A 57,671-nucleotide genomic window follows, 5' to 3' on the forward strand; every position below is an offset into this window, starting at 1 on the left:
TGATCCATACCTTCCATCGAAGACATGTCGTGATCCATGCCTTTCATCGAAGACATGTCGTGATCCATGCCTTTCATCGAAGACATGTCGTGATTCATACCTTTCATTGAAGACATGTCGTGATCCATACCTTTCATCGAAGACATGTCATGATCCATACCTTCCATCGAAGACATGTCGTGATCCATGCCTTTCATCGAAGACATGTCGTGATCCATGCCTTTCATTGAAGACATGTCATGATCCATACCTTTCATTGAAGACATGTCGTGATCCATACCTTTCATCGAAGACATGTCGTGATCCATACCTTCCATCGAAGACATGTCATGGTTCATTCCCATATCTTCCATCGTCAGTAAAGCACGGGGACGAGGTGTCGGCATCATTATATTTTTTACAGGTGAAGTATTTTCATCATGTAATGTACCGATAGAAAAACCACTTCGATCAATAGATTCAGCTTCAATCTGATAACTTGCTTGTTTCGGTTCTACAATAACATCATAAGTCTCAGCGGTTCCTATCCGGAACTCATCCACTGGCACGGGTTTTACTGGTTGTCCATCCGCGCTGACTACTGTCATTTTCAGATTAGGAATTCTTACATCGAACAAAGACATTGCCGAAGCATTGATAAAACGAAGACGTACTTTTTCTCCAGCTTTAAAATTTCCAGTCCAATTTTGTTCTGGAGTCTTACCATTCATTAAAAACGTATAGTTTGTTACATCAGACATATCTGTCTTAAGCATTCGCATCTGATTCCACATGGAACGATCTTTCCATGTTGCTTTTAAACCATCTCTTTTAATCTGCTTGAAAACATCAAAAACCGTTTCTCTTCGATTCTGGTAATAATCAGCTTCTTTCTTGAGATTACTCATAATCTGACCACTAGTAGAATTGTGAAAATCAGAGAGTAAGACTACGTAATCTCTATCAGCTTTTTCTCCAGCCGTTAAAGGAACTTTATTTTTGGGATAAATAACTAGAGGACCATACAAGCCATCTTGCTCTTGGCCTTTACTATGCGAGTGATACCAATAGGTTCCATTCTGACGAACCTTGAATTTATATTCATAGGTTTTATTTGGTGCAATACCATCAAACTTGTTGAACCCAGGTACTCCATCCATAATGCCAGGTAAAATTAAACCATGCCAATGAATAGATGAATCTTGGTTTTTCAACTTGTTGTGTACGCGAATAACGGCATCATCACCTTCCTCAAACTCAAGAAGAGGTGCAACAAACTTACCATTTACAGTAATTCGTTTTAGAGGCTTTCCTGTAATATTCACCGTCTGTTCAGCAATTGTTAAATCATATTCTTTAACCGCTGCCATAACCCAAGTCGACGAAAACAATCCGACTCCTATTAAAAGGACATGACTTAATTTTCTAGACATTTATTTTCACCTATCTATAGTTAATTGAGGGCTAAGCAGGTGGATAAAATACTTTCCCTCAATATCTTATTTCGCGTATTAATTATTTATTTGGCATATTCATTTTAGAATGGTCCATCTCACTCATTTGAGAATGATCCATGTTCATCATTTTAGAATGATCCATTTGGGACATATCAGACATTTGGCTGTGATCATGCTGACTATGGTTTTGTTGATTTTCCTTGCCATCTTTCATATCACAAGGCTTTTTGCATTTCTCTTGTGCTTTTGAATTTACTTTAACTTCTGTACTTACAGTATTTTTCTGTTGAGCATCCGCAGCCCAAGATTGGGTTCCAGCAATTAAAGTCCCAACACACATAAAAGCAGTAAAGCTACGACGGAATAGAGTTTTCATTGATTGCTCCAAAAATAAATTTTATATAACTAACTTATAGGTTGGAACCGGACATCTATGTGACTTGAAAATGACATTTTTGTAATCTACATCGCATCCTGTATTTATAACGTTATTATGGTCTTAATATGCGATACGGGGCTTAATAAATGAGAATCTTACTAGTTGAAGATGAACAAAAAACTGGTGATTATCTAAAGCAAGGTCTTTCTGAGGCAGGATATATTACAGACTGGGTTACAGATGGCTTATCAGGTAAACATCAAGCTCTTTCTGAAGAATATGATCTAATTATACTAGATGTAATGTTACCGAAGTTAGATGGTTGGAATATCATTAATGATATTCGCAAAAGTGGCAAAACTATGCCTATCCTTTTTCTCTCAGCACGTGATCAAATTGAAGATAGAGTTAAAGGCCTGGAACTAGGAGCTGATGATTATCTCGTTAAGCCTTTTGCTTTTGCAGAACTTCTTGCCCGAATTAAAACTTTACTTCGTCGCGGTCAACAAAAGGAAGATAGCAATATTATTACTATTGCTGATCTTGAACTTGATCTTCGTAAACGCCGCGTCACACGTGCTGGACAAAGAATTGACCTTACAGCTAAAGAGTTCGCATTGATGGAATTATTCATGCGTAGACGTGGAGAGATTCTGCCTCGTGCTCTCATTGCTTCTCAAATATGGGATATGAATTTTGATAGTGATACAAACGTTGTAGAAGTCGCTATTAAACGTCTAAGAAATAAAATAGATAGTAATTTTAGTCCTAAGTTGATTCAAAACATCCGCGGAATGGGGTATGTCTTAGAGGTAGAAGATGACTCATAAACTGTTTAATGCGATCAGTTTCCGTATTGCACTCATCTTCTCATTATCTACCATTATTATCTTAATGATTATGGGGCTGGTCATTCATCAGCTTGTTATGCATCATTTTGAAACTCAGGACCGCACTCAGCTAGAAGGGAAAATTCAGCTTTTAGAAAATTTACTGGAACAGAATCCGAAAAATACCGAAGAACTAAAGATATATTTAAAAGATGCTTTAGTTGGTCATCATGACCTAATTGTCCAGATTGAACGTCCAACTGGTCAAATCATTTTTAGTTCAGCACCCGCCGTTATAAAGCCCCAGACATTAGTAAAATCTAAACATACTCCTTGGATAGAATGGAAAATCCAAAGTAAAACATACCGCGGCTTAGTTTATAAAAAGTCATTTGATAAAAATATGAGCATTCCAACTGCTCAGATTATTGTTGGAATCGATACATCTGAACATCAACATTTTTTAAACGACTTTAGACGACAATTGTTATATATCGGAGTTGTGGGCACAATTTGTTTAATGTTTCTAGGTTGGTTTGCTGCATGGAGGGGCTTACGTCCAGTTCAAAAAATGGCAAAAGTTGCAGAAGGCATTTCAGCTCAGCATCTATCTGAACGATTAGCAGTCGATAATACCCCCACTGAACTAAAATCATTAGCCATAGCCTTTAACGATATGTTAGATCGGCTAGAAACTGCTGTAGAAAAACTCTCAGATTTCTCATCTGATCTGGCCCATGAAATTAGAACACCAATTAATAATTTAATGACTCAAACTCAAGTGTGTTTGTCTCGTAGTCGGGATATTAATACTTATCAAGAAGTCCTCTTTTCTAATCTGGAAGAATTTGAACGTTTGGCCCGAATGGTTTCAGATATGTTATTTCTTGCAAAAGCAGAACATGGCCTACACTTACCAAACCTGCAACAGGTCAACCTGGTACAAGAAATTTCTGCTTTATTTGACTTCTATGATGCTATCGCTGCTGAAAAGGGAATGTTTCTAGAACAGAGTGGACAAGGATACGTAAAAGGCGATCCGTCAATGTTACGTCGTGCTCTGAGTAATTTACTATCAAATGCGATCAAATATGGTAAACCTGATTCAGTAATTAAGATTAACTGCCAACAAAATATTGATACCACTATATTTACAATCGAAAATGAAAGCTCTCCAATAACACCTGAGCAGCTGAATCGATTATTTGATCGTTTTTACCGCACGGATGCATCCAGACAAAGAGTTGAGGAAGGCACAGGTTTAGGTTTAGCCATTACCAAGTCAATTCTTGATGTACATGGCGCAATGATTCAAGCTGACTATAGCAACAGCCGTATAGTTTTTAAAATAACTTTTAAAAATTAAATATTTGTAAACAACATATAACTGACTACTCATTTCCAATATCTAAAAAATTATGAGTAGTCAGAAATGATCATTTCCTAACTACGTAGCCTTAAAGCATTACCAATAACCGATGCTGAACTTAGGCTCATTGCTAAAGCTGCGATCATAGGAGAAAGTAGCCAACCGGTAAATGGATATAAAATACCCGCAGCTAAAGGGATGCCTAAAGCATTATAAAGAAATGCAAACATCAGGTTTTGCCTCATATTTTTAATCGTGGCCTCTGACAGGGAACGAGCGATCTCTATCCCCCGTAAATCACCTTTGACTAAAGTGACTTGAGCACTATTCATGGCCACATCTGTTCCTGTTCCCATTGCAATACCAATATCCGCTTGAGCTAAAGCTGGGGCATCATTGATGCCATCACCTGCCATTGCAACCATTCTTCCTTCTTTTTGTAATTTATTAACCAGTTCCAGTTTATCTGCCGGTTTAACTTCTCCATAAACTTCATCAATACCTAATCTAGCTCCAACTGATTTTGCAGTAGTTAAACCATCTCCTGTGGCCATTATAATTCTTAAACCAGAATTCTTCAGAGCATGCACAGCCTCAGGTGTACTGGCTTTGATTGGATCAGAAACAGCCAATAACCCTACGAGCTTCCCATCAACAGCCAAATGCATAACACTCGCACCTTCTGCTCTTAATTGCTCAGCTTGAGGGATATATGCATCAACTGAAATGCCAAGTTGTTCCATTAGAGCTGTATTACCTAATGATAATTGTTGTCCTTCTAACTCGCCCTTAACACCAATTCCAGAACTTGACTCGAAAGATGTCGGTGTTGTTAGTACAAGATTTCTTTCACGGGCAGCCTGTACAATTGCATCTGCTAACGGATGTTCACTACCTTGATCCAAGCTGGCAGCTAATCTGAGTACTTCATTTTCTTCATATCCAGATAAAGCAAACACCTTATCAAATGAGGGGCTACCTTCTGTTAAGGTGCCTGTTTTATCAATAATTAATGTATCAATCTTACGTAAATTTTCTATTGCTGCGGCATCACGGAAGAGTACGCCATTGGATGCTCCACGACCTGTTGCTACCATGATTGACATTGGCGTGGCCAATCCTAAAGCACACGGACAAGCAATAATTAAAACTGCAACAGCATTGATTAAACCGTATACCCAACTCGGTTCTGGACCAAATATTCCCCAACCAAAAAAGGTAAGAATAGATATACCGATCACCACCAGTACAAACCAACCAGCTACCTGATCCGCCATTCTTTGCATAGGAGCTTTAGAACGCTGAGCTTGTGCCACCATTTGAACTATCTGCGAAAGTACTGTTGAAGAACCAACCTTTTCAGAGCGCATCACTAATGAACCGTTCATATTCATTGTCGCCCCTATTACTTGGTCACCTATACGTTTTGTTACTGGAACTGGCTCTCCCGTTAACATCGACTCATCAATAGAACTTGAACCTTCTGTAATTACTCCATCAACAGGTACTTTTTCACCTGGCCGCACTCTCAGTAAATCTCCAACATGTACATGGGAAAGTGGGATATCTTCCTCTCGACCATCTTCGTTAATTTTTCTTGCAGTCTTTGGAGCCAGCCCAAGTAAAGACTTAATTGCTGCCGATGTCTGTGACCGAGCTTTTAATTCAAGTACTTGACCTAATAAGGTCAGTGAAATAATGGCGGCTGTAGCTTCAAAATATACAGCGACACGCCCCATAGAAATAAAAGAATCTGGAAATACTTGTGGGGCCAAAGTCCCAACGAGACTATATAGAAATGCAGCCCCAGTCCCAATTCCGATTAAAGTCCACATATTAGGACTACGATTTAAAATTGACTGCCAACATCTTACAAAAAATGGCCAACCTGCCCAAAAAACGATTGGTAAAGTAAGGACAAGTTCAATCCAGCTTTGCACCTTCATTTCAAACCAATTCAGTTGATGACCAAACATCGCCAAAAATACTACAATTAGGGTCAACGGTAAGGTGTACCAAAATCTTCTTTTAAAATCTTTGAGTTCAGGATTTTCATCTACTTCATCTAAATTTGGAAGCAAAGGCTCTAATGTCATACCGCAAATGGGGCAATTACCAGGATGATTTTGTCGGATCTCTGGATGCATTGGGCAAGTATAAATTGATGAGGTATTTATACTATTTGACTGTGCCTCCATTTTATTTAGAGAGACATTTGTGAAAGCAGATCCATCTTCTTTAGCAAGATACAAAGCAGGATCATGCTTAAATTTTATCTGACATTTTTCACTACAAAAGTAAAAGGTGTTATTGCCAACTTGTTCATGAAATTTAGACTCCTCTGTTACAGCCATGCCACAGACAGGATCGTTATGCGTGTCATTTATAGTTTTCTTTTCATGATAATGGTCCATATATAAACCTCCTTCATATTTGATTTAAAAAAAAATAATTAGCTTCGGATAGAAATAAATTTCCGGTTATTTGAATATTTAATGAACATTTTTCTTGATAAAGTCAGTGTAGCACTTGTGAGTTTTCAATTCTAAAAATGACAAAAATGTAATTTTGGAGTCATCAAGACGTTTCTCTCTTTCTTAAATAATAAGCATACAAAGAGTGATGACCAACGCGATCAATTTAGGAACTTCACTGGGTCATTACTTAGCATGTATTAATTTTAAAAGGTGATGAAATGAAAATTTTCCAAAATAAAGTGTCAGTTCTACGTAATGTACTAGTAGGTGCGACTATGGCTATAGCTGCTTCAAGTGCATTTGCTCATGTCAAACTTGAAAGTGCTACGCCAGCTATTAATGCATCTGTAGCAGGTCAACCAAAAAATATAACTCTAAATTTTGGTGGAGAAGTCATGTTAATGAATGTCAAATTACTTGATGCTCAACGTAAAGACATCCCTTTAAATTACCAAGTAACTCATGATTTAAAAAAATCATTTGAAGTAGCTATACCTAAACTTAAGAAAGGTAAGTACACAGTGGTTTGGACCACAATGGGTACTGATGGCCATAACATGAATGGTGAATATAGCTTCACCATTAAATCAGCGAAATAAAAATAAAATATCAATAATCAATATGCTAGCAGCTTGCTGGCATATTGCTATCACTGGGGTGAAAATATGATTCCTGAAGCTTGGATGTATGCAACGTGGCTGATTAAAGTCGTTTTATATTTAGGAATAGCATTTATTGTTGGTGGTGCCTTTAGCTATTTTCTACTGGGTCGTTATGTAGAAATCAAGCAAGCTATCCTAAAGTACATTACTATTGGTGCAGGGGTAGGCTTTATTTCAAGTGCTTTAAGCTTCTTCGTTCTTATAGGAAGTTTTTCCAATACAGGTTTTTCTGGAATGTGGAATAGCAACTACATTAATATCTTAATAAATACTCCTACTGGGCATGTTCATATCATCCGTTCAATTAGTTTTGCACTTTTACTATTATTTATGATCGTAAAGCTTGGTAAAGGGACTATCCAGATTTCTAAAGTAGAAGGGACAATTTTTACCATCCTGCTCATCCCCATAGTTTTTAGTTTTTCACAACTAGGCCATGTTACAAATTTACCTTTATTCGCTCAATTCTTATTATCAATACATATACTAGTAATGTCCTTATGGATGGGATCACTTTTCCCTCTATGGAGAACAACTAAAAAAATTACAGGTATTCCATTAAAAGATCGCATGCACCTATTTGGAAGAATCGCAGCATTTGTTGTAGGAATACTACTCGCTTGCGGTGCGAGTATTGCTCTGTTACTCATTAAAGATTTCAATACTCTACTAAATACTCCTTATGGGCATGGTTTTATTATTAAGATCGTATTTGTTCTAAGCGTTTTATTATTAGCTGCCTTTAACAAATGGTATTTTACTCCTCGCTTACAAGACCCGAAATTTGCCAAACAGTTGGGTTATGCTATTTTATTTGAAATGTCATTAGGCCTAATGATCCTTTTAACGACTGGATATATTACAACTGTAGTGGGAATTGATTAAATAGGTATATAGAAATTTAAAAAGTAAAATGAAAAAAATTATCTGATTCTGTTTGATTTCATTACTGGTTCAATTCTTGATATTTTTTCTAACTCCATAAGCTTTACTATTGTAAGTAGAGTGTAGTGTACGACTATAGAGTCTCAAATCTTTTAAAATATAGGGGTAAAATTACTTACCCCATAATCTGCCTTTGTTTTTATAAATTAATTACATGATTTTCTGTAATTAATTTATAAATGAACTTAAATAAATAATCATACCTTATACAACCATTCTTAATGCCTGTTCCAGCCCACGTTGTTTAAGGTTGGCTCCTACCCCAAACCATGCTGAATCTAGTCGGTGATCTGTTGAGATCGCACGTCGCTCATGATCAACAAACTCCGTAATACTACAAAGCAGTCCATACACCGTATCTTTAGCTGAAGCTAACTCGGCACCACGACCATGCCCATTAAACATGGCCATGACCTTAGACATAGCACGTCCATTTGGTTCTGTTTTATTGTCGGCTTTGGATGAGTTGATTTGTTTAGGCGTAGCTACATTACGGTAGAACTGAATGATACTTTCATCTTGTTCAGCAATACTCAGGTTCGTGTTATTAAACACTGCATCAAAATAAGCTGCTGCTTCCTGCTGGGTAACTTTACGCTGGCTGAGTTGTTTCATTTCATACATGTGCTCGCCCCATGCATGAACCGAAATACCCAATTGCTGTTTAATCTTCTCGGCATCGAACTTGGTACTGTGTGGAACTTTCACTACACCAGCACTACTATTCTGCCCGCGTAAGGCAATCGCCAAGGTGTTGTTACACACCACACGAACACTGGTGAATTGCGCCGTGGTGGCTAGTGTGCCATCACATGCGGTTGCCAACAAAATGTAGCCATTACTGACATCCTTACCTTTTAATGCTGCCGATTGTCCGGTCCTAGCCAATGCCCAGAACTTACGTCCACCTTTAAGTACACCTGCCGTTTCCAGTTCAAAGCCTGATTGTTCGGTCAGGTCTCGGTAAAACTCCAAGATTTCTTTGGGCTGCACTTCCTGATAACGCTGACTCACTACCGATAACGGCGCATGAGTATCTGAGCGATAAAGTACTCGTTGCTCTTCATAAGGCATCAGAATATTTTGTCCACATTCATTCTTTGCCATAAAACTGACATTGGATGATTCTATTCGCCAGTCCATACCCGCCTGTTGTGCCCATACTTCTATTGGTTGATTCTGAGGGAGTTGATTACCTAAGCCATGCCAAGGGGTTTGACCAACGAATGCCATCGTTTCTATTTGATGTGCCATGATTGATTTCCTTTAAGTAATATAAATGAAGTGATTTAAATAATTTGAAAGTTGTAAACGATAAGAATTAAGCGAAGCCTGATTGCTGGATTTCAAAATGCTCCAGACATTGCTCACACTGGTAATACAAGGTCACCATATTTTCTTGATGCTGAACGTAGAGCAGAAACATGCCCCCAATCACCAAGCCCACAAATCCACCCACCAAAGGGTGAACGGGACTGCGTTTTGACAACTGCATACAGGCTGCTGCCAGAGACATGGGCGAGAACGATGAAAGCTTTGCAAATACGCCCGAAGTGGGTTCAGTCTGGCGGAGTAAAGTGATGTGTAATGAATGACAGTAAGGACACTGGTGCATGGTCTTCTTCCTTAAATAAAAGGCATAAAAAAACCACAAGCAAATGCTTGTGGTTTGATTGAGCTTTATGTCGTTTTAGATTAAGTCAAATTAACGAGTTACTTTTGGAGTCGCTAAACCTTTCTTGCTACAAGGTTGGATACTTTCAATATATTGACCATCTCCAGTGTCTTTAAAGAAACCATATTTTGATTTGATTTCTAAACATTGCCCCTTCTTAAAAGGTTTAACTTGTGGAACGACTTTAGCTGGCATAGCGTAGCTATTTAAAATGACTTCGCCTTTAGTGGTTGGAAATACAACTGACTCTTCGCCGTAATAGACATTGGCTTTAAGTGTAATCTGCTCAGTTTTAGCAAAAGCAATAGAACTGAGTGAAAGACTTAAAACTCCACAAGCGATAAGTTTGATTGGGTTCATGGTATTTTCTCTGATTAAGTAAAGTAATAATTAAACGAATGCTACAGGCCAGCTTTAATTAGTGACCAAAGCATGGCTGGTATCCTTCGTGAAGGACTTGATTGCTGTTCTTATCCCAACTCACCACATACCAAGTACATTGGTAACGGTCAGAGTCCCATGCAGTACGATAGGTCATGGTATTACCTTGCTGGCTCCATCCTTCAACTCGTTTACTCACCTGATCTGGACTTGAGCGGCCCCATACATTCATAAGGTGTGACGCTAACATTTGATCAATATTCGGGATGGTTGACTTTAAATCAGCTGGAGCAGATTTGATTGGCTTTAAGCCATAGCGAGAGGTGTTCGAACTTAAGGTTTTTCCTTCATGGTACTCAGCATCAACTTCTGAACTGAGATTGCCTAGACTTGTATCTTGTGCTTTTGCCTGATCCACTGCGGCTATTGCCCCCGCAACCACTTCATCTTCAGCTTGTGAATGAGTAGATTCTGATTCCGGGTTTTCCACCATACTTTCAATTCCGGTGAAACCTGATTCAACGGGTTCCGATGCTGCTTGTGTTGTGGCAGATTGATTTTGTACCTTAGATTGTTGTAAAGCGAGTTGTGCTAACTGAAGTTCAGTTTGTCGTTTTTGATGTTGATTAAATAAAATACCGCCTGCAATTAACACCGCCATCATGACTACAGTTAACAACCAATATAACGGTGGTATCTTTTTAGTTGAGTTAGTGCTGTTCTTTATCATATTCATATCATTACCTTGAAATAGAGGATATACGGCGCTTTAGGGCTGCCTTCACTGGGGTAATATGTAAGTAAAAATTCTTTATTTTCAGTTATTGTCCAAATAGCTTTTTAATAAAGCTCTTGCTTCATTCAGTTGCTGTGCCTGACTTTCAATCAACTGACGAACAGATTCAGGTAAGTTCTGGTATTTATCGGGATGGAACTCAGCCATCTTTTTTCGGTAAGCAGATTGTAAGTTCTGCTCAGTCAGTGAATTAGGCTGAATATCAAGAAGTTTGCACGCTTGAAGTTGTCCACCGTTGAAAGTAGAAGTAGTAGACTGATTCATTTCATCAGCCAGACATTGATAGATAATTTTGACCAGATCAGGAAATACGGCTTTAGAAACATTGGATACACGACATAAATGGGTCATGAAGAGATCCGCCTGATTCTGCTCAACCTGACCCAGTGCCATGGCATAAACCAGTTGTTCGATCATCTCCGTACGAAGCTTGTAAGCCAGCACATCTTTCAGTTCTGCAAAGCGATGTAATAATTCTTCATATTCAAAGTTGGGATGTTCAGTCAGTAACCTTTTAATATAGTGCTGTGATGCTTCATCATTCAGCTTTACAAAATGTTTAGATATTGCATGACTAGATTCAGGATTCCACTTACCCATATTGAATGTGATGAAATAAGCAAACAGATCAATAATTACCTTCAGTTCTGCATCAATCTGTGGTGGAGCCCGATCGGTTTCTGTTTCACCCTGACAAACTTCATTTAGAAATGAAGCCAATGTTCGTACTGTGCCCTTATCCAGTTGGGTAAAGGTCAGGGTTTCTATACGATTCAGTACGATGCCATGATTAATGACGCCAATATCTGCCTCGACATGATGAATACTTTTAAAGAGATAAACCGCTTCATCTCCAAAGCTTTCTTTATAAAAGAGTCCTGTCGCCGTCACACAAAGTCCAGCTTTAGCACTGCCAAATACCGTATCGTCAATTAGCATAAGGATTTCATCTGGATGAATTCCTTGAGGGAGATAACTCATAGCCCCTTGCAATTTTTTATAAGGAATAGCGGGTGCAAAATAAATATTGTCACTCGCTCTTAACATCAACATCCAACGGCTTTTCTGGAGTGATTCTCTCGATATGATTGTCATGGCAACTTCCCCAATTTAGCGACTAAAACAACCAACGTAGAAAATCAGCAGGCCAAACAAGTGCCCGACCCAAAGAATATGAACCAGAATAAATAGGGTACTGCCAAATCAAATACAGCCAATAACCAATCACAATGGTGAAATAAAGGCCAATCAATGGATGTTTCATTGTAAATTCCTCATTTTTTTAGGTAAGCCTATCCAACCCACTGCTCTATGGCAGCAGGTGAGATCAAAAGACAAACTAAGATTTAATGTGAATACGAGCTCTAAAGTTTATGTGCACATTGCTGACCAGACTTAAAAGATACCTCTTCGAAATCCTCTGGCATCCTGACTTGCATCATGCCAATCGCCTCCAGCCTCTCTTTGCCATAATGTTCTTCCATCCTGTCGTAGAAGCAGGAACAGAAACTGCGACTTCCTCCCGTATTCCTACAGCTTTGTTTCATACCCTTTTCGAAATCAGAAGAACAACCAGTAACCAACAAAATACTGACACCTACCAAACCCATCAAAATTTTATTTTTCATCATTTTATCCAGTGACGTCGTCATGGAGCTTAGGCTTTTTTAGGCAACACGAAGCCTTGCCATGGTGTAGCTCACATGACATTTTTTTAAGTAAATTTTTAGACGAAAAGATCTAAAGCTTGAGAAACTAGAAGTTCATCAAATCCTATTAAAACTAATCAGGCGTTATAAAAAGAATATGCATAGCCAACTCCTTTATATTGGGAGTTCTGCCAAAGCATTAGAGAATTATGGTGGCAGAACGAGAAAGGGTTGACAGACCGGATTGGATTGACACCAGCACACTCGAAAGTGTCCCTCTCCCGTCCTACCGCAACGGGAGGAGACGAGATGTACCCTCAAAATTATTCCTCAGAAGGAATAACTCTGATGCAACCCAATAAAACGGTCTGTCAAAACCGACTGGCAATGTGGCCAGCAAGCAAAGGATAATGTGCAATATTTAAGGTGTCAATGATCTATCGACTAAGTCGTAAAGTGATTGTTATTGTTTTTCATTAGATTAATTCTTTAAACTAACCATTAGGTAAATTTAAGGATGATTCAGTGTTTCGGTTAAAGTGTCTTGGTGGTCCACTGTATGGACAAGAATATTCTCATGCTCAGGATGGTTTATTTTTAAAGACAAACAGACAGGAAAGCAGACGCGTTATCGAAAGCAGGCTTTAAACTTCACCCCACCCCAAGAGTTCTTTATAGCAGAGTCAATTTCTACAACCGTAGCCTACAATCTTGCATTGCAATTAATGAAACGCTATTGAGACCTTTTAGTAATACAAAGACATACTATTAACTAACCAATAATGAGTGATTTTCTAGCACTTGATTCAGTCCATAATAAATTTATAATCCAGTAGAATGCTTCACAGTACTACAAGTTTAGTCCAACAATTATAACTCTAAGCTACATTTTGATTTTGACTACTTTTCACCCAAAACATCGCAAGTCGGTACAGAATCATCATAAGTCGGTACATAAATGGAGTGCAGTTTAACACCTAACACCCCTCTACAAATGCTCATAATTCACTCTCAAGTTAAGCTAAATCATTTTTAAATTATAAGTAGTTACGACTTATAATATATGCACTTCTTTTAAAATGAATAAGTGAACTTGATTACATGGCAACTTCAGCTAAAAAAAATGCTAAGGCTAAACAAGAAACCACATCTACGAGTAACATCAAAAAACTTATTGGCTTAATTGACCAACTTGAAGAACATATTATTAAAAGACATAAATTTCCCTATGGTTTGCCATCAGCCTATGCCGAACACTACAAAGCTTATTTACCCGAACAAATGGAACCTATCAGTGAAGAAATGACGGATAATGACCGAAAGTGGTTTTATGAACAGCTTGATCAAGGCTTATTAAAAGAATCGCCAGAACAAAAGGCTCTCCGTCAACAGGCATGGAGATTACCCCCACCATTACTTCGAGGTAAATCGGAAATTTACATCTACATTCCCGAAGAGGACCGACTTGCCCGACACTATGGCGAAATCGCGACTGAAATTCGTAAATTCAAAAACTTGGTATCAACTAAAACCAGAATATTCAAAAAAACAGCACAACAAGCTGAGAAACATTTTGAAGAAGCATTTCATCTCTACTCCAAACATTATGATTGTTCTTTCTATATCTACACGCTACCAGAAGATATCTATAAACAGATTAGGCAATCTCAATTAGCCCGAAACAGCCATAAAAAATCCCAGAGGGTAAAAAAAACTTACCTCTCACTTGTTCAACGTTTTATTACCAGTAATCAAAAAACTTACTCAAGTATGGATACGGTTCTAGGAGCCATTGAGCAGCAAGCTATCTCAAAAATTCCAGAATACCTCACTCAAGAATACAATGCTGAAATAGAACATTGTTTACGAAAAAAAGAAGAAGCTGAATATTTTCTTTTTGCAGCTCGAAATGATCTATCTACAGCTGAAGTCAAAGAAATTGAAGAATATGGTAAAAAAACTGTAATCATACAAGCTCAGAACCGTGATCAACCCCTAACTTCTTTTGCAGGTCGCCCTATCGAACGTTATAAGGAAATAAGAGTATTTTATCAGAAAAAGATTTCTGCCTTAGAAACTCAAAAAAGTAAAATTAGAACCGACGATCAGAGAATGAAGTTACTGAATAGCGCTAAATCTTGGTTAAAGGAAAGCGAGCCAAGCCTATATGATGCGCTGAACATTTTTATAGAAAAGAAAGGTAGAAAACTTTAGAATTCCCCTCCCACCCCAATAAAAATCCGATCACTCACATAGTTTATTTAGAGCCTGTTAGTTCTACACTGACATGCTCTTAAAAAAAATTAATAAATTTTTAAAAGAGTAATAATTACAATGAAATTTCTATATTTTAAAGATTTTAAATACATATATATCAGTAGCTTAAATAAATTCTTCGCAGATTTTTAGAGGGTGCTTAATTTTTTTCTAGAATTTCCCTTATGCAATCAAGCATACAAAACTTGCTACATAAGGAACCAATATGACCAACTCAAACCTAAGCCAGCAACACATCAAATTAATAAGTACATTCAATTGGAAGCTTAGCAATTTACGGGTGTGGGTCACCCGAAGAATAGCTCAACGAAGCCATTTAAATGCTGCATAACGCAGGACATCACAACTTTTAAAAAGTCCTCGTATTACCGTCATTTTTTGGTAGAGCATTCTCGAAGTAAAGTGCAATCGGCTTTTCGGTTTAAATACAATTGTAATAAGTAATATTAGATATATGTAATTAATCTACTAGATACTTATTGTCATAAGCAGTGTGCCTTAGCAAATACTGCTTATAGATTAGATTGATTTAATTGTGTATCCATTTGAGATGAATACACTCCAGATAGATTAGCCAATATCCACTCTACGCCTACCCTAATGGACATTTCTAAACGATGTCCATAGGGAGAGCATTTACCTCATGACGCCTGATACGTAATTAATTATTTGTATGTAGGTATACTATGAAATCTCTGAACAACACAGCTAAACCAATTCTTCCACCTATCGCACAGTTCTCAGTTGCAGATAGAGATGCATTCCTAGAACAGCTCAAGGAAGATTTTTCAACTCATGAGTACATGACAGAAAACGGTAAGATTAAAATATTCAAAACGAGTATAAACCCTGAAGTTGAAAAAATGCTCAGTCGTGTTGAGTTCATCAAGTATTTTGAGAAAGAGCGCCCAATCGCTACTCTTAAATCTGTTCAAAGTTTTAAGGGCAAAGAGCAACTACGTGTTGAATATGCGAAGGATATTCCACTTTTGCTTAAGTGCCAGCTTACAACAATCTTTGTGTCTGCTCGCTCTGGCAATTACAAGATGGGCATAGAGTTACAGGCCTTTAAGGATTCATTCTTAGAACTTTCAAAGGAAGAACAATATACCCTTTATGAATTTTCTCTGATCAATCAGTGTTACACATCTGAACAGGCTCAGGCTTATGTTGCAGCTTTAATTAAATTTCAGAAGTTGTTTGCAATAAGAATGAGTAGTGCCTCAATTCGTAAACAACTTTCGAATCGTGCTAGTAATCGACGCCGTTCTAAAGAGCGTTGTGTTGAGCTTGTAGAGACTCTACTCAAGATCCATTCTCGAATCCTTGTTGTTCGAGTAGATCTAGGATTAATACGCGATCCAGCTAAGCTTCAACAGCTTGCTATCTCAACTGATTTTGCTCAGGCTGAACATGATAGTGAGTTTCTGCAAGAGTCTTTTATTCGGTTCTATGATGCATCTAAGCATAATCAGCTTAAGCAAGCGCTCGGGTATATCCTGCGTATTGAACACACCCCAACCAAGGGATTCCATGGACATCTTTATTACTTCTTCAATGCCAATGACCATCGTGAGGACATCACGTGGGGGCAATATATTGCTGAGAAATGGAGGGTTGCTACAAACAATCTTGGGACTGCTTTTATCTGCAATATGAAGAAAGATGAGTACCGCTATCGTGCCTTAGGCATTTTGGAGTATACCGACCATGAAATGCTTAAGAATCTCAAGGCTACGTTTGACTACATATGCAAAAATGATCAGTACTTCGCCTTTACTAATGGAGAACAAATTCGGAGCTTCCGAACAAGCCAAATACCAAAAGTTCCTGCTACCAAACTTGGCCGTCCACGCAAGTTCGAGCAACTTAACCTACTAGACTCTGATCAGTCAGATGATGCTGAAGTAGGAGGACAGTAACATGACTAAGTACGCATCAGATGCTTTACTTGCAGCTACACATTCGTCATGCAGCATTCAACCTATTTGGGCTTACGATCTGATTGGTTCTGAGAAGTCAGCAAAAGCTCTTGGGGGATCAAAAACTACGAGCATGTTTGCAAAACAAAAGTCTCAAAATAGTAATCAGGCATTATCTCTCAGTAAACCTGTTGAGTTGATTAGGTCAGTATATCCATTAGTGACAGGCTCCCCTGTCACTAATGGGATGTTATCTGTTCGGCTAAAGCCAGAGAATGAATTGTTTATTCAGTTTATTAAACAGATAGGGCCTATGCTCAATGGTGGGATTTACTGTAACGATCAGTACTTTTCGTATCAAATTATGGGCTATCAATATACGCTCATCACGAGACAGTTCAATGAGAAGTTAATGGCGTGGAATGCAGAGCAAGTTCGCACTGAAGAGTTATTTGATTTAACAATGAAGGCTCTATACAAGAACTATGCAGGCTTCGAGATACATGAGCTATATCTGCCAATACTATTTACGCTTTCGACGAATGCAACAACGTATTCTAAACAGCAATATTTAGATCAGCAGAAGAAAGAGATGATTGCCCTTTTCATTAATGAAGGCGGTAATAATGATGTTGTTGCGGTATTTTCAAAATGGGAACTTACGCCCCAAGGACAATTAGCACTCAGACTAGTGTTCTTACTAGAACGTCAGTTTATAAATGATCCTGTTGGTTGGTCTGATGAGAATGCTTTCACAGCCTTACATGGTAATTTGGAGAGCCTTTTTAATTGCAAAGCATATCCTGTATCTATGCCATTAAATGGGTTTATGCAAACCAATCGTTTTTTAAAAAACGATCCAAAGTGTAAAGACCTTATTAAGTTGCTCAAAACGTATCTGGTTGGCACCGATACAATCCTTCGAATCTGGGATACACAGTCCAGTTTTGATGTGTTGTTTTCCAAGTTTACAACCAACTAGCTAAGAGGCTATTTCACAATGGGTGTATTTCAGTTAAATACCGCTGACTACCTATTCATGAAATATCGATCTATGACTGTCGAATTAATGAGTGTAGTACAAGACTATTATCCTCATTTAAGTAAGGCAGAGGCTCTGAGAAAGGCAAATCATCAAGAATTTCCTTTCTCAGTCTTTAAAATAGATTCAAGCAAACGTGCACCTTTTCTAGTACACATTAAAGACTTGGCTGATATTTTAGATAAAAAGTATTCTGAAGCTTCTAAAGATTTTGCTACGTTTCATCAATGAGGCGTAGCACCTCTTCCAACTGAATTACATTTCGTCTTGATTTAACAGAAACATACCTCTGTAAACTACTCCACGAATCATGCAAACTCACTTTCTGAATTTCAGGAATAGTAAAACTTTGTTCTGCCAATCGTGTACATCCCTCATGTCTCAAATCATGAAAATGTAAATCTTCAATTCCTAATATTTTACATGCTTCACGAAATTCTTTTCCTATGCTTTTTGGGTTCAGAGGCAATAAGAGTTGTTCATCATATCCTAATCGAAGCATACGACTCCGCACTTCATTATCTAATAAAAGTTCAATTATTGTTTTACAAGGTTCCAACACGTCAAAAGACTTGTGATTACCTTTAGAACCGTTCGGATTTTTCAAATCATGAACTTTCCATGATGAATGGTAAGAATCATAATCTTGCAGCCATAAGCGTGTTAACTCTGCTTCACGTCTGCATGAAAAAATTGCGAACCAAATAATTAAATGCATTGGATACTTAGTACCATATTTATTTAATTTCCAACGCTCAGCAAAAAGTTTTGTTAAAGCAATTAACTCTTCATTTGTAGGAAGTCTATCTCTCACTTTGCTAGAGGAGATTTGGCGAGTTTTTCTAAGCTGTGCCGTAGCTTTATCGAAGCTACTTAAATCAACTTCCATGCCCCACATAACAGATGCATGAGATAGAACACCTCTAATATGTAAAAGCTCATGCTGCTGTGTACTTGTTGCAATAGGGTCTAAACCAAGATTCGGCACGCCTCTCCGTCTTAGAGCAACATGCTCAGCCAAATGTATTGAATGTATTTTTGTGATAATATTGCGCGCGATTGGCAACTTCTTAATTAAGAGTAGAGAATAGCGTTTCGTCCTACCGTACTCGCTCCCAACTTCATCCAAATATTTATCTATGGCATCTGACAAAGTTAGATCAATCAGTTGTTCTTTGCCAAGTAAAATGTCTGGATTTTCTTGAATCTCAACTTCTCTTTTTTTAAGCCAGTTTTCTGCCACTTTTTTTGAATGAAATGTTTTGCTTTCAGAATAAGCTGGATAACCTTTTTTGTTGATCCGGATAGCAGCTCGGTAACTAACACTTCCATCTGCACCTTTTCTGGCAGTAATTGACCCCATAAATTTACACCATGAACCATTTTCTCCATTATGGTGTAAATTTTGGTGTAAATGCAAACTAATTAACGCAGCTAAATATGAGTTCCCACAGATTCAAACAGGTTGCAAAACACTGATTAAAGGCATGATTTTTAATGACTATTAATAAAACCATTGAAACTATTAAATCTCCAAGAATCAGTGTAGCCCCAATGATGGACTGGACAACGAAGGATTACCGATTCTTTGCACGGTTGTTTAACCCGAACGTTGTGCTTTATACAGAAATGGTGACTACGGGTGCAATCCTATTTGGCGATGCAAAACGCCATTTGGACTATAACGCTCAAGAACACCCTATCGTATTACAACTTGGTGGCTCAAATCCGCAAGAGCTTGCTACCTGCACAAAAATGGCCGAAGATTGGGGGTACGACGAAGTTAACCTTAATGTAGGCTGCCCAAGTGACCGCGTACAGAACAATAAAATCGGCGCGTGTTTAATGGCAGAGCCAGACTTGGTTGCTGAATGCATTCATACCATGCAAAAGGCAGTAAAGATTCCAGTAACGGTAAAACATCGTATTGGTATTGATGACATGCAGTCTTACGAAGAAATGCTACATTTCGTAGATACTGTCGCTGCAACAGGTTGTACTTATTTCGTTGTACATGCCCGTATTGCTATTTTGAAAGGTTTGTCTCCAAAAGAAAACCGAGAAGTTCCTCCTTTACGCTACGAAGATGTATACCGCTTAAAGCAAGAACGTCCACATCTCACCATTGAAATTAACGGCGGAATTAAAACCTTTGCCGAAACTCAAGCTCATTTACAGCACGTTGATGGTGTCATGATTGGCCGTGAAGCCTACCATAACCCTTATCTACTTGCTGAGCTCGGCCAACTTTGGAATTTAGAAGCGCCAGATCGTTTCGATATTATGGAGCAAATGCTGCCTTATATTGAGCAACGTATGGCTGAAGGTGCTCCTCTTTCAATCATTACACGTCATATTTTAGGTTTATTCCAAAACTTGCCGGGCGCTCGTAAATGGCGTCAGGCGCTAAGTGGCGGAAATGCAAAAACTTTAGCTGACGTTGAAAATGCAATTCAAAACATGCAAGCAGCCCTGATTCGCACTGAAGAGTATTTAAAAGAGCAGCAAGTTTAAGTTGGTGATGACTTCTTAAATTGTAAGAAAATGTGGCATTTTAAATCAGCGACTTAGATTTTGAGTATATTCGCAAATGTTGAAGCAAAATATTCAAATTTAAGTTCTGATTTATTATTTATTTATAATAATATCAATAATTTAAGTTTTACTGTTTTTAACAACCCTTTTAACGAGCATCTTTTTACTCCAAAGTATACGTCTCTGGAAAAAAGATACGTTATTACATAACATAAACAAAACTTTTAAGGTACGCCTATTAGTATCTCTGAACGCCACAGGTAGGTGGTGATTTTTTTAATATGGACATGGGTAGCACGGTAGAGATTTCACGATGATTATTTATGACGGACAAGTAGCTGATAACTATATGTATCAGGATTCAAATCAGGCAGCCATTGTTGTATCGCACAGCGCACCAAGCCTCCCTTATCCTTTCACTATGAAACCTAATAATCATCAAACTCAAACCTCAACAAACCCTCCAATCGATGTAGAAAAGTTTGTAGAAAAATTAGAAAGCGTTACATCTAGACGCAGTAAAGCGAGATGCGCACGGAGTATCCGTCTTGCGCTCGAATCTGCTGGGGCCGATGTTGAAAACCATCCAATTGCAGCTTCAGATTGGGGTGATACCCTTAAAAAGATTGGCTATAAAGAAATTGATCCAGCCTTCGACGAACCTCAGGAAGGTGACATTTACATCATTCACCGAACCCGCAACCATGTTTATGGACATATCGCTGGGTATACAGGAAGTGAATGGGTTTCTGACTTCAAACAAAGTAGTTATGACGTTTATAAAGACGATAACGTTACTTATACTTACTATAGATTAGCTGCCTAATCAATTTCCTAAAATTGAAAAACTTGATGGATGCGTTCGACAGAATGCTGAATCATTTCATCATGATCTTTTCTATAGACCAAAACTACTTCCGAAAGTGATAGCTGATCAGTTAAAGGCAATAGTTTTACCTGAGCAGGCAAGATCTGCTGAAATTCTTTAGGCACAATACTTACACCAATATTTGCAGCCACAAGTTGTAACTGTGAAATCTTACGCGACTGGATTGGAGCTTTTTGTGGGGTAAATCCTGCGGCTAAACATAAATTTGAGACCAAATAGCTTAATCCACCTCTTTTAGAATGGGGCGTAGAAACAAAGTATTCTTCTTTTAAATCTTTGACTTCGACCTTCTCTTTATTTGCAAATTTAGCATGATCAATGTGCACGGCCACCATTAAAGGTTCTTCATATAATTTAATAACATTGACGTCATCTAGTGTATGCCGAACTGGCGGTCTAATTAAACCAATATCAATCTCCCCATTCAGTAAAGCCAAAACTTGATGCTCAGATGACAACGTGTTTATCTCAAAGTTAATTTTTTGCTTTAAGCTAATTTCTTTTAATATTTGAACCTTTTTATCATCCATAATAATACTGCTCGAGTGAGCAATTTTAATCTGGCGATTTTTTCCTTCTGCAATATTCTTAGAAACTCCAATGATCTCATTTAAATAATGCATATTATCTTTTATTTTTTTATAGAAGATCCCTCCTGCCTCTGTGAGTTTTACTTTCTTATCGGTACGATCAAATAACTGAAAATCAATTTCTTCTTCTAATAATTTAATTTGCCGGCTTAAAGCAGACTGAGCTATGAATAGCTTTTCAGAAGCCGCAGTAAAGCTTCCTTCTTCAACAATTTTTATAAAATATTGGAATTGTTTTAACGTGAGCATTTCTATCTCAAAATTAGATCATTAAGTCTATTTTCTATATTAGATTAGATAGATTGCCTTCGCTAGAATTTTATCAAGACCATTCACTTGTTTGAATTATTCATGAAGTATTTAAAAGGTTTAGCCATCTTCACCGTTGTTGTTCTAATTTTATGGTGCTTTAAATTTTATGATCAGCAGCTACCCACACACACCCAGCAAGACAACATCAAGCTGTATGATTAAATAGTTTTTCTCAAAAATAAAAGGCATGCACTCACATAAGCACATGCCTTTTCAATATTTAAATTAGGCTTTCTTTAAATCGAGCTTTTTCAAAACTTCAGCTACAGCAATCATAGCAAAGCTTGAAGTCACCACTACCGCTGAACCATAGCCACCACAACGTAAGCCAGCTGATGGGCAGACATCCGCACTTGAAAATGGGTTATCGATTGAGTAAATACAGGTAATGCCAAATTTCTCTTTTGGCCTTTTACAGATGCCGCGAGCACGAAGTTGACTCCGTAGCTTCGCTAACATTGGGTCTTGTTCTGTTTTTGATAAATCAGCTACGCGGATTTTAAGTGGATCGAGCTTACCACCTGCTCCACCCGACACAATTAAAGGAATTTTATTAAAACGACAATGGAGCATTAAAGCCAGTTTTGCTTTAACGTCATCAATACAGTCCAAGATAATATCGGGTACAGGATTTAAAAGTTCTGTGACATTCTCAGGGGTTAAGAAGTCATCAATAATATTAACTTTAATACGTGGGTTAATTTGGCGACAACGCTCCGCCATAATCTCAACTTTTTCACAGCCCAGAGTTGATGTCATCGCAGGTAACTGACGGTTCACATTTGATGCCGCAACCACATCCATATCGACTAATGTGATCTCACCAATACCTGTACGCGCTAAAGCTTCCACTGCCCAGCTGCCGACCCCACCAATACCAATCACCATCACATGACTTTTTTCATAGTGCTGGAACGATGAATCACCATAAACTTTGGCTACACCTGCAAAACGGCGGTCATATTCATCTTGTTGAAGATCGGTCATTGCTACTCTTTGGGGATATAAAACACGGAGAGTATTTTACTGCTTTTCAGACGAAAGTGTATTTCAGATCAAAGAAAACTTGAGACTGTGATGTTTAAACTCACGACAAGTCTTATCATTATTAATCAAATTATACGGCTTAAGATTTAAACTATTGTTTACTAATGTGACAGGCGGCATGGATGCCGCTCAGTTGGGCTGCGGTATAAGGATATACCGTCAGCCCGACAAAGGATTTTTGTTACTTTTTATCCTTAAAAAAGTAAGGATACGCCTATATAGTCAACATTAGCCAAAGCACCCTCATTACAAGGCTATGCAAACTTAGCCAAATTAACCAGCAATCAAATTCCGCAGTACATAATGCAAAATACCACCTGCCTTAAAGTACTCAACCTCATTTAACGTATCAATTCGACACAACACATTAAAGTGGCTGGCTACCCCATTTGGCCCTTTTACATCAACTTCAAGAATTTGATGAGGTTCAATGCCATCCGACAAACCTCGAATTGATATCACCTCATGACCAGTTAAGTTGAGAGATTGTCGCGTTTGTCCTTCAATAAACTGTAATGGCAACACGCCCATACCCACCAAGTTAGAACGGTGAATACGTTCAAAACTTTCCGCAATGACAGCTTTTACACCTAGTAAGTTCGTACCTTTGGCAGCCCAGTCACGTGAAGAACCTGTTCCGTATTCTTTACCAGCAATAATCACAAGCGGTGTATGTTCTTGTTGGTAACGCATCGCCGCATCATAAATGGCAAGCTTCTCACCACTTGGCACATGTATGGTATTACCACCCTCTTCACCACCAAGCATCTCGTTTTTAATACGAATGTTGGCAAAGGTGCCTCGCATCATGACTTCATGATTACCACGTCGAGAACCATAGGAGTTAAAGTCTTTTGGCTCAACACCTTGCTCTTGCAAATATCGGCCTGCAGGACTGTCTTTTTTGATATTACCTGCCGGTGAAATATGGTCAGTCGTTACCGAGTCACCAAGCACTGCCAAGATACGAGCCTGTTCAATATTCTTAATCGCTTTTGGCGGCTCGCCAATTCCTTTAAAGAAGGGCGGATGGCGGATATAAGTCGAATCATCCGCCCATTCATAGGTTTTACTTTTCGGGATCTGGATCGCTTGCCATGTTGCATCACCATCAAACACCGCAGCATATTCTTTGTGGAACATCTCTGTATTTACTTTCTGTAAAACGGCATCAATTTCTGCCTGACTTGGCCAGATATCTTTTAAGTAAACAGGTTGTCCATCTTTACCTTGCCCAATAGGTTGCGTAGTCAAATCGGTACGAATATTACCAACTAAACCATATGCAACCACCAAAGGTGGTGAAGCAAGCCAGTTTGTTTTGACTAATGGATGTACTCGGCCTTCAAAGTTACGGTTACCAGAAAGTACTGATGCTACGTTTAAATCATGGCATTGAATTGCATCTTCCACTGGCTCAGGTAGTGGACCTGAGTTACCAATACAAGTCGTACAACCATATCCCACCAAGTTATAGCCCAACTCATCTAAATACGGCGTAAGCCCAGCAGCCAGCAAATAGTCAGTCACAACTTTAGAACCCGGTGCAAGAGAGCTTTTCACCCACGGTTTACGCTGCAAACCTTTTTCAATGGCTTTTTTTGCAAGTAAACCCGCCGCCAGCATTACACTCGGGTTAGAAGTATTGGTACAAGATGTGATGGCTGAAATAACAACATCACCATGATTTAATGGATAAGTTTGTCCTTCAATCACACAAGAAGGACTTTCATGTTGGATATTTGCTTTTTTTGCCTCGACAGCAGTGCCGCCACCGCCTTCATTTTCTAAACGCTCTTTAGCTTCTTTGGCTGGTTTTAAAGTTAACTCCATGAGCGCATTAAACGTTTTTGGTACTTCTGATAAAAGCACTCGGTCTTGTGGACGTTTTGGCCCTGCCAAACTTGCCTGAACTGTACTCATATCAAGACTTAAAGTGTCTGTAAAAACAGGTTCATCACCAGCATTTCGCCATAAACCTTGTGCTTTGCTATACGCTTCAACCAGTGCAATACGGTCACTTTGACGACCAGTTAATTTCAAATATCCTAATGTCACTTCATCAATCGGGAAGAAACCACAAGTCGCACCATACTCTGGTGCCATATTGGCAATGGTCGCACGGTCAGCAAGTGGTAAATCGGCTAAGCCATCACCATAGAATTCTACAAATTTACCCACGACACCTTTTTGGCGAAGCATTTGAGTAATGGTCAGCACCAAATCAGTTGCAGTAATCCCTTCTGGCAATTTTCCTGTGAGTTTAAAACCGATCACCTCAGGAATGAGCATAGAAATAGGTTGGCCTAACATGGCCGCTTCGGCCTCAATTCCGCCTACACCCCAACCTAAAACACCTAAACCATTAATCATGGTGGTATGTGAGTCTGTACCCACTAAAGTATCTGGAAAAGCAAAAGTCTGACCATTATCTTCGCCTAGCCACACCGCTTGAGCCAAATATTCTAAATTGACCTGATGGCAAATACCCGTACCTGGTGGCACTACACTAAAGTTATTAAATGCAGATTGTCCCCAACGTAAAAATTGATATCGCTCACCATTACGTTGCATCTCGATTTGTACGTTTTCTTCAAAAGCCTGTTCATCGGCAAAATAATCAACCATTACAGAGTGGTCAATCACCAAATCAACAGGAGATAATGGGTTAATTTTTTCAGGGTCGCCACCCGCTTGCGCCATCGCTGCTCGCATTGCAGCTAAATCAACCACTGCAGGCACACCCGTAAAATCTTGCATTAAAACCCGTGCAGGACGATATTGAATTTCTTGATCTGAGGTGCGGGTTTTTAGCCATTCTGCTAACGCATGGATGTGTTCAGTTTTAACGCTGTGCTGATCTTCAAACCGTAATAAGTTTTCCAATAATACTTTTAAAGATTTCGGCAGTTTGGCAATATCCCCTAGCGTTTTCTCTGCTTGGGCTAAGCTAAAAATCTGATAATTGCTGGAACCTACTGTTAGCGTCTGTAAAGCATTAAAACTATTGATATTGCTATACTTAGCCATTGGGTTATCCTCCCATGTCTGGCAATGTTATTTTTCACGTTTTTACATGTTCTTTTCTTACTTTAAGCTTCTTTTTTAATCGCTGTGTTTTGTTTTAGTTAATATTTTTAATCTTTGATTTTTATTACGATAATTTCAATGCAGTGAGAGAGTTTTTCCACAGCAACTCAGCCAAATCCGGCTCTGAAATATTTAAATTTTCAGCCAAACTTTGTAGAACGTAAGGCAAATTAACAGGGGTATTACGAGTCCGCTGTTCTGTTGAGGTTTGACAGCAAAGCGGCGTCATATCTGGACAATCTGTTTCAATCACCAAGTGCTCTACACCTATAGCCTGCACAACGGTATGAAGTTTTTTTGCATTCGGGTTGGTAAACTGCCCAGTCACACCAATTTTAAAACCAAGCTTAATAAGACCCTTTGCCTCTTCTACCCCACCACTAAATGCATGAGCAATGCCACCCAATTTAAATTTTTGAGCTTTTAATATAGCAAGCACATCACCGTGCGCTTTTCGAATGTGGAGTAACACTGGTTTTTGGTATTGGGTTGCCAGCTCTAACTGATCTGCAAAATATTGTTTTTGCTTTGCATATACATCTGGCTGCTTATGTTCTTTTAAGAAAGTATCTAAGCCAATTTCACCTACAGCCACGCAGTCATGTTGCTGCAAGATATGTTCAAGATGAGCCAGATGCTCTGGTTGATGCTCCTCAATATAAAACGGGTGTAAGCCTGGTGCTAAATAAGAAGTAGGCACATTTTCCCAACTTTTTAACTGATGATGAGTATGCACCAAATCATCAAAGCGGGACTGTAAAAAGCCAATTAAAACCAAAGCATCTACACCCACTTTTTTTGCCTCAAGTGCTAGCTGTTGCCGATCTTTATCAAAATCGGCAACATCGAAATGGGTATGGGTATCAAACAAATGCATTAGCCAGCACTTTTTGCAACTGGTGCCGAAGCAGGTTTGGCTTTAGGCTGTGGCAAATATTCTTCTTTCAACACATCTTGCAATTGGTCATAAGGAATGACTAATCGAGGGAGTCCAACTACGTATGGTCCAATTTCATACTCACCGTATTGAAGGATTAAACCTTGCTCACCTAACAAGAAGTTATTAGATAATTTAAATGGCCATGCTTGTTCATAGTCAGCAACATTATCAGCCAATTTAGAGTCCGTTACCCATGTCTTAAAGGCTTCATGAGCTAACTTCTCTAAAGTTGATTTTTGCTGAGGGCGTAATAAATCTTCAAGCTTAATTTGCTTTTGCTCTTTTAAATCAAAATTATAATAATGCTGTGCAGCAGAGCCATGAGCCCCACCTAAATAGCTACTACTATTAAGGACCACAGTGACAACTTTGCCTTGAGCTTGCAAAATCTTAGGTTTAACTAAGAGGTTGATCTGATGATTACTACTTAAAGCTTTTAGCTCATTATCTAAATCGATAAATGAGTTCGCATAACGTTGTACCTGTGCATCAAAGCTATTTTTTTGCTCTGCACCCATAACTGCTGAAGCTTCTGTTTTTTGTTCCGTTTGTGTGCTCTTAGCATCAGGTTCAGCAATTTCTAAAATTTGATTTAATGTATTTAAGATTTGCTGATCTATAATTTTGTCAATAAAAGGAAAATTACTCTGTAAACGTTCTACCGTAAATTCCGGACAATTTTTGCCATCACAATCAGGTAAAACCACCTTACTACGAATTGTTTCACCTTTCAAAGTCAACTCTATTGGCTTTTGTTCTTGAACAGCGGATTTCTGCTGCTCTTGAGAATCCTTAGGATCAGCTTTAGGTTGGCATGCTGCCAAAAATATAGCAGAAGCAAGCAAAGTTAATCGCAGTGAAGCTTTAGAAGATAACATCATATTTTGCCTTTTATTCTAAGGAGATTACGCTATACCTTTCTAAGAAATTAGCGCATATAAATAGAGGTTGCAAATTCTGCTACCATCTTAAAACATTTGTTCATAAACCTCGGGTTGTAATATTTTTTTGGTCTGTTCTTTAGATAAATAAATATCGAGCTGTGGCGCTTCTTTAGTAATCTGGTTGGCCTGATAATGTAAACCAACGCCTTCACCATCAAAGAACCAATCTGCCTGTCCCCAATATAAAGTTTTTGGTGCTTCTTTTTTAATTTCAGCAGTCTGCTTTTTTAACCAGTCTTGATAGGCTACCTGCACCATTTGATGCACAGTAGTTTGTTGATCTTTTTGTAAAACATCTAACAAAGTTAAGCTCTTATGCAGTTTGCGGTCGGCCACAAAAAAGTAATAACGGTCTTTAATCGTGAGCTCTTCTTGCTTGGTATCAAGTCCTAATTGCAATAAAACATATTGGTTACGCTGCGATGCAATACGTGTATGAAGATGCAATTCATAAGCCCGATTCTTTGAATATTTATCTTGCCATTCATCAGACTTTTTAACATAGGCATTAATGGCTTGCTGCAAGCTTAAGTCTTTTTTCAAATCAATTTGGTCTTGGATCACTTTAGCCTGACTTTTCGCGATCCATTCATTTAGCCATGCATCTTGAGTCTTTATCGTTTGAATATCGACATCAATACAATTTTTCTTCTCACAAAATGGCAAAGCATAATCAGCTTTTACTTGTTGCAAGTTTAGAAATGGGAGTACTTCAGCTTTCTCTATATTTTGATTTTGGGTAGAAGCTGATTTCATTTGAGAAGATGATGAAGGTTGAGAGCTTTTCCAGACAAAAAGACCAATTGCCAAAATTAATATGATTACCGCAACTAAAAGTGCAATAACTGTCTTTCTATTCAAAGTCATTTCATCATCCTTTCTTATTTTTCAAAACAAAACAGCTTCTGTTCGAAGCTGTCTGTCAAATCTTAAAGATTAGTGTTCACGCGTGTTACGGAACTGAATATCAGGCCAACGCTCTTGCATAATCTGCAAGTTGACACGACTTGGCGCAAGATAAGTTAAGTGACCACCCCCATCGATAGAAAGCTGGTCATGTGCTTTTTTCTTAAATTCATTGAGAATCTTGTCATCATCACAATGAATCCAGCGAACCGTATTAACACTTACAGGCTCATACACGCAGTCAACTTTATATTCTTCTTTCAAGCGGTAAGCAACTACATCAAACTGAAGCACACCCACTGCACCCACAATCAAATCATTGCTAATTTGTGGCATAAATACCTGAGTTGCGCCTTCTTCAGACAACTCTTTCAAACCTTTTTGCAATTGTTTTGACTTTAATGGATCTTTCAAACGCACACGACGGAACATCTCTGGTGCGAAGTGAGGAATACCTGTGAAATGCAGATCTTCACCACTTGTAAAAGTATCACCAATTTGAATTGTGCCATGGTTATGTAAACCAATAATATCACCTGGCCACGCTTCTTCTAAGTGCTCACGTTCACCCGCAAGGAATGTCAATGCATCACTAATACGAACATCTTTACCAATACGTACGTGATTCATTTTCAAACCTTTCTCGTATTTACCTGAACAGATACGCATAAAGGCAATACGGTCACGGTGTTTCGGGTCCATATTTGCTTGAATTTTAAAGACGAAACCAGAAAAACCTTCTTCTTTCGCATCGACAACACGCTCTTGTGTTGGATGTGCTTTAGGTTCTGGTGCCCAATTCATAAATGCGTCTAACACGTGGTCAACACCAAAGTTACCTAAGGCTGTACCAAATAGAACTGGGGTTTGCTTGCCTTGTAAAAATAATTCGCGGTCTAAAGGTTCGTTCGCCATTTGTACGAGCTCAAGTGACTCTTCAAAAGACGTCCAAGCCAGCTCACCTACTTTTTCACGGATATCTGCATGGTCGTAGCCATCGCGTACTTCAATATCTGTAATAGTTGAGCCAAAGCCTGTTTTGTAGACATACAATTTGTTTTCAAGAATATTGTATACACCCGCAAAATCACGTCCCATCCCTAATGGCCATGTAATAGGTACACAGCGAATATTAAGGACATTCTCAATTTCATCCAGTAACTCAAGTGGTTCACGAATCTCACGGTCCATCTTGTTTACAAATGAAATGATGGGAGTATCACGCATACGACAAACTTCCATCAATTTGATGGTACGTTCTTCGACACCTTTTGCACCGTCAATCACCATTAACGCAGAGTCAACCGCAGTTAGGGTACGATAAGTATCTTCAGAGAAGTCTTCATGTCCCGGTGTATCAAGTAAGTTAATAGTGTGACCTTTATAAGGGAACTGCATAACAGAAGTAGTAATGGAAATTCCACGCTCTTTTTCCATTTCCATCCAGTCAGATGTAGCTGCGCGGTCAGATTTACGGCTTTTTACCATCCCTGCAACCTGAATTGCTTTACCCCATAACAGTAATTTCTCTGTCATGGTCGTTTTACCGGCATCGGGGTGGGAAATGATGGCAAATGTGCGGCGTTGAGCAACCTGTGCCGCTAACTCATCTTTAAAACTCATGAAATACACCTACTGCGGAGATTGCAGTGCCAAAGACCTAAAGTCGATCAAAATAAAAATTGGCGTAATTGTAGCAGATTTATAGAACTGTTTAATGATTGTTGATAAGCCATGAGTTATTCACAAACTTTTTAGATCTTTTTTGAGAATATAGTTTAGCTTCTTAGAATTTTTACAATTAAAAAGCCCACCTTTTTATAGATGGGCTTTGTTAAAATTTAATAGAATCGTTATGCCAGTTTCTTTTCTTCAATAAATTGAACATCTGCAATTTGTGCATTCCAGAACTCATTCCATAAAGCACAGTAATCAATACATAGCTTAGTTAAGCTTTCATAATCATCTTTTGTAATCGCTTGCGCTAATGCAAACCAAAGGTCATCTTGATGGTCATCGTCAGCAGCCTCCGATGTTTCATCAGTAGATACACCATGTACATGGTAATAGCCACCACCTTCAACATCGATATTTACGAATTTGGTCGCTTGGCGCAATGGTGGGCTAAAAAGAATGACCTCTTCCTCTGCAACAGCCAATAATGCTACGACATTAATATAACTATCATAAGAAGATTCTAAGAATGATCTCACCTGATCTGCAAATTTTGACGGCTTATAATTACGACGGTCAAGCTCAGTTAAACCATAATCATTAAGTAAATCTTCATATAAAGGATAATGAGCGTATTCAGGGTTACCCAAATAGTAATTATCTTTATCGAGTCCAGGACGAAAACCGAATTCATCAAGTATATTTAAACTTAATAACACCCTTGGAAACATTTTGGCTCCTGAATGGAGTTTAGGTTCCAATTGTTTTGTTAAAAACTGTGCCTGTAATAGAGCATCAGTAAAAATCTGTACAATCGCGTGGCGATATTCTAAATGAATATGCGTCAAAGCCGTCTTATCCAGATATCCACCGTTTAACAGTTCAATAGCAGGATGCTTACAAACTGGCAATTCTGCAATTGTTTTTCTTAACTGTCGAAGAAATTGTAAATTTTCATCCCATTCTTTTGCAGGGATACTGTTTTTCATCCCCTGCAATGCTTTTTCTCTTGGATTATTAAAGTCTTCAAATTTTTTTAACATAATGATTCTCAGTAGAAAGTTGTTCTTATAGTTAAGTTATAGGTTGTCCCTTTATTTCAATTATGCATTCAATTGCTAAAATAAATTCCGCTCACCTATGCTTAACAAGTTGATACTATGTTTATTATCTCAACAAATCAACGGATTAATTAATAATATTTAAAAAAGTAAACTATTGCAAACCAAATATATAATATGTTGTTTTTTAAATTAACCAAGCTATTGAATAAATATAATTTTTTAAATACTATAAAATAAGTTTTATTTAAGCTTCTACACTTTACAATAGCAAAGTTAATCAAAAAATATCCGCGACGGGGAAACCAATGTCAAAAAGAGAAACTATTATAAGAACAGCTACCTCCCTCTTTAACCAAAAAAGCTATACGTCTATTGGCGTTGATCGTATTATTGCTGAATCTGGCGTTGCAAAAATGACTTTTTATAAATACTTTTCTTCTAAAGAAGCCTTAATTGAAGAATGTCTTTATAAAAGAAATTTAGAAATCCAAGATTCAATGTTGGAAAAAATTAATAATATTAACAGTCCCTTACTTCGACTAAAAAAAATCTTTACTTGGTATATCGAATGGATCAACACAGATGACTTTAATGGCTGCTTATTTAAGAAAGCGACCATCGAAGTCATGCAGCTGTATCCCACTATCAAACATCAAATTAATGGGTATCGAGAGTGGATTTACGAACTAGTTTTTTCAGCCCTTTCAGAGTTAGAGGTTGAAAATACGAAAATTCTAACAGGACTTTTTCTTAACATTGTAGATGGAATCATTATTGATGGCACTATAAACAAAGAAAAGATTAATCCCGAAGAAACATGGTCTTATATAAATAAAATTATTGAGTTTGAAACAATCCGAGATTGTGCAACTATTTAATTTATAAATTAATTAAGACTTTATATTTTAATAAAGAGAGCAGATATTTTTAGTTCGGTGGAGTCTAATCTCCAACTCCACCAAAAATCTATTCAACCCCTAAAGATTAATGTATTTATATTTTATAAAAATTAATATTTTCATTTAGTTCTATCTTTATTAATTCTAATTATTATATAAACTTCACAATACTTTATAATAATCCTTTTCACCTCTTATGTTTTATAAAATACAAACATTAATTTGTTAGTATTACTTTATACTTGCAGTATATATTCATAAATTATTATATGTAAAATACTCAACTAACTAAGAAACTGCTGCTATTCATTACTACCAATATCTAGGTGGGTTTTAAAAGATAAATTTATTTTAATTAATTGTTATTTAAAGAAAAAGTTAAAAGGAAATATTAGTTTTAAAAATCAATATAGAAAAAACTAAGCGAAATGGGCGCCTTGAGTCTCAATGAGCTGATCAACCTGTACAGGCATACCTAATAAATAACCCTGAAATTGCTGACAGCCTAATCGAGTCAGAATCTCAACCTGCTGCTGAGTTTCTACTCCTTCCGCTGTTACGGTTAAACCCAACTTTTTAGCTAAATGTATAATACTTTCCAGAATCACTTCTTCTTTAGAACCAGGCTTTAAATCGACAATAAAGCCGCGATCAATTTTCAACTCATCTACTGGTAAATCTTTTAAATACAAGAAACTCGAATGCCCTGTTCCAAAATCGTCAATTGCAACTCGAATGCCCATATCACGTAGGCGCTCACAAGCTCGAATACTTAAATCAATATGCCGCATTGCTGTTGACTCAGTAATCTCAACAATTAAGTGATGGGGTTGAATTTGATATTTTTTTAACAATGCTTCGAGCGTACTAAATAATTTTTTATTTTCAAACTGTAAGGCCGATAAATTCACTGCGACTGGATAAAATGGGGTATTACTACGCTCCCACTCCTGAATTTGCGAGCAGGCTTGCTCAAGTGCCCAATATCCCATTGGAATGATCAAACCTGTTTTTTCTGCACCCTCTATGAACATATGGGGAGTGAGTATTCCTAAAGCTGGATGATTCCAACGAATTAATGCTTCGACACCGCACACTTCAAGATTGGTATTAAATTTTGGTTGGTAATATAAGATGAACTGCTTTTCTTCTACAGCTTTATAAAGGTCATTGATCAGTTTTGACTGACTTCTTGTTTCTTGTTGATGGGTTGAATAACTGAAAATGGTATAAGTATTCCGGCCCTGCTCTTTAGACATGAGCATCGCGGCATCAGCGTTCATGAGTAAATCCTGAACATTTTGTCCATGCTCAGGAAAGAGTGCTACTCCTAAACTCGCAGAAATATTAATTTCTTTACCCGAAATTTGATAACTTTCCTGAATCAGCTGTAAAACTTTCTCGGCCAACACAACCGCTTCTTCTGCATTGGTATTTTCTGCAATAAGTAAAAACTCATCGCCACCAATTCTAAGCAGTTTACATTTCTCATTAAGTTGCCAGTGTAAACGGTTCGCCATTTGAATGAGTAATTGGTCACCCACATGATGCCCAAAAGCATCATTCACCGATTTAAAACGGTCTAAATCAATATATAAAAAAGCAATTTTCTGGTCTTTATATCGATGATCTGAAAGTAATACTTCAGCATAATCAACCAAATAAAGGCGATTTGGTAGTTTAGTTAAATTGTCTTGTATAGATAAGTTAGCTAATTCTTTATTAGCCTTGCGTAATTCTAAATTTTGTTGCGTAAGGCGTTGCTCTAACATCGCAACAATAAAGCTTGCTACGAGTACCAAACAGGTGACTAGAATAATTGTAAATAGTAATAAGTCATGTTCAGCCTGATATTGGCTAATAAATTTATCAGTAATATTTGTCGCAATAAGAGCGGTATAGTGCATCCCCATAATACTTAAGGTCATCATTACCGAAAATGCGATTTTTAAAGTTAAGCGATATCGTTCTGTATCTTTTAATTTATAGGCGAGTAAAAACGCTAACCCTGAACCACTCATCGCAATTAATACAGAAAATAAGAGTAAGAACGAAGTGTAATCTTTTTTATAAACATTAATATTCCAGCCCAACATGCTAATGTAATATGAAGCTGAAATTCCAATTCCCATAATAATCGAACTCAAAATGAGTCTAAATAAAGGAAGTGTAAAACGCGAAGTCAACCACATCGCAATGCAAGACAACAATGCACTAATGGCATAAGAAATGACGATTAAAGGAATATTCGAGTTGGCTGTATCAAATAGATGATAAGCTTGTATGCCAACAATATGGACAATGCTAATTGCTAAAGCGAGTAGCAATCCATTAATAAATAAAATTAAGGATTCAAACTTCTTATAGACCTGTTTGAATATTAGCTGCTCCATGGAAATTACAATATAGCATATGAGGCCAGCTGCAATAAAAGAGCCGACGATCAATGTGCTATCGTAATCAACATGACCCATATTGGACTTCCATGATTATTCAATACTTTTTTTTATTTTGTTCAACTCATTGCCCAAAATACAATTAAACATGTTAAAGAAATTTTAGTAAATTTGACTTATTCAGTCAGTTATAAACAATAACATTATCTATCTTTTGGTCAAGTATTTTTTACTTTATAAATCAATAAAGTAAATAAAAACTAAGCAGCCAATTATATGAAAAATATAGAATTTATTTAATCTATTCAAGTCGACCTAATCGCAATTTTCGCATTCAAATAAAAAATAGTATAAAAAAAGAACCCTGCACTAAGCAGGGTTCTTTTGAAGCTTTAGAAAAGAAGATTAGTTCTTTTCTTTGTCTACGATTTTGTTCGCTTGAATCCAAGGCATCATTGCACGTAACTTATTACCAGTTACTTCAATACCATGTGCAGCATTTTGACGACGACGAGCAGTCATAGATGGGTAGTTTAATGCACCCTCTTGAATGAACATCTTCGCGTATTCACCAGATTGAATACGTTTTAATGCATTACGCATCGCTTCACGAGACTGCTCGTTAATTACTTCAGTACCCGTTACATATTCACCGTACTCAGCATTGTTAGATACTGAGTAGTTCATGTCAGCGATACCACCTTCGAACATTAAGTCAACGATCAATTTAAGCTCGTGTAAACATTCAAAGTAAGCCATTTCAGGTGCATAACCAGCTTCAACTAAAGTTTCGAAGCCCATTTTCACGAGTTCAACTGCACCACCACAAAGAACTGCTTGCTCACCGAATAAGTCAGTTTCAGTTTCTTCACGGAATGAAGTTTCGATAATACCTGTACGGCCGCCACCTACGCCAGAAGCATAAGAAAGAGCAACGTTACGTGCATTACCAGAAGCATCTTGATGAATTGCGATAAGGTCAGGAACACCTGAACCACGTTGGTATTCAGAACGAACTGTGTGACCAGGTGCTTTAGGAGCAACCATGATTACATCTAAGTCTTTACGTGGAACAACTTGGTTATAAAGAATTGAGAAACCATGAGCAAATGCTAAAGTTGCACCTTCTTTGATGTTTGGCTCAATCACATCACGATAAAGTTGTGATTGGAATTCATCTGGAGTCAAAATCATTACGAGGTCAGCTTGCTTAACTGCAGCAGGAACTTCTGCAACTTTAAGACCAGCATTTTCAGCTTTCTTCCAAGAAGTTGAACCTGCACGTAAACCTACAGTTACGTCTACGCCTGAGTCTTTAAGGTTAAGTGCATGAGCATGACCTTGAGAACCGTAACCAATAATCGCTACTTTCTTGCCTTGGATGATTGATAAGTCACAGTCTTTATCGTAAAAAATTTGCATTTGTGTTCTCCGCTAAAATACTTTTTAAAAAATTAAATGGCTAATACTTTTTCGCCACGGGCGATACCAGATACACCAGAACGAACGACTTCTAGAATAGTGTTTTCCGCAAGTGCATCGATAAAACCATCTAATTTTTCAGTTGTCCCTGCTATTTGAATGGTATAGGTAGTTGGTGTCACGTCTACAATTTGCGCACGGAAAATATCCGCTGTACGCTTAATTTCAGCACGTGAAGCACCTAACGCTTTTACTTTAATCAACATCAGTTCACGCTCAATGTGCGAACCTTCTGATAAATCTACTACTTTTACAACTTCAACAAGTTTGTTGAGCTGCTTTGTAATCTGTTCAATCTTATGGTCATCGCCATAAGTGGTTAACGTCAAACGCGATAACGTAGGGTCTTCGGTTGGAGCTACATTTAACGTCTCAATGTTGTAGTTACGTTGACTGAATAAGCCCACCAAACGAGAAAGCGCACCAGCTTCGTTTTCAACGAGTACAGAAATAATATGTCTCATTATGTACGCTCCCCTTTACCTAACCACATATCCTTCATAGACTGACCTGCGATCAGCATTGGATAAACATGTTCTGTGCGATCAACCATGACATTAATGAATACACATTTATCATTAATCGCCATTGCTTCAGCAAGCTTTGACTCTAATTCATCAGCATGATCAATCTGAATACCTACATGACCATAAGCTTCCATCAATTTGCCAAAATCAGGCAATGATTCAACATATGAGCTTGAGTGACGGCCTTCATAGTTCATATCTTGCCATTGTTTAACCATACCTAAAGCACGGTTATTCAAGCATAAGATCTTCACGTTCATACCGTATTGCTTACAGGTTGAAAGCTCTTGAATACACATTTGTATTGAAGCCTCACCGGTAATACAAACAACTTGTTGATCAGGGAAAGCAAGCTTTGCAGCCATTGCATAAGGTAAACCTACGCCCATGGTGCCCAATCCGCCTGAGTTAATCCATTGACGAGGACGTTTGTATTTGTAGTACAACGCACCAAACATTTGGTGTTGACCCACATCTGAAGTAATGATGGCATCACCATTGGTCGCTTTATATAAAGCTTCAACAACTTGTTGTGGCTTCATTGTGCCATCAGTCGGTGTTTCGAACTTCAAGCCATGAACTTTACGCCATTCATTAATTTGATCCCACCATGCAGCAATTGCTTCAGGGTTTGGCTTAGACACATTCAATTGTTTCAATTGCGTCAACATTTCCTGAAGTACAGGCTCAACTGCCCCTACAATTGGAATGTGCGCCATAATTGTTTTTGAAATGCTCGCCGGATCAATATCAATATGAATAACTTTGGCATTCAAACAGAATTTTGCAGGGTTATTAGTTACTCGGTCATCAAAACGAGCACCTACCGCAAGAATGACATCAGCATTATGCATGGTCATATTTGCTTCATAAGTCCCATGCATACCTAACATGCCAATGAACTGGGGATCATCGCCAGGGAAGCCACCAAGGCCCATAAGTGTGTTAGTCACTGGGTAACCGAGTAAATGAGCAAGTTCAGTCAATAATGCTGATGCATTACCTTGAACAACACCACCACCCGTATAAATTACTGGACGTTTTGCACTTAAAAGCTCATCAATCGCTTTACGAATTTGACCAGAATGACCACGTGAAGGTGGCTGATAAGAACGCATCTTCACTTTTTCAGGATATTCGTACGCAAATTTTTCTGCAGGATTAGTCGCATCTTTAGGAATATCGACAACAACTGGGCCAGGGCGACCACTTGATGCGATATAAAATGCTTTTTTGATAATTGCAGGAATTTCACTTGCGTGACGAACTTGGAAACTGTGTTTCACGATCGGACGTGAAATACCCACCATATCAGTTTCTTGGAAAGCGTCTTCACCAATAAGATGTGATGCAACCTGGCCAGACAAAATCACCATTGGGATTGAGTCCATATAAGCTGTTGCAATTGGAGTCACAGTATTAGTTGCGCCAGGTCCAGAAGTGACCAGTACTACGCCAGTCTTACCTGTAGCACGCGAGTAAGCATCTGCCATATGACCAGCAGCTTGTTCATGACGTACGAGGTAATGATTAATTTTGTCTTGTTGAAATAGCGCATCATAAATATGTAATACAGCGCCGCCTGGATAACCAAAAACATGTTCAACGCCTTCGTCCGCAAGAGCACGAACGAGCATTTCACCACCAGATAAAAGTTCCAACGTGATTCACCCTAAAATCTTTATCACTATTTATGGAAGGCACAAATAGTGTTTCATTCATTGAATTGTCTGCACTGTTATAGCACACATATTGTCTAGTTTTCGTTGCAATAGAAAAATTTCTGTTTTTCAGCCGTATAAGCTTTTTTAACATTAATAAAGCATGTCTGGATATACATACTTTAAGTAAAATCAATCTCTCGGCTAGAGAGAATGTCTATTACAAAACATGACGGTTATTCGAAGGGTGATCAAATAATCGCATATAAAACTAAAGGAAGCATTTTTGTTGTTTAATTCACTAAAGTCAAGATTAAAGAAACACTTTTCTATGATTATTTTTTAACTGACTATTTTTTCATCTTATTTGATTTTTCCACTTTTCTTTTTTTATGTCTGTCCCACTTTTTTCAGGTTTATTCCTGTTTAATTTTTAACGGAAAATAAATCCATCCCAAAACTGCATTTTTGTCGATTTTGCGCTATGCTGTGCAACAATCTTTAATATCAATTTTTGTTGTATAGCTTACGTCTATGACTATTTCTCACATTGACCCCGAATATCAAGCAAACACGATTGAACCATCAGTTCAACAAGATTGGGAAAATCGTAAAGTCTTTAAAGTTGCCGACACTGTCGAAGGTAAACATCGTTACATCCTGTCAATGTTTCCTTACCCAAGCGGCAAGCTGCATATGGGGCATGTGCGTAACTATACAATTGGCGATGTGATTAGCCGTTTTTACCGTTTAAAAGGTGAAACTGTATTACAACCTATGGGTTGGGATGCATTCGGTTTACCTGCGGAAAACGCAGCAATTGCCCATAAAGTTGCTCCGGCAAAATGGACATTTGAAAACATTGCCTACATGCGTGACCAATTAAAAAAATTAGGTCTATCTGTAGATTGGGATCGTGAATTTGCAACTTGTACACCAGAGTATTATCACTGGGAACAATGGTTATTTGTTCAGCTTTATAAAAAAGGCCTGATCTACCGTAAACTTTCAACAGTAAACTGGGATCCAGTTGACCAAACTGTTTTAGCAAACGAACAAGTTGAAAATGGTCGTGGCTGGCGTTCTGGTGCATTGGTTGAAAAACGCGATATTCCAATGTACTACTTCCGTATTACTGACTATGCACAAGAATTATTAGACGACCTAGACACTCTACAAGACGGCTGGCCTCAACAAGTGTTGACCATGCAACGTAACTGGATCGGTCGCTCTACAGGCATGGAAATTACTTTCCCATCTGCCAATACTGAAGTTTATGCTGACGGCTTAACTGTTTATACAACACGTGCTGACACGCTTATGGGCGTGACATATGTTGCCGTTGCAGCAGAACACCCTCTTGCGCTTAAAGCTGCTGAAAACAACCCTGAATTGGCTGCATTTATTGAAGAGTGCCGCATGGGTTCAGTTGCAGAAGCGGACTTGGCAACAGCCGAGAAAAAAGGCATGGCAACAGGTTTGTTTGTAAAGCATCCTGTAACTGGTGAAGAGCTTCCTGTCTGGATCGCAAACTACGTATTAATATCTTACGGTTCTGGCGCAGTGATGGCTGTACCAGCGCATGACGAACGTGATTTTGAATTTGCTAACAAGTTCAACTTGCCTATTAAGCAAGTAATTGATGCCAAAGGCGCTGACGATGCAGGTTACTCTGCAACTGAGTGGCAAGAATGGTACGGTTCTAAAGAAGGTAAACTTGTTAACTCTGGCGAGTTTGACGGTTTGGAATTCCAAGCTGCTTTCGATGCATTCCTTGCAAAATTAGAACCACAAGGTTTAGCAAATTCTAAAGTTCAATTCCGTTTACGTGATTGGGGTGTTTCTCGTCAACGTTACTGGGGTTGTCCAATTCCAATGATTAACTGTGATACTTGTGGTCAAGTCACAGTTCCAGAAGACCAGCTTCCGGTTGTATTACCAACTGACGTTGTTCCAGATGGTTCAGGTAACCCATTAAATAAAATGCCTGAATTCTATGAAACTAAATGTCCTTGCTGTGGTGGTGATGCACGCCGTGAAACAGATACTTTAGATACATTTGTAGAGTCATCTTGGTACTACGCACGTTATGCTTCTCCAGACTTTACTGGCGGCATGGTTAAACCTGAAGCAGCTCAAAACTGGCTTCCTGTAAACCAATACATCGGTGGTGTTGAGCACGCGATTCTTCACTTACTTTATGCACGTTTCTTCCACAAATTAATGCGTGATGAAGGTGTGGTACAAGGTAATGAACCATTTACCAACTTGTTAACTCAAGGCATGGTGCTTGCGGATACATTCTATCGTGAAGCAGAAAATGGTAAGAAAACTTGGTTTAACCCTGCTGACATCGAATTAGAGCGTGACGAAAAAGGTCGCATTATTTCTGCGAAATATTCAGGTGACGGTCAAGAAGTTATTATCGGCGGACAAGAAAAAATGTCTAAGTCGAAAAATAACGGTATTGACCCACAAGCGATTATTGATCAATACGGCGCAGATACAGCACGTGTATTCATGATGTTTGCTGCTCCACCAGATCAATCTTTAGAATGGTCTGATGCAGGTGTTGAAGGTGCAAATCGTTTCTTGAAACGTGTATGGCGTCTTGTAGCAAGCTTCCTTGAAAAAGGTAACCAAGCCTCTACGATTGATGCAGCTAACTTGTCTAAAGATGCTCAAGATTTACGTCGTAAGACTCACGAAACTATTCAAAAAGTAAGTGATGATATTGAACGTCGCCATGCATTCAACACTGCAATTGCTGCTTTGATGGAATTGTTAAATGCAAGCAATAAGTTTGAAGCAAAAGACGACAACGACGTTGCTGTAGAACGTGAAGCGATTACCACACTATTAACTTTACTTGCTCCATTTGCACCACATTTAAGTCAAACATTATTGGCTCAGTTTGGTACAGATGTGACAGAGGCAACATTCCCTGAAGTCGATGCTTCTGCATTAACTCGTAATACCCAAACGATTGTTGTACAGGTTAACGGTAAACTTCGCGGTAAACTTGAAGTTTCTGTTGATATTTCTAAAGAAGATCTATTAGCTCAAGCTAAAGCTTTACCAGAAGTTCAACAATTCTTAACAGGACCAACAAAGAAAGAAATTGTGGTTCCAAATAAATTAGTTAACCTCGTGGTTTAATTAAAGTTATTAATGAGAGGATCAAGCATGCACTTTGCCAAACGTTTAGCCGCTGTTGTTTTGACCTTAGGCCTTAGTGCAGGCTTAGTCGGGTGTGGATTTCATTTAAAAGGAAGCAACCCGACTGCAACTCCGCTTGTTTATAAAAAATTAAGCCTTGAGTTACCAGCAAAAACCGATGATTTGGAAACGCAGTTAAAAGTATATTTAGCTGCAAATGGTGTTCAACTCAGCAATGATAATGATGCCTATGTACTCCGTGTTTTAGAGTACACTCCACGTCGTCAGCTTTTAAACGGAAAGCTAACGGAAGTATTATTACGCTTAACTGTAACCTTCCAGATTGAAGACCGTCAGGGTAATAAAATTACAGAACCACGTTCGTTAACTGCATCTCGTAGTTATCAATATGATCTTGCAACGGTTAACACCGAAAATCAGCAAGAATCTTATTTGCAACGTATTGTGATTGATGACATTGCACAGCAAATTACTCGTCAGATTTCAGCAAACCGTTTACCAAAAGCTCAGCCTTAATCTTTATTTTTACCCGCAATGAAAATTGACTATTTACAAGCCTTAAAACGCATTCCGGAAGCACGGGGTGCGTGGATCTTACATGGCCAAGAACCTTTGCTGGAACAAAATTTATTAGATGCTTTTCGTAAAAGTTGGCAACAACAAGAAGTTGAAAGACAACGCTACGATATTAGTAGCGTGAGCGACTGGAAAAATGTTTTTAACGCTCTTAACAGCTTATCTTTATTTTCTCAGCAGCTCGCCATTGAAGTACATGGCAATATAAAACCTGATGCAAATGGATTAAAACAACTTAAAAGTTATATTCAGCATAATGAAACTAACCTACTTTTAATTGTTTTACCTAAGCAAGATAGTAGTAGTTTAAAGTCTGCTTTTTTCCAAGTTGTGGAAGCAAATGGTGTTGTCGTTGCCCTAACAGCGAACTATCCGCAAGACCGTCAAAGAATTTTATCTGCTGAAGCAGAAAAACTTGAAATTCAACTCGACAATGACGCTTGGCACTGGCTCATGCAACATCATGAGCACAATTTGCTTGCAGCTAAAAATAGCTTGATGCGTGTAAGAGACACTTTTCCAGACCAACAACTGATTCAAATTGAACAGTTATATGCTTGTTTACAAGATCAATCTCGTTACACCACTTACGATTTAAGCGACGCGCTATTAGAAGGTAATCTCGCTCAATCCATTAAAATTTTTCAATATTTAATTGCTGCTGGCGAACCAGAAAGTCTGATTTTATGGACTTTAAGTAAAGAAATGCGTTTATTGATGCAATTATTTGAGCAGCCTCATAATGCATTACAACTTGGCATCTGGAAAACTAAAGTCAGTTTATATCAACAAGCATTAAGAAGATTAAATCCTCAACAATTTTTAGGATGGTCTACCCTTCTATTGCAAGTTGATGCAGCAATTAAAGGTATGTCGAACGAAAATGCCCAACATTTGATGCAGCAGGCGATTGCTGAATTATGTGGGAAAACGCTATTTGTACAATAATTCGGTGGAATCATTTTTCTTCATTCTTGAATTATCATAAAAATTCACGTTTTATCCTCATTTCGCTTTTATACTAAATTAAATTTTAAACTTTTCGACCTCTCACCATGCCAAAAATAAAGCCAATCAAACTCGTTATTATCATCGTCTGTATAGCAATTATTGCTGTATTAGCTTGGAAGTTTTTAAAACCTAAACAGCAACAGCCTCAATATATTACTGCTGAAGTGACACGTGGGGATATTGAAAATAATGTACTTGCGACAGGTACACTTGATGCAACCAAACTCATTAGTGTGGGTGCGCAGGTATCTGGTCAGGTTAAAAAGATGTATGTACAGTTGGGCGATCAGGTTAAGCAAGGTCAACTTATTGCACAAATTGACTCAACAACCCAAGAAAACAGTCTAAAAACCTCTGATGCAAACATTAAAAATTTAGAAGCACAGCGACTTCAACAAGTTGCTTCCTTAAATGAGAAACAACTTGAATACCGCCGTCAGCAACAAATGTATGCACAAGATGCAACGCCGCGTGCAGATTTAGAATCGGCTGAGGCTAGCTATAAAACAGCTCAGGCGCAAATTAAAGCATTAGATGCACAAATCGAATCTGCCAAAGTGACAAAATCTACGGCTCAAACCAATATTGGTTATACACGTATTGTTGCTCCAACTGATGGTACGGTTGTCGCGATTGTGACTGAAGAAGGTCAAACCGTAAACGCGAACCAAAGCGCGCCAACAATTGTCAAAATTGCAAAATTACAAAACATGACGATTAAGGCGCAAGTCAGTGAAGCTGACATTATGAAAGTTGAAAAAGGACAACAGGTTTACTTTACAACTTTAGGTGATGAAACCAAGCGCTATGCAACTTTACGTCAAATTGAACCAGCTCCTGACTCAATTTCGAGCGAATCAACCAGTACAACAAGCTCAACAACCAGTTCAGCTGTTTACTACAATGCCTTATTCGATGTGCCAAATACCGATGGTAAATTGCGTATTGATATGACTGCACAAGTTTATATCGTATTAAATTCAGCTAAAAATGCTTTATTGGTTCCATCTTCTGCTTTAAGTAGTAAACAATTTTCTGGTCAAAGAAAATCAGGTCAATCATCTGAGAAAGCAAGTTCTACCCCAAGTACAGAACGCAAACATGAAGGTAATGGTGCTCGTTTAGAACGCTTAAATTTAACTGCTGAACAAAAACAACTGGTTGAACAAGGTAAAGCAACGCTGAGCGTAGTACGTATTTTACAAGCAGATGGTACAACCAAACCGACTCAAATTTTGGTGGGTATTAATAACCGTGTAAATGCGCAAGTTCTTGCTGGTTTAAAACAAGGTGACCAAGTTGTAATTGCAGATAGTTCAGATACTTCTGCTGCTTCTGCAAATAGTGGTAATAACCGTCGCCGTGGCCCAATGGGAATGTAAGCATGACAAAACAAGCATTGCTTGAAGTCAGCAATCTGGTCCGGGAATTCCCTGCTGGCGAAAGCACAATACAAATTTTAAAAGGCATAGACCTAACCATCTATGAAGGTGAACTGGTTGCCATTGTCGGCCAGTCTGGTTCTGGTAAATCGACCCTCATGAATATTTTGGGTTGTTTGGACCGACCTACGAGTGGTAGTTATAAGGTTAATGGGCAAGAAACGGGTAAACTTGAGCCCGATCAGCTCGCTCGACTTCGCCGTGAATATTTTGGTTTTATTTTCCAGCGCTACCATTTACTTGGTGACTTATCTGCCGAAGGTAACGTTGAAGTTCCCGCTGTTTATGCAGGGGTTACCCCTTCTGAGCGTAAACAACGCGCAACGGCTCTACTGACCGAATTAGGTTTGGGCACAAAAACACTCAATAGGCCAAGCCAACTTTCTGGTGGTCAGCAGCAACGTGTTTCTATTGCCCGTGCGCTCATGAATGGCGGTGACGTCATTCTGGCAGATGAACCGACAGGGGCACTCGACTCTCATAGTGGTGTTGAGGTGATGCGTATTTTGCGTGAACTCAATGCCGCAGGTCACACTATTATTTTAGTCACTCATGATATGCAAGTTGCAAAAAATGCGACTCGTATTATCGAGATTAGTGACGGAGAAATTATTAGTGACCGTCCTAACGTTCCAGATCATGCAGCCGAACCGATCAAATCTGATCCTGATGCCGCTCCTGCTTTACAAGGTAAACAGAAGAAAGGCAAAAGTATTTCTGCATGGCGTTCTACTTTAGACCGTTTATCAGAAGCCTTTCAAATGGCTTTACTGTCTATGAATGCCCATCGCATGCGTACTTTTTTAACCATGCTTGGGATCATTATTGGTATTGCATCTGTTGTTACGGTGGTCGCTCTAGGTAAAGGCTCTCAACAGCAAATTTTAAGCAATATTAGTAGTCTCGGAACAAATACAATTACGGTATTTCAGGGCCGTGGTTTTGGTGACAACTCCAAAACTGCAAGTTTTAAGACTTTGGTTCCTGCCGATGCTGATGCGTTAATGACTCAGCCTTATGTCAGTGCGGTCAGTCCAATGGTCAGTACATCCAAAACTATGCGTTACCAACAAAATGAAGCAAATGCGACCATTAATGGTGTGAGTAACGATTATTTCGACGTAAAAGGTTTAGTCTTTAAAGATGGGCAAACTTTTGACCAACGTAGTGTTCGTGACCGCTCACAAGATGTAGTCATTGATACCAATACTCAAAAACAATTCTTTAGTGACGGTACCAACCCAATTGGTCAAGTGGTACTGCTCGGTAGTGTACCTGCGCGCATTATTGGTGTGGTAGAACCGCAAACAAGCGGTATGGGCTCAGATGACACTCTAAATGTCTATATGCCTTATACAACCGTAATGAGCCGTATGTTGGGTCAGTCGAATGTACGTAATATCGTGGTTCGTATTAATGACAAATATTCAACTGCCGCAGCTGAAAATGCGATTGTAAACCTATTAACCCAGCGCCATGGTGCACAAGATATTTTCACCATGAACAGTGACAGTATCCGTCAAACCATTGAGAAAACCACCAGTACAATGACGCTTCTGGTTTCAGCAATTGCCGTAATTTCTTTGGTCGTCGGTGGTATCGGGGTAATGAATATTATGTTGGTTTCAGTGACTGAACGTACTCAGGAAATTGGCGTGCGTATGGCTGTAGGTGCGAGACAAAGTGATATTTTGCAGCAATTCCTGATTGAAGCAATTTTGGTGTGTTTAATTGGTGGTGTGCTTGGCGTCTTACTATCGCTTGGCCTTGGGCAACTTATTAATAAATTTGCTGGCGGTAACTTTAGCGTAGCTTATTCAAGCACATCAATTATTGCAGCCTTTGTCTGTTCAACACTGATTGGTGTCGTTTTTGGTTTCTTACCAGCCAAGAATGCTGCAAAACTTGACCCTGTTGCCGCTCTATCTCGAGAATAAGGAAAATTGCATGTCTTTCTCTATGACTAAACTCAGCACAGCACTTCTCCTCACGAGTTCTCTTGTAGGATGCGCAGCTGTAGTAAAAACCCCTTATGAAACACCTGCGGTACAAGTTCCAGGTAGTTTTCAATATGACACAGCAAAAGCAAAAACTATGTCTGCCGATCAATACTCTGACCGTTGGTGGATGCTTTTTAACGATGCGCAGCTTAATCAGCTCGTAAGCAATGTATTAGAGCGTAACAGTGATTTAGCAGTTGCAGGTATTGCCTTAAAGCAAGCTCGTCTACAAGCTGATCTAACTGCAAACAAACAAGGCTTACGAACCAGTTCTAGTGTTTCTACAGGACATTCTTTCGATTTAAATTCGGGAGATGACAGCGCTAAAGGTCTTTCAATGAGCGCTGGAGTAAGCTATGAGCTTGATTTATTTGGCAAGCTTGCACGCCAAACCGAAGCAAGTAAATGGGAAGCTTTAGCAACTGAACAAGATTTACAAGCTACTGGACAAAGTTTAATTGCAACCACTGCCAAACTCTATTGGCAACTGGGTTATTTAAATGAACGTTATGCGACTGCTCAGCAAAGCCTAGCGACCTCTCAAAAGCTTTATGACTTGGTTCAGATTCAATATAAAGCTGGTGCCGTTTCAGGTGTAGATCTGACTCAAGCAGAACAATCGGTGCAAAGCCAAAAAGCAAGCTTAAGCCAGATTGAACAACAACTGGTTGAAACACGCACAGCCATTGCAGTGTTATTGCATGAGCCATTACAGCAACTAAACATTCAAGAGCCAAAGCGTTTACCACGCACTGCTCTTCCTACCATTGGTGCTGGTTTACCTGCCGATATTTTATCGCGCCGGCCTGATTTGCAAGCAAGTGAGCTCCGCTTAAGAAAAGCATTAGCAACTAAAGATGCAACCAAAGCAAGCTACTACCCATCAATTAGCTTAACCAGTAGTTTAGGCTCAAGCAGCACATCGTTAACGGAGTTGTTACGCAACCCTGCCCTGACGCTTGGTGCAAGTTTAAGCTTACCGTTTTTGCAATATAACGATATGAAAAAAGATATCGCGATTAGCAATCTAGATTATGAAAAAGCGATTATTCAATATCGTCAAACGCTATATCAGGCTTTTGCTGATGTCGAAAATGCTTTATCGAGTCGTACAGAACTCGACAAACAAGTAGCATTACAAGAACGTAATGTTGAACTTGCAGAAAAAACCGAACGTTTAACTGAAGTCCGCTACCGTTATGGTGCTGTTGCATTAAAGACTCTTCTCGATGCACAACAAACCACACGTACTGCTCGCTTAAGCCTCGTTGAAACCAAGCAAAGCCAATACAACGCGTATGTCACCCTCATGCAAGCTTTAGGTGGTTCCCCTGTAAAAGAACTGCCGCAATAACTTGTACCAATTAAAAAAGCCGTAGTCCTTCAACTACGGCTTTTTTATAGCTGAATAAATTTTAAAACTTATTCGTCATCCATCATAGATTGGCTCATACCTACAGTATTGAAACCAGCATCTACATATAGAATTTCACCAGTAATACCCGAAGCCCAAGGTGAGCATAGGAATAATGCTGCGTTACCTACTTCTTCAATAGTTACATTACGCTTTAACGGCGCAACTTTTTCATTGGCATCTAACATTTTACGGAAAGATTTAATACCAGAAGCAGCTAAAGTACGGATTGGACCCGCAGAAATCGCATTTACGCGAATACCGTCAACACCTAAGCTTGATGCTAAATAGCGAACACCAGCTTCTAAAGAAGCTTTTGCCATACCCATTACGTTGTAGTTAGGCATAACGCGTTCAGAACCTTGGTAAGTCAAAGTTAATAAACAACCTTGACGAGCTTGTAATAGAGGTTTTGCAGCACGTGCCATTGCAACAAAGCTGTATGCACTGATGTCATGAGCAACTTTAAAACCTTCACGGTCAGTCACGTCAGTGAAGTCACCGTCAAGTGTATGTGCAGGTGCAAAGCCAATTGAGTGTACAACACCGTCTACACCATCCCAATGTTTTGCAAGTTCTGCAAATGCATTATCAATTTCAGCATCAACAGCAACATCACATGGAAACACAAGCTTAGAACCGAATTGCTCAGCAAATTCATCCACACGTTTTTTTAATTTTTCGTTTGGATAAGTAAACGCAAGCTCTGCACCTTCACGGTGTAATGCTTGGGCAATACCAAAAGCAATTGATAATTTACTAGCAACGCCTGCAATCAAAAAGCGCTTACCTGCTAAAAGTCCTTGTGTCATGCCGATCTCACTCAAAACAATTTCAAGCATAATGCCAATATTCGGCGGTTTTCGAAATTGCATAATGCATCTTTTTTCAAAAATCGCACGAAAAAAAATCGCTCCTGATGAGGAGCGACTTCTAGATGAATTCAATCTTAGTCGTCAGACAATAAGCCAAGTAAGCGTAAGAAAGAAATATACATCCATACTAAAGTTGCAAGTAGCGCAATACCACACAACCATTCCATGAATTTTGGTGCACGATACGCTGCGTTGGTTTCAATTAAATCAAAATCTAAAATCAGATTAAGTGAAGCGATTACCGCTACAAATGCAGCAAAACCAATACCTAACCAGTTACTTTCAAAAATATAAGGAACGCTTGAACCAAATGCTAAACGCATGACCATCTGCACAATAAATACAATAAATATCGCTAAAGATGCAGAGATTACAACTGACTTGAACTTTTCAGTAGCGCGGATAATTTGGAATTTATATAGACCAAACATCACCAAGGTGGTGACAAAGGTCGCTAATAAAGCCTGAAGTGGAACACCTGGGTATTTCAACTGGAAAGTAAACGAAATACCACCTAAAAAAGCCCCTTCAAATAAGGCATACGGAATTGCTAATGTTGGCGCGGTCGTTGGTTTAAACGTTGTAATTAAAGCTAAAACCAAGCCACCAATTGCACCCACAATTGAAGCTGCGTAAGCAATACCAACATTTGCAGTAAAGGCTGCATAGAAAAATAAAGCGACACCCACCGCAGCTGCAATGACCGTCAACATAACAGATTTTTGAATCGCACCTTGCACAGTCATCGGTTGACTATAGTCACTGACCGTTTCAACACGAGTCAGTATCGGGTTATTACTTTGCATAAATGCTCTCTTTTTATAATAAAAAATTTAAAACATCATTTTAAGCAAAATGAATATGAAAGCCAAATCAGGCGAGCGGCATTATTGTAACAATGTCCTTTAGCAATAAAAAAAGGGGCTATAGCCCCTTTCATATCACGTCTACAACGTAATCAATCTTTACCATCAGTATTCATAATAAAGAAATATTCGCGGTAATATTTCAACTCTGAAATTGAGTCACGAATATCATCCATTGCCAAATGTGATGCATTCTTTTTCAAGCCACTCATAATTTCAGGGCGCCAGCGTTTTGAAAGCTCTTTTACCGTAGATACATCAAGATTACGATAGTGGAAATACTGCTCAAGTTCAGGCATAAGACGGTGTAAGAAACGGCGATCCTGACAGATTGAGTTACCGCACATTGGTGAAACTTTTGGATTTACCCATTTTTTTAGGAATTCTAAAGTTTGTAACTCAGCATCACGGGCTGTTAACTTACTACGACGAACTCGTTCAATCAGACCAGACTGCCCATGTTGACGAGTGTTCCATTCATCCATTGCATTTAAAATACGATCAGGTTGATGAATAGCCAAAACTGGACCTTCGGCAAGTACATTTAAATGATCATCTGTAATAATTGTTGCGATTTCAATAATTTGGTCATTATCGGTATCTAATCCAGTCATTTCCAGATCAATCCAAATTAATCGTGTATTTAAAGTACTGCTCATGAATGTACGTTCTAAAATGCCGTAAAAACATCAATAGTAGCAAATTTCTTGCTTCCGCGCTGTAATTCTATAGCTGCTTCATGCTATTTTTGCGGTCTTCAAACAATGGTTTTTTTGGGATATGAATGGCTTTAATTCGTAAGCGTCGTTTAACTGAACAGCAGCAACGTCGTATTGAAAAACAGCATAAAACTCGCCAAGAAGAGATCGATACTTCACAGGATCTAGATGGACTCGTTGTACAACACTATGGCCGTCAACTTGAAGTACAAGCCCTCTCTGTACCTGAGCATCACCCAGAAAAACCACAAGTTGCCGAAGGAGAACCAGAACCATTCTGGAAGCCGATCGAGCTCAATAGTGTTTGGCGTTGCCATACTCGAACTAATCTTGAGTTACTTGTAACTGGTGATCGTGTTAAATGGCAGGCAGACCCCAATACGGGTTTAGGCATTATTACAGCCATTCATCCACGTACATCCTTACTTACCCGCCCTGACCGCTATCACAAAGTTAAACCAGTGGCAGCAAATATCAGTTTGATTGTGATTGTATTTTCACCGCTTCCTGAACCAGCTCCAACGTTAATTGATCGATATTTAGTTGCTTGTGCAGACGCTAACATTCCTGCTCTTTTGGTCCTCAATAAGTCTGATTTACTCACTGAAAATGACCCAATTCTCACCCTATTAGAAGAATATAAAACCTTGGGCTATGAGGTGATGATTTGTCAGTCTAAGAAGGGAGATATCTCTGCTTTATCTGAGCGTTTAGATGGTGAAACTGTCGCATTTGTAGGGCAATCAGGCGTAGGAAAAAGCTCTTTAATTAATGTGCTCATTCCAGATGCAGAGCAAAAAACCAATGTTATTTCTGAAAACTCTGCACTTGGACAACACACGACAACTTCTACACGCTTAATCAACTTCGGTAAAAATGGTGCCTTAATTGATTCTCCGGGAATTCGTGAGTTTGGGCTTTGGCATCTCGATTTAGAAAAAATTCGTATGGGCTTTCCAGACATTGCAGCACATCTAGGGTCTTGCCAATTCCGTAATTGCACACATACTCATGAAAAGAATTGTGGGCTTAAACAGGCCGTTGAAGCGGGTGAAATTTTGCCACGACGACTAGATAGCTTTTTGCGTTTAATCGATGAGATTCAAGAAGCACAGCAAAAAAACTGATTTTCTGCCCTATTTGCCCTTGAAGTGGTGATTTTGATCACCATCTATATACGCTATACTCTAGGTCAATTTTGTTTTTTAATTTTTTTAGGTGACTTGTGGAACGCTGGTTAGAGTTTATGGGGAATCACCCCATTTTGTTTGGTACGCTCGGAGTCTTGATCGTGTTGTTCTTCATTTTTGAAGGTCAACGTAACGGTCGTAAAATTTCTCCACAGTCGCTTGGTATTTTAGTGAAAGCGAAAAATGCTCTTTTGATTGACTTACGCGATAGCAAAGATTTCCGCGAAGGTCACATTAGTGGCAGTCGCAATATTCCGTATAGCCAAATCGCAAGTCATGCTGACGAATTAAAAGCAAGTGACCGTCCATTGGTATTTATTTGCAACTTGGGGCAAGTTGCTGGAAGTGCTTTGCAAAAAGTTGCTCACCACGATAGCTATCGTCTTGATGGTGGTATCAGTAACTGGAAAGCGCAAGGCTTACCTCTTGTTAAAAGCAAACCAAAAGCTTAAGGAGAATTATCATGGCTGCAAACGTCATTGTTTACTCAACTTCTGTATGCCCGTATTGCGTTCGTGCTAAACAGTTACTTGAGCGTAAAGGTGTTGCTTATAAAGAAGTAAATCTTTCTGTTGAAGCACCCGAAGTACGTGTTGAATTAATGCAACGCACAAATCATCGTACTGTCCCACAAATTTTCATTAACGATCAGTTTATCGGTGGTTTTGACCAACTTTATGCTTTAGAGCGTGAAGGTAAACTCGACGAATTATTGGCTTAACATCGCATCCATATTAAGGAAAAAACAATGAGCGAAGAACAACAAGTTCAACCACAATTAGCTTTAGAGCGTATTTATACAAAAGATATTTCTTTTGAGGTTCCTGGGGCGCAGGTTTTTACTAAACAATGGCAACCTGAACTTAATATCAATCTTTCTTCTGCTGCAGAAAAGATTGACCCAACTCACTTTGAAGTTTCTCTAAAAGTTGTGGTACAAGCCGATAACGACAACGAAACAGCGTTCATTGTAGATGTAACTCAATCAGGTATTTTCTTGATCGACAACATTGAAGAAGAACGTTTACCTTATATTTTAGGCGCATACTGCCCAAATATTTTGTTCCCGTTCTTACGTGAAGCTGTAAATGATTTAGTAACTAAAGGTAGCTTCCCACAGTTACTTCTTACTCCAATCAACTTTGATGCAGAGTTTGAAGCTAACATGCAACGTGCTCAAGCTGCTGCAGTTGAAGGTCAAGCTTAATTTTTTTAGCTTCTCCTTTTAATAAAAAACCGCGTAATACGCGGTTTTTTTATATTTGCTATTTATATTATTAATGATCAAGTGAGTGAAGCTGAATAGACGGAAACTGAAAACCACGGCAAGATAACTCTGAACGCCATGCCACGGTTAATATCATATTGCCAACAATAAAATTCTGATAAGCAAATGTCCCATTCAGTGGATGAGAACAGAATCCACCATGATCAGTAGGATGTGCCTGAGTATTTAATGTATTTAAATCTAAACGTATGCCTAATCCTGAAGCTTTTAAAACCGCTTCTTTAATGGTCCAGACTTTGAACCAATATTCTCTATCTTGGTCCAAACTTAGCCACATTGCATATTCATCGGGATGAAAAGCATGTTTTGCTAATGCATCTAAGCGTACATTTCGATCAAGTTCCTCAACATCTACACCAATATCTTTAACATGTTCGCTCATGGCTAAAGCGTAGTATTGTTGGCTATGTGAGTGATTAAAATGCAAAGTATGATTTAACAAATAAGGTTTACCATGTTCATGCTTGGCAAACTCCAATTCCGTTGAATTGAGTTGTAGTTTCTCTGCGATTAGTCTATTTCTGACACTCTGTATTTGTTGTTTTTTATAATAATTAAATGTACGGAAGTCGGGAAAATCTTGTTTAGACTTTAAAAGAAGCTGAGATAATGCCTGCGTATAGACTTCAATTTTGCGCTTAGACATTATCTCAACCTTACTAAATAATTAATTAGAATTTAACCACGTCGCCTTTTAATGCCACACCCGCCATCATGGTGCCTTTATAGCAATCGTAAGTTGTCGTACTCGTTGTTTCATTGGCTTTAAAATAGCTCACAATATTGGTAACGGCGTTTGCCCCTTGTGCTTTAGCATTGTTTTGCATTTGGATCAGTGCTGAACGTAAAACCCAGTCACAAGACGTTGCTGCCGACTTACCAAAACCATTGGTCTTTTTATTGGTCACCGCATCTTTTTGAATAACTTTACCACCAGACTTTGTCCCCTTTAAATAAAACTTTACAGAACCATCCAGAGTCCCATCGGCAACTGCACGGTCTACAGCTTCTTTAAAATTTAATTGATGTACTTCATCTCCAGCCTGAACAGTGGCAGTAAAACCCGCACTTAGCATTGCTACAAATAAAAGTTTTTTATTTAACATTGTTGTGTTCCTTATTGTTTAACACGTTTAAAAATAAGCGAAGTATTAATTCCGCCAAAAGCAAAGTTATTGCTCATAATAATGTCAGCATCCAAATTTCTCGGCTGCTGAACGATATAATCTAGTTCACCACATAGTGGGTCGATTTCATCTAGATTTAAAGTTGGAATAAAACGGCCACGATTCATCATTTCAATGCTCAGCCAAGCTTCAATAGCCCCACACGCCCCCAGCGTATGTCCAAAATAACTCTTTAAAGAGCTAATTGGTTTATAGCCTAAAACTTTTGCAGTGGCTTGGCTCTCTGCCACATCGCCCTGGTCAGTTGAAGTACCATGCGCGTTTACATAGGCAATGTCTTTAGCCTCTACAGATGCATCTTTAAGAGCCAATTGCATACAGCGCCCCATCATCTCGGCATCTGGTTTAGTTACATGTTGACCATCGGTATTGCTACCGTAGCCAATCACCTCTGCATAGATATGAGCACCTCGAGCTTTGGCATGTTCGTATTCTTCTAAAATTAAACAGCCTGCCCCTTCACCAATCACCAATCCATCTCGCTTGGCATCAAATGGACGCGGTGTTTTTTCTGGTTGGTCATTCATACCACTGGTCGCGAACAATACATCAAAAACCGCTGCACCTGCCGCACTGAGTTCCTCAGCACCACCCGCAATCATGACCTGTTGTTTACCATATTTAATTGCTTCATAGGCTTGCCCAATGGCCATAGAGCCAGAAGTACATGCACTTGAGGTCGGTAAAGTTAAGCCTTTTAGACCAAAATATACGGTCATGTTCACCGCACTTGTGTGGGCCATCATACGAATATAGGTTGTTGCATTGATCTTACTCATGCTCTGATGAAGCAACATGCTAGCAAACTCACCCACGGCCTCTACGCTACCCGCAGAAGAACCAAAAGCAACACCTGCTTCGCCACTAGACAAAATTTCATGCCCAAGCAAACCAGCATTTTGTAAAGCAGTTTCGGCGCAAACCACAGACATGAGTGCTACACGCCCCATCCCACGGGTAACTTTACGGTTAAAATGTTTTGGAACATGGAATGTTTCAACAGGCCCAGCAAGCTTGGTCCGAAGGTCAACATATTGCTCCCACTCTGGCATGTAGCGTATACCGCTTTTGGCAGCGTCAAATCGAGCAAAGATCTCATCGGAAGTTTCACCTAAAGAGGTAATTCCAGCCATTCCTGTCACAACCACACGTTTCATTAGATAAGCCCCCCATTTACAGAAATAACCTGTCGGGTTACATAAGAAGCTTCATCTGAACACAAAAATTTCACTACGCTCGCCACTTCATCGACCTGCCCCATGCGTTGCAACGGAATCATTTTAAGCGCATGTTCTTTGACTTCATCGGTGACCATTTCAGTTTCGATCAACCCTGGTGCAACACAGTTCACAGTAATTTTTCGCTTCGCTAATTCGAGGGCCAAAGCCTTGGTCGCACCAATCAGACCTGCTTTTGCAGCACTATAGTTAACCTGACCACGGTTACCCATAATCCCAGAAACCGAAGATAAGGTGACAATACGACCACCTTTACGTAAATGAATCATTGGCATAACTAATGGTTTTAATACGTTATAAAAACCGTCTAGGGACGTTGAAATAACTTCATCCCAATCTTGATCGGTGAGTGCAGGAAAAGCTCCATCATGAGTAAGACCTGCATTCAATACAACGCCATAGAATCCGCCATGCTGCTCTACATCTTGCTCTAAAATTTGTTGAACCGTCTGGCGTTCATTTACATCAAACATTAGATAATGGCTATTTTGTCCTAATGCTTGAATCTCTTGTACGACTTGCTCAGCCTCTGCCTGACGCGAACGTGCATGTACGGTCACATCAAAACCAGCCTTTGCTAGTTGTAATGCAATCGCTTTCCCAATTCCTCGACTTGAACCTGTTACTAAAATTCGTCTTGTCACAATGTATTCCTAATTCTTTGTGGTTATTCAAATGGTGATTCTGTTGGCTCAAATACACTTAACGTTGCTTGAATGCAGTGCTCAGCATATTGAATTTCACAGGAAAATTGCCCAAGTCCTTCATGAAAATATTGTTGTTCTATTTGAATGATCAATCGTGAACCCAAGGCGAAATAAGGGATCGGTAAATTTAACTTACGCGTTCCCAATAAAAAACCGACTTTTGGCGCTTGTTTTGACTGCTGACCTTGCCAGCCTGAATAAGCACTAATTGTTTGTGCCATAATTTCAATGCTTGCCCATGTCGGCAAACCTTCTGCTTCACAAAACATCAGCTCTGGCGTAATCGTGAGTTCTGCTTGCGCCCGACCTTCTGCAACCTCAGTTAAATGGTCGATAAATACCATCGGTTGCTCATGAGGAATATATTGAATTGCATCTAGTTTCACTAGGGCTTCACTCCAAAAACAAGACTAATATTACTTCCCCCAAAAGCGAAAGAATTACTCATGACATAGCGGATGGACTGTGTTAACTCGGCTTCTTGCACATAGTTTTGGTCAGCCAAATCTGGATCAACCTCAACACTTTGATGTAAAGGCAACCAACTTTGATCTTTTAAAACTTGCTCACAAATAAAAGCTTCGATGGCACCCGCTGCACCGAGGCAATGTCCAGTTTTATGTTTGGTACTACTCAAAGCAACTTGGTAATCACCAAAAACTTGCCTTACAGCCTTAATTTCCATTGTGTCATTTTGTGGAGTTGCTGTTCCATGCAAGTTGATATAACCCACCTCTTGAGCGGAAATATGTGCCATATCTAATGCACGTTGCATAGCTAAAGCAGCACCTTTACCTTCAGGGTGCGGGGCCGAAATGTGCCATGCATCCATAGATTCACCCGCTCCCATTAACATGACAGGTGCTTGTTCTTTACTCAGTACAAAGAATGCAGCAGCTTCACCAATATTAATACCATCACGGTTTACACCGCAGGGTTGGCAAATATGTTCAGATAAACTTTCTAGGCTATTAAATCCATTTAGCGTCAACTTGCACAAGGTATCGACGCCACCAACCAGCACAACATCTGCTAAATCTGCGTGAAGTAATCTCTGCCCTGCGGCTAATGCTTTAGCGCTTGAAGAACAAGCTGTTGAAATCGTATATGCAGGTCCTTCCCATTCTAAGTACTGCTGCAATACTTTCGCTAAACAGCTCATTTCTTGGGGATAGTGTGATA

Annotated in this window: 54 protein-coding genes and 1 pseudogene (1 of these 55 running past the window's edge); 23 read left to right on the forward strand and 32 right to left on the reverse strand. The window is 38.8% G+C overall.

The window, feature by feature from the left end; all coding sequences use genetic code 11:
* The coding region (locus KTI79_RS09990; RefSeq protein WP_262468469.1) for a multicopper oxidase domain-containing protein at window positions 1-1,412 on the reverse strand (1,412 nt) is incomplete at its 3' end.
* An 82-nt stretch (window positions 1,413-1,494) separates the two neighbouring features.
* Window positions 1,495-1,812 (reverse strand): hypothetical protein, encoded by a 318-nt coding sequence (locus KTI79_RS09995; RefSeq protein ID WP_000853611.1) that lies wholly within the window; start codon window positions 1,810-1,812, stop codon window positions 1,495-1,497.
* Window positions 1,813-1,961: 149 nt separating this feature from the next.
* Here KTI79_RS09995 and KTI79_RS10000 point away from each other — a divergent pair, with 149 nt between their 5' ends.
* Both KTI79_RS10000 and KTI79_RS10005 read left to right on the forward strand, forming a co-directional pair.
* A complete protein-coding gene (locus KTI79_RS10000) occupies window positions 1,962-2,645 on the forward strand; it encodes a heavy metal response regulator transcription factor (protein WP_001221580.1) in 684 nt (227 codons plus the stop codon).
* Complete coding sequence (locus KTI79_RS10005) at window positions 2,635-4,011, forward strand: heavy metal sensor histidine kinase (RefSeq protein WP_000149047.1); 1,377 nt, start codon at window positions 2,635-2,637, stop codon at window positions 4,009-4,011. Before KTI79_RS10000 ends, KTI79_RS10005 begins: the two co-directional genes overlap by 11 nt.
* 77 nt (window positions 4,012-4,088) lie before the next feature.
* On the opposite strand, the gene KTI79_RS10010 is transcribed toward KTI79_RS10005, so the two are convergent.
* Window positions 4,089-6,428, reverse strand: coding sequence for a heavy metal translocating P-type ATPase (locus KTI79_RS10010; RefSeq protein ID WP_000350166.1), 2,340 nt, complete (start codon window positions 6,426-6,428; stop codon window positions 4,089-4,091).
* 281 nt (window positions 6,429-6,709) lie between these two features.
* Here KTI79_RS10010 and KTI79_RS10015 point away from each other — a divergent pair, with 281 nt between their 5' ends.
* Together KTI79_RS10015 and KTI79_RS10020 are read left to right on the forward strand one after the other, a co-directional pair.
* Window positions 6,710-7,090 carry a copper resistance protein CopC gene (locus KTI79_RS10015; RefSeq protein ID WP_000689222.1) on the forward strand — a complete coding sequence of 127 codons (381 nt, stop codon included), beginning with the start codon at window positions 6,710-6,712 and terminating at the stop codon, window positions 7,088-7,090.
* Window positions 7,091-7,156: 66 nt separating this feature from the next.
* Window positions 7,157-8,038, forward strand: coding sequence for a copper resistance D family protein (locus KTI79_RS10020; RefSeq protein WP_000611873.1), 882 nt, complete (start codon window positions 7,157-7,159; stop codon window positions 8,036-8,038).
* A gap of 264 nt (window positions 8,039-8,302) precedes the next feature.
* On the opposite strand, the gene KTI79_RS10025 is transcribed toward KTI79_RS10020, so the two are convergent.
* The 7 genes from KTI79_RS10025 to KTI79_RS10055 all read right to left on the reverse strand — a co-directional run bounded on the left by KTI79_RS10025 (window position 8,303) and on the right by KTI79_RS10055 (window position 12,578).
* Window positions 8,303-9,352, reverse strand: a complete 1,050-nt coding sequence (locus KTI79_RS10025) for a DUF932 domain-containing protein (protein ID WP_086376331.1) — start codon at window positions 9,350-9,352, stop codon at window positions 8,303-8,305.
* A 67-nt stretch (window positions 9,353-9,419) separates the two neighbouring features.
* A complete protein-coding gene (locus KTI79_RS10030) occupies window positions 9,420-9,713 on the reverse strand; it encodes a hypothetical protein (RefSeq protein ID WP_000553830.1) in 294 nt (97 codons plus the stop codon).
* Between the two features lie 90 nt (window positions 9,714-9,803).
* Entirely contained in the window at window positions 9,804-10,133 is a 330-nt protein-coding gene (locus KTI79_RS10035; RefSeq protein ID WP_001068165.1) for a hypothetical protein, read from the reverse strand.
* A gap of 58 nt (window positions 10,134-10,191) precedes the next feature.
* Window positions 10,192-10,890 (reverse strand): hypothetical protein, encoded by a 699-nt coding sequence (locus KTI79_RS10040; protein ID WP_004883233.1) that lies wholly within the window; start codon window positions 10,888-10,890, stop codon window positions 10,192-10,194.
* An 81-nt stretch (window positions 10,891-10,971) separates the two neighbouring features.
* Window positions 10,972-11,997, reverse strand: a complete 1,026-nt coding sequence (locus tag KTI79_RS10045) for a J domain-containing protein (RefSeq protein ID WP_000942646.1) — start codon at window positions 11,995-11,997, stop codon at window positions 10,972-10,974.
* A 70-nt stretch (window positions 11,998-12,067) separates the two neighbouring features.
* Window positions 12,068-12,214: a hypothetical protein gene (locus KTI79_RS10050; protein ID WP_000682545.1), complete on the reverse strand. Its 147-nt coding sequence runs from the start codon at window positions 12,212-12,214 to the stop codon at window positions 12,068-12,070.
* A 100-nt stretch (window positions 12,215-12,314) separates the two neighbouring features.
* Window positions 12,315-12,578, reverse strand: a complete 264-nt coding sequence (locus tag KTI79_RS10055) for a hypothetical protein (RefSeq protein ID WP_002083868.1) — start codon at window positions 12,576-12,578, stop codon at window positions 12,315-12,317.
* A 546-nt stretch (window positions 12,579-13,124) separates the two neighbouring features.
* Between KTI79_RS10055 and KTI79_RS10060 the strand changes: the two are divergent.
* From KTI79_RS10060 to KTI79_RS10080, 5 genes and pseudogenes are all read left to right on the forward strand, one after another.
* A pseudogene (locus KTI79_RS10060) lies at window positions 13,125-13,339 on the forward strand (hypothetical protein).
* Between the two features lie 361 nt (window positions 13,340-13,700).
* Window positions 13,701-14,813 (forward strand): hypothetical protein, encoded by a 1,113-nt coding sequence (locus KTI79_RS10065; RefSeq protein ID WP_002062426.1) that lies wholly within the window; start codon window positions 13,701-13,703, stop codon window positions 14,811-14,813.
* A 749-nt stretch (window positions 14,814-15,562) separates the two neighbouring features.
* A complete protein-coding gene (locus KTI79_RS10070) occupies window positions 15,563-16,798 on the forward strand; it encodes an inovirus-type Gp2 protein (protein WP_002062435.1) in 1,236 nt (411 codons plus the stop codon).
* Between the two features lies 1 nt (window position 16,799).
* Window positions 16,800-17,780 carry a hypothetical protein gene (locus KTI79_RS10075; protein ID WP_002122907.1) on the forward strand — a complete coding sequence of 327 codons (981 nt, stop codon included), beginning with the start codon at window positions 16,800-16,802 and terminating at the stop codon, window positions 17,778-17,780.
* An 18-nt stretch (window positions 17,781-17,798) separates the two neighbouring features.
* Entirely contained in the window at window positions 17,799-18,071 is a 273-nt protein-coding gene (locus KTI79_RS10080; protein WP_000538010.1) for a pyocin activator PrtN family protein, read from the forward strand.
* On the opposite strand, the gene KTI79_RS10085 is transcribed toward KTI79_RS10080, so the two are convergent.
* Window positions 18,055-19,203: a tyrosine-type recombinase/integrase gene (locus KTI79_RS10085; RefSeq protein ID WP_000534872.1), complete on the reverse strand. Its 1,149-nt coding sequence runs from the start codon at window positions 19,201-19,203 to the stop codon at window positions 18,055-18,057. The two genes, KTI79_RS10080 and KTI79_RS10085, sit on opposite strands and share 17 nt — an antisense overlap.
* A gap of 134 nt (window positions 19,204-19,337) precedes the next feature.
* Here KTI79_RS10085 and dusA point away from each other — a divergent pair, with 134 nt between their 5' ends.
* On the forward strand, window positions 19,338-20,354 hold the full coding sequence (gene dusA, locus KTI79_RS10090) for a tRNA dihydrouridine(20/20a) synthase DusA (protein ID WP_032054428.1): 1,017 nt from the start codon (window positions 19,338-19,340) through the stop codon (window positions 20,352-20,354).
* Window positions 20,355-20,688: 334 nt separating this feature from the next.
* Window positions 20,689-21,201, forward strand: a complete 513-nt coding sequence (locus KTI79_RS10095; RefSeq protein WP_032054427.1) for a hypothetical protein — start codon at window positions 20,689-20,691, stop codon at window positions 21,199-21,201.
* An 8-nt stretch (window positions 21,202-21,209) separates the two neighbouring features.
* On the opposite strand, the gene KTI79_RS10100 is transcribed toward KTI79_RS10095, so the two are convergent.
* Window positions 21,210-22,109, reverse strand: coding sequence for a LysR family transcriptional regulator (locus tag KTI79_RS10100; RefSeq protein ID WP_079284247.1), 900 nt, complete (start codon window positions 22,107-22,109; stop codon window positions 21,210-21,212).
* Window positions 22,110-22,205: 96 nt separating this feature from the next.
* On the opposite strand from KTI79_RS10100, the gene KTI79_RS10105 reads away from it, so the two are divergent.
* Complete coding sequence (locus KTI79_RS10105; RefSeq protein WP_079284246.1) at window positions 22,206-22,328, forward strand: hypothetical protein; 123 nt, start codon at window positions 22,206-22,208, stop codon at window positions 22,326-22,328.
* Between the two features lie 63 nt (window positions 22,329-22,391).
* On the opposite strand, the gene KTI79_RS10110 is transcribed toward KTI79_RS10105, so the two are convergent.
* The 7 genes from KTI79_RS10110 to KTI79_RS10140 form a co-directional block, all read right to left on the reverse strand.
* Entirely contained in the window at window positions 22,392-23,153 is a 762-nt protein-coding gene (locus KTI79_RS10110) for a ThiF family adenylyltransferase (protein ID WP_032054425.1), read from the reverse strand.
* Between the two features lie 333 nt (window positions 23,154-23,486).
* Entirely contained in the window at window positions 23,487-26,243 is a 2,757-nt protein-coding gene (gene acnA, locus KTI79_RS10115; RefSeq protein ID WP_032054424.1) for an aconitate hydratase AcnA, read from the reverse strand.
* Window positions 26,244-26,367: 124 nt separating this feature from the next.
* Window positions 26,368-27,180 (reverse strand): TatD family hydrolase, encoded by an 813-nt coding sequence (locus KTI79_RS10120; protein WP_032054423.1) that lies wholly within the window; start codon window positions 27,178-27,180, stop codon window positions 26,368-26,370.
* Window positions 27,180-28,121 carry an RsiV family protein gene (locus KTI79_RS10125; RefSeq protein WP_032054422.1) on the reverse strand — a complete coding sequence of 314 codons (942 nt, stop codon included), beginning with the start codon at window positions 28,119-28,121 and terminating at the stop codon, window positions 27,180-27,182. Before KTI79_RS10125 ends, KTI79_RS10120 begins: the two co-directional genes overlap by 1 nt.
* A gap of 90 nt (window positions 28,122-28,211) precedes the next feature.
* On the reverse strand, window positions 28,212-29,054 hold the full coding sequence (locus tag KTI79_RS10130; protein ID WP_032054421.1) for a hypothetical protein: 843 nt from the start codon (window positions 29,052-29,054) through the stop codon (window positions 28,212-28,214).
* Window positions 29,055-29,123: 69 nt separating this feature from the next.
* Complete coding sequence (locus KTI79_RS10135) at window positions 29,124-30,716, reverse strand: peptide chain release factor 3 (RefSeq protein ID WP_032054420.1); 1,593 nt, start codon at window positions 30,714-30,716, stop codon at window positions 29,124-29,126.
* A gap of 230 nt (window positions 30,717-30,946) precedes the next feature.
* Window positions 30,947-31,810: a hypothetical protein gene (locus KTI79_RS10140; RefSeq protein ID WP_032054419.1), complete on the reverse strand. Its 864-nt coding sequence runs from the start codon at window positions 31,808-31,810 to the stop codon at window positions 30,947-30,949.
* Between the two features lie 326 nt (window positions 31,811-32,136).
* Here KTI79_RS10140 and KTI79_RS10145 point away from each other — a divergent pair, with 326 nt between their 5' ends.
* Window positions 32,137-32,709: a TetR/AcrR family transcriptional regulator gene (locus KTI79_RS10145; RefSeq protein ID WP_032054418.1), complete on the forward strand. Its 573-nt coding sequence runs from the start codon at window positions 32,137-32,139 to the stop codon at window positions 32,707-32,709.
* 440 nt (window positions 32,710-33,149) lie between these two features.
* On the opposite strand, the gene KTI79_RS10150 is transcribed toward KTI79_RS10145, so the two are convergent.
* From KTI79_RS10150 to KTI79_RS10165, 4 genes are all read right to left on the reverse strand, one after another.
* A complete protein-coding gene (locus KTI79_RS10150; protein ID WP_032054417.1) occupies window positions 33,150-35,204 on the reverse strand; it encodes a GGDEF domain-containing phosphodiesterase in 2,055 nt (684 codons plus the stop codon).
* Window positions 35,205-35,531: 327 nt separating this feature from the next.
* The gene (gene ilvC / locus KTI79_RS10155; RefSeq protein ID WP_032054416.1) at window positions 35,532-36,548 is read right to left on the reverse strand and encodes a ketol-acid reductoisomerase; all 1,017 of its coding nucleotides are present in this window, start codon (window positions 36,546-36,548) and stop codon (window positions 35,532-35,534) included.
* Between the two features lie 32 nt (window positions 36,549-36,580).
* The gene (gene ilvN / locus KTI79_RS10160; protein WP_001215920.1) at window positions 36,581-37,072 is read right to left on the reverse strand and encodes an acetolactate synthase small subunit; all 492 of its coding nucleotides are present in this window, start codon (window positions 37,070-37,072) and stop codon (window positions 36,581-36,583) included.
* The gene (locus KTI79_RS10165) at window positions 37,072-38,796 is read right to left on the reverse strand and encodes an acetolactate synthase 3 large subunit (protein WP_016142213.1); all 1,725 of its coding nucleotides are present in this window, start codon (window positions 38,794-38,796) and stop codon (window positions 37,072-37,074) included. Before KTI79_RS10165 ends, ilvN begins: the two co-directional genes overlap by 1 nt.
* Before the next feature lie 534 nt (window positions 38,797-39,330).
* On the opposite strand from KTI79_RS10165, the gene leuS reads away from it, so the two are divergent.
* The 6 genes from leuS to KTI79_RS10195 all read left to right on the forward strand — a co-directional run bounded on the left by leuS (window position 39,331) and on the right by KTI79_RS10195 (window position 48,359).
* Entirely contained in the window at window positions 39,331-41,955 is a 2,625-nt protein-coding gene (gene leuS / locus KTI79_RS10170) for a leucine--tRNA ligase (protein WP_032054414.1), read from the forward strand.
* Window positions 41,956-41,982: 27 nt separating this feature from the next.
* Window positions 41,983-42,492 carry an LPS assembly lipoprotein LptE gene (gene lptE, locus KTI79_RS10175; protein ID WP_032054413.1) on the forward strand — a complete coding sequence of 170 codons (510 nt, stop codon included), beginning with the start codon at window positions 41,983-41,985 and terminating at the stop codon, window positions 42,490-42,492.
* A gap of 18 nt (window positions 42,493-42,510) precedes the next feature.
* On the forward strand, window positions 42,511-43,500 hold the full coding sequence (holA, locus tag KTI79_RS10180) for a DNA polymerase III subunit delta (RefSeq protein WP_032054412.1): 990 nt from the start codon (window positions 42,511-42,513) through the stop codon (window positions 43,498-43,500).
* Between the two features lie 107 nt (window positions 43,501-43,607).
* On the forward strand, window positions 43,608-44,945 hold the full coding sequence (locus KTI79_RS10185; protein ID WP_086376330.1) for a MacA family efflux pump subunit: 1,338 nt from the start codon (window positions 43,608-43,610) through the stop codon (window positions 44,943-44,945).
* A 2-nt stretch (window positions 44,946-44,947) separates the two neighbouring features.
* On the forward strand, window positions 44,948-46,942 hold the full coding sequence (locus tag KTI79_RS10190; protein WP_032054410.1) for a MacB family efflux pump subunit: 1,995 nt from the start codon (window positions 44,948-44,950) through the stop codon (window positions 46,940-46,942).
* A gap of 22 nt (window positions 46,943-46,964) precedes the next feature.
* On the forward strand, window positions 46,965-48,359 hold the full coding sequence (locus tag KTI79_RS10195) for an efflux transporter outer membrane subunit (protein ID WP_086376335.1): 1,395 nt from the start codon (window positions 46,965-46,967) through the stop codon (window positions 48,357-48,359).
* A gap of 68 nt (window positions 48,360-48,427) precedes the next feature.
* On the opposite strand, the gene KTI79_RS10200 is transcribed toward KTI79_RS10195, so the two are convergent.
* The 3 genes from KTI79_RS10200 to orn form a co-directional block, all read right to left on the reverse strand.
* Complete coding sequence (locus KTI79_RS10200; RefSeq protein ID WP_031944198.1) at window positions 48,428-49,231, reverse strand: enoyl-ACP reductase; 804 nt, start codon at window positions 49,229-49,231, stop codon at window positions 48,428-48,430.
* Window positions 49,232-49,368: 137 nt separating this feature from the next.
* On the reverse strand, window positions 49,369-50,100 hold the full coding sequence (locus KTI79_RS10205; RefSeq protein WP_004794670.1) for a Bax inhibitor-1/YccA family protein: 732 nt from the start codon (window positions 50,098-50,100) through the stop codon (window positions 49,369-49,371).
* Window positions 50,101-50,252: 152 nt separating this feature from the next.
* Complete coding sequence (gene orn, locus KTI79_RS10210; RefSeq protein ID WP_000099436.1) at window positions 50,253-50,819, reverse strand: oligoribonuclease; 567 nt, start codon at window positions 50,817-50,819, stop codon at window positions 50,253-50,255.
* Window positions 50,820-50,944: 125 nt separating this feature from the next.
* Here orn and rsgA point away from each other — a divergent pair, with 125 nt between their 5' ends.
* From rsgA to secB, 4 genes are all read left to right on the forward strand, one after another.
* On the forward strand, window positions 50,945-52,006 hold the full coding sequence (gene rsgA / locus KTI79_RS10215; RefSeq protein ID WP_005066188.1) for a ribosome small subunit-dependent GTPase A: 1,062 nt from the start codon (window positions 50,945-50,947) through the stop codon (window positions 52,004-52,006).
* 98 nt (window positions 52,007-52,104) lie between these two features.
* Window positions 52,105-52,521 (forward strand): rhodanese-like domain-containing protein, encoded by a 417-nt coding sequence (locus tag KTI79_RS10220; protein ID WP_000443006.1) that lies wholly within the window; start codon window positions 52,105-52,107, stop codon window positions 52,519-52,521.
* Window positions 52,522-52,532: 11 nt separating this feature from the next.
* Entirely contained in the window at window positions 52,533-52,790 is a 258-nt protein-coding gene (gene grxC / locus KTI79_RS10225) for a glutaredoxin 3 (protein WP_002114715.1), read from the forward strand.
* A gap of 27 nt (window positions 52,791-52,817) precedes the next feature.
* Complete coding sequence (gene secB / locus KTI79_RS10230) at window positions 52,818-53,276, forward strand: protein-export chaperone SecB (RefSeq protein ID WP_002115005.1); 459 nt, start codon at window positions 52,818-52,820, stop codon at window positions 53,274-53,276.
* Between the two features lie 70 nt (window positions 53,277-53,346).
* Here secB and KTI79_RS10235 read toward each other — a convergent pair whose 3' ends face one another.
* The 6 genes in view from KTI79_RS10235 to KTI79_RS10260 are tightly spaced (at most 25 nt apart) and all read right to left on the reverse strand, a layout consistent with a single transcriptional unit that may run on beyond the window.
* Complete coding sequence (locus tag KTI79_RS10235; protein ID WP_032054408.1) at window positions 53,347-54,003, reverse strand: 4'-phosphopantetheinyl transferase family protein; 657 nt, start codon at window positions 54,001-54,003, stop codon at window positions 53,347-53,349.
* A gap of 25 nt (window positions 54,004-54,028) precedes the next feature.
* Complete coding sequence (locus tag KTI79_RS10240) at window positions 54,029-54,463, reverse strand: hypothetical protein (RefSeq protein ID WP_016144319.1); 435 nt, start codon at window positions 54,461-54,463, stop codon at window positions 54,029-54,031.
* Between the two features lie 11 nt (window positions 54,464-54,474).
* The gene (locus tag KTI79_RS10245; RefSeq protein ID WP_032054407.1) at window positions 54,475-55,701 is read right to left on the reverse strand and encodes a beta-ketoacyl-ACP synthase; all 1,227 of its coding nucleotides are present in this window, start codon (window positions 55,699-55,701) and stop codon (window positions 54,475-54,477) included.
* Window positions 55,701-56,426 (reverse strand): 3-ketoacyl-ACP reductase FabG2, encoded by a 726-nt coding sequence (locus tag KTI79_RS10250; RefSeq protein WP_004794677.1) that lies wholly within the window; start codon window positions 56,424-56,426, stop codon window positions 55,701-55,703. The genes KTI79_RS10245 and KTI79_RS10250 overlap by 1 nt, the downstream gene beginning before the upstream one ends.
* Window positions 56,427-56,449: 23 nt before the next feature.
* Window positions 56,450-56,875 carry a 3-hydroxylacyl-ACP dehydratase gene (locus KTI79_RS10255; protein ID WP_000762337.1) on the reverse strand — a complete coding sequence of 142 codons (426 nt, stop codon included), beginning with the start codon at window positions 56,873-56,875 and terminating at the stop codon, window positions 56,450-56,452.
* Window positions 56,875-57,671: the 3' portion of a beta-ketoacyl-[acyl-carrier-protein] synthase family protein gene (locus KTI79_RS10260; protein WP_032054406.1), read on the reverse strand. The gene runs 406 nt beyond the window's last position; 797 of the gene's 1,203 nt are visible here — the last part of the coding sequence; its start codon lies beyond the right edge, outside the window — the gene reads right to left on this strand; its stop codon occupies window positions 56,875-56,877. The genes KTI79_RS10255 and KTI79_RS10260 overlap by 1 nt, the downstream gene beginning before the upstream one ends.

It is taken from the genome of Acinetobacter sp. WU_MDCI_Abxd143 (assembly GCF_025514195.1).
Classification (GTDB): Bacteria; Pseudomonadota; Gammaproteobacteria; order Pseudomonadales; family Moraxellaceae; genus Acinetobacter; species Acinetobacter pittii_H.

Bases quoted from the DNA above. Each gene is read 5' to 3' on its own strand.
- KTI79_RS10135 (WP_032054420.1), bottom strand. From the start codon at position 30,716: ATGAGTTTTAAAGATGAGTTAGCGGCACAGGTTGCTCAACGCCGCACA.
- KTI79_RS10010 (WP_000350166.1), bottom strand. From the start codon at position 6,428: ATGGACCATTATCATGAAAAGAAAACTATAAATGACACGCATAACGAT.
- KTI79_RS10185 (WP_086376330.1), top strand. From the start codon at position 43,608: ATGCCAAAAATAAAGCCAATCAAACTCGTTATTATCATCGTCTGTATA.
- ilvN (WP_001215920.1), bottom strand. From the start codon at position 37,072: ATGAGACATATTATTTCTGTACTCGTTGAAAACGAAGCTGGTGCGCTT.
- KTI79_RS10145 (WP_032054418.1), top strand. From the start codon at position 32,137: ATGTCAAAAAGAGAAACTATTATAAGAACAGCTACCTCCCTCTTTAAC.
- KTI79_RS10015 (WP_000689222.1), top strand. From the start codon at position 6,710: ATGAAAATTTTCCAAAATAAAGTGTCAGTTCTACGTAATGTACTAGTA.
- orn (WP_000099436.1), bottom strand. From the start codon at position 50,819: ATGAGCAGTACTTTAAATACACGATTAATTTGGATTGATCTGGAAATG.
- grxC (WP_002114715.1), top strand. From the start codon at position 52,533: ATGGCTGCAAACGTCATTGTTTACTCAACTTCTGTATGCCCGTATTGC.
- KTI79_RS10020 (WP_000611873.1), top strand. From the start codon at position 7,157: ATGATTCCTGAAGCTTGGATGTATGCAACGTGGCTGATTAAAGTCGTT.
- KTI79_RS10245 (WP_032054407.1), bottom strand. From the start codon at position 55,701: ATGAAACGTGTGGTTGTGACAGGAATGGCTGGAATTACCTCTTTAGGT.
- KTI79_RS10065 (WP_002062426.1), top strand. From the start codon at position 13,701: ATGGCAACTTCAGCTAAAAAAAATGCTAAGGCTAAACAAGAAACCACA.
- KTI79_RS10080 (WP_000538010.1), top strand. From the start codon at position 17,799: ATGGGTGTATTTCAGTTAAATACCGCTGACTACCTATTCATGAAATAT.
- KTI79_RS10120 (WP_032054423.1), bottom strand. From the start codon at position 27,180: ATGCATTTGTTTGATACCCATACCCATTTCGATGTTGCCGATTTTGAT.
- leuS (WP_032054414.1), top strand. From the start codon at position 39,331: ATGACTATTTCTCACATTGACCCCGAATATCAAGCAAACACGATTGAA.
- acnA (WP_032054424.1), bottom strand. From the start codon at position 26,243: ATGGCTAAGTATAGCAATATCAATAGTTTTAATGCTTTACAGACGCTA.
- KTI79_RS10110 (WP_032054425.1), bottom strand. From the start codon at position 23,153: ATGACCGATCTTCAACAAGATGAATATGACCGCCGTTTTGCAGGTGTA.
- secB (WP_002115005.1), top strand. From the start codon at position 52,818: ATGAGCGAAGAACAACAAGTTCAACCACAATTAGCTTTAGAGCGTATT.
- KTI79_RS10130 (WP_032054421.1), bottom strand. From the start codon at position 29,054: ATGACTTTGAATAGAAAGACAGTTATTGCACTTTTAGTTGCGGTAATC.
- KTI79_RS10140 (WP_032054419.1), bottom strand. From the start codon at position 31,810: ATGTTAAAAAAATTTGAAGACTTTAATAATCCAAGAGAAAAAGCATTG.
- KTI79_RS09995 (WP_000853611.1), bottom strand. From the start codon at position 1,812: ATGAAAACTCTATTCCGTCGTAGCTTTACTGCTTTTATGTGTGTTGGG.
- KTI79_RS10030 (WP_000553830.1), bottom strand. From the start codon at position 9,713: ATGCACCAGTGTCCTTACTGTCATTCATTACACATCACTTTACTCCGC.
- dusA (WP_032054428.1), top strand. From the start codon at position 19,338: ATGACTATTAATAAAACCATTGAAACTATTAAATCTCCAAGAATCAGT.
- KTI79_RS10095 (WP_032054427.1), top strand. From the start codon at position 20,689: ATGATTATTTATGACGGACAAGTAGCTGATAACTATATGTATCAGGAT.
- KTI79_RS10125 (WP_032054422.1), bottom strand. From the start codon at position 28,121: ATGTTATCTTCTAAAGCTTCACTGCGATTAACTTTGCTTGCTTCTGCT.
- KTI79_RS10000 (WP_001221580.1), top strand. From the start codon at position 1,962: ATGAGAATCTTACTAGTTGAAGATGAACAAAAAACTGGTGATTATCTA.
- KTI79_RS10205 (WP_004794670.1), bottom strand. From the start codon at position 50,100: ATGCAAAGTAATAACCCGATACTGACTCGTGTTGAAACGGTCAGTGAC.
- KTI79_RS10050 (WP_000682545.1), bottom strand. From the start codon at position 12,214: ATGAAACATCCATTGATTGGCCTTTATTTCACCATTGTGATTGGTTAT.
- KTI79_RS10240 (WP_016144319.1), bottom strand. From the start codon at position 54,463: ATGTTAAATAAAAAACTTTTATTTGTAGCAATGCTAAGTGCGGGTTTT.
- KTI79_RS10035 (WP_001068165.1), bottom strand. From the start codon at position 10,133: ATGAACCCAATCAAACTTATCGCTTGTGGAGTTTTAAGTCTTTCACTC.
- KTI79_RS10045 (WP_000942646.1), bottom strand. From the start codon at position 11,997: ATGTTAAGAGCGAGTGACAATATTTATTTTGCACCCGCTATTCCTTAT.
- KTI79_RS10195 (WP_086376335.1), top strand. From the start codon at position 46,965: ATGACTAAACTCAGCACAGCACTTCTCCTCACGAGTTCTCTTGTAGGA.
- holA (WP_032054412.1), top strand. From the start codon at position 42,511: ATGAAAATTGACTATTTACAAGCCTTAAAACGCATTCCGGAAGCACGG.
- KTI79_RS10190 (WP_032054410.1), top strand. From the start codon at position 44,948: ATGACAAAACAAGCATTGCTTGAAGTCAGCAATCTGGTCCGGGAATTC.
- KTI79_RS10055 (WP_002083868.1), bottom strand. From the start codon at position 12,578: ATGAAAAATAAAATTTTGATGGGTTTGGTAGGTGTCAGTATTTTGTTG.
- KTI79_RS10235 (WP_032054408.1), bottom strand. From the start codon at position 54,003: ATGTCTAAGCGCAAAATTGAAGTCTATACGCAGGCATTATCTCAGCTT.
- rsgA (WP_005066188.1), top strand. From the start codon at position 50,945: ATGGCTTTAATTCGTAAGCGTCGTTTAACTGAACAGCAGCAACGTCGT.
- KTI79_RS10075 (WP_002122907.1), top strand. From the start codon at position 16,800: ATGACTAAGTACGCATCAGATGCTTTACTTGCAGCTACACATTCGTCA.
- KTI79_RS10025 (WP_086376331.1), bottom strand. From the start codon at position 9,352: ATGGCACATCAAATAGAAACGATGGCATTCGTTGGTCAAACCCCTTGG.
- KTI79_RS10040 (WP_004883233.1), bottom strand. From the start codon at position 10,890: ATGAATATGATAAAGAACAGCACTAACTCAACTAAAAAGATACCACCG.
- KTI79_RS10200 (WP_031944198.1), bottom strand. From the start codon at position 49,231: ATGACACAAGGACTTTTAGCAGGTAAGCGCTTTTTGATTGCAGGCGTT.
- lptE (WP_032054413.1), top strand. From the start codon at position 41,983: ATGCACTTTGCCAAACGTTTAGCCGCTGTTGTTTTGACCTTAGGCCTT.
- KTI79_RS10150 (WP_032054417.1), bottom strand. From the start codon at position 35,204: ATGGGTCATGTTGATTACGATAGCACATTGATCGTCGGCTCTTTTATT.
- KTI79_RS10085 (WP_000534872.1), bottom strand. From the start codon at position 19,203: ATGGGGTCAATTACTGCCAGAAAAGGTGCAGATGGAAGTGTTAGTTAC.
- KTI79_RS10005 (WP_000149047.1), top strand. From the start codon at position 2,635: ATGACTCATAAACTGTTTAATGCGATCAGTTTCCGTATTGCACTCATC.
- ilvC (WP_032054416.1), bottom strand. From the start codon at position 36,548: ATGCAAATTTTTTACGATAAAGACTGTGACTTATCAATCATCCAAGGC.
- KTI79_RS10070 (WP_002062435.1), top strand. From the start codon at position 15,563: ATGAAATCTCTGAACAACACAGCTAAACCAATTCTTCCACCTATCGCA.
- KTI79_RS10105 (WP_079284246.1), top strand. From the start codon at position 22,206: ATGAAGTATTTAAAAGGTTTAGCCATCTTCACCGTTGTTGTTCTAATT.